We start from the raw sequence: 57,671 nt of genomic DNA, 5'->3' as shown, positions 1-57,671 counted from the left end.
GCGCGGACCGCTTCCGGTTACGTTCCTACCCATGGAAATGGAGACCGTCCTGCGCCCCCTCACGGTCCTCGGCGGCACGCTGGTCATCACCCTGATCGCCGGATGGGTGCTGGACCTGCTGCTGCGCCGGGCCGACGCCCTGCACTCTGAGACCCCCCTGTGGGGTCTGCTGCGCCGCTGCCGACTGCCGTTCCAGGTGGTGCTCTGCACCTCTCTGCTCAGAGCGGCCTACCGCAGCGCCGGGATCCTGCCCGATCACGCCTTCGCCGTCGGCCGGACCCTCACCCTGGTACTGATCGCCTCCGTGTCCTGGCTGGCGGTGCGCGTCGCGACCGCCGCCGTCGACTCCACGTACGCGCGCTACGCCGCGGTGACCCAGGACGACGCCCGGGTCCGCCGGGTCCGCACCCAGGTCACTCTGATCCACCGGGCGGTCACCGCGATCGTCGTCTTGGTCGCGGTGGCGGCCATGCTCCTGACCTTCCCGCCGATGCGTACGCTCGGCGCCTCGATGATGGCGTCCGCGGGTGTGCTCGGCATCGTCGTGGGCATCGGGGCCCAGTCCTCGCTGAGCAACCTCTTCGCCGGCCTCCAGATCGCCTTCGGCGACACCGTCCGCATCGGCGACACGGTGGTGGTCGACAAGGAGTGGGGCAAGGTCGAGGAGATCACGCTGACGTCCCTGACCGTCCGCACCTGGGACGAGCGCCGGATCACCATGCCTGTGTCGTATTTCACAGGCAGGCCGTACGAAAACTGGTCGCGCGGCGGCGCGCAGATGACCGGCACGGTCTTCTGGCACCTGGACCACAGCGCCCCCGTCGACCTGATGCGGGAGCAGCTCCAGCACATCCTCAAGGACATCCCGCAGTGGGACGCCCGCGGCTCCGGCCTGGCCGTGACGGACACCACACCGCACACGGTCCAGGTCCGCGCGGTGGTCACGGCCAAGGACGCGGACGATCTGTGGACGGTCCGCTGCGCGGTCCGCGAACGCCTGATCGCCTGGCTGGTGACCCACCACCCGTACGCCCTGCCCCGCATCGCGGCCTCCGAGGCCACCCCCCGCCCGGCGACCTGAGGCGCGGTCGGGTGCGGAGCCCCGGGAGAAGTCGGGTCGGCCGGTCACGCACCGAAGGTCAGCCGGAACAGGGCACCGCCCCCGGGAGCGGCCTCCGCCGTCAGCTCCGCCCCGTGCGCCCGCGCGATCTGCCGCGCCATGGCCAGCCCCAGCCCGGACCCGGGCAGCGCGCGGGCCGCCCCGGCCCGGTAGAACCGGTCGAAGACGTGCGGCAGGTCCTGCTCCGAGATCCCCGGACCGTGGTCCCGGACCGTCACTTCCGGCCCGTAGGCCCCGCCCGCCCCGGCCGGAGCCGTCAGCTCCACCTCCACCCCCCGCCCGGCCGGGCTGAACTTGGCCGCGTTGTCCAGCAGGTTGGACAGCAGCCGGCTCAGCCGCGCCGGCACCGCCGGCACCACCGCCGGCGCCGCCGCCCCCTCCGGAACCCGTACCCGGAACGGAACCGCCGGCCAGTGCGCCCGCGCCACCTGGGCGCAGTGCTCCACCAGCGGAGCCAGCCGGACCTGTTCCACCAGCGGCTGCGGCTCCTCGTCCCGGGCCAGCTCGATCAGGTCGTTCACCAGCCCCGTCACCTCCCGCAGCTGCCGCCCCAGCGCGAGCGAGGCCCGCTCGCGCTGCTCCGCCGTCAGCCGCTCCCCCCGCGCCAGCAGCTCCGCGTTCGTCCGCAGCGCGGTCAGCGGGGTCCGCAGCTCGTGCGAGGCGTCCGCGACCAGCCGCCGCTGCGCCGTCACCGACTGCTCGAGCTCGCCCAGCATGGTGTTGAAACTCCCGGCGAGCCGGGTGATCTCGTCCTCCCTGCCCGGCGGCCCCGGCGGCGGCAGTTCGATCCGGTGCCGCGGATCCCGCGTCGCCGCGATGCGCTCGGCGGTGGCCGTGAGCCGGGTCACCGGGGCCAGCCCGGTCCGCGACACCCAGTACCCGAGCCCGGCCGCCACCAGCACTCCGGCCCCGCCGATCAGCGCCAGCCACCACGCCGCCTCCTCGATCCCCTTCTCTACGGTGTCGGCCCGCAGCGCCACCTGCAGCGCCCGCCCCTTCGCGTAGTCGGTGGTGAGCATCCGCGTCGGGTGCCCCGCGTGCACGATGTCCGTGTAGTACGGCGCGTGCCGCCCGGCGGCCACCGCCCGCGACGCCGCGTCCACGGGCAGCAGGTACGGCGCGGCCGGGTCGTCCGCCGGGTCCGCCGGCACCACCTCCGCGCAGGCCGGCGCCGCCAGGAACCGGCACTCCCCGGCCAGGGTCCCCGGCCCGGAGTCCGGGTTGCGCTGGGCCGCGAGCCGCGCGGACTGGGTGAGGCTCAGGTTGAGCTGCTCGTACAGGGCGCTGCGTACGACGAAGAACGCCGCCGTGCACACCCCGACCGCGACCAGCGCCACCGCCGCGGTGACCGCCAGCGCCAGCCGGGTCCGCAGCGGCCGCCGTCTGCGCCAGCGCGCCCCGAGCCTGCGCCGCCCTTTCCCGCCTGCGCCGCCGCTCACGCCGTGCCCAGCCGGTACCCGACCCCGTGGACGGTGTGCACCAGCCGCGGCTCGCCGCAGGCCTCCAGCTTCCGCCGCAGGTAGCCCACGTACACGGCCAGCGAGTTGGAGTCCGGCCCGAAGTCCCGCCCCCACACCAGCTCCAGGATCAGCTCCCTGGGCAGCACCTGCCCGGGGTGGCGCAGCAGCAGCTCCAGCAGTGCCGCCTCGGTGCGGCTGAACTCCAGCGGCCGCCCGCCGCGCCTTCCGGTGCGCGTCTCGGGATCGAGCAGCAAGTCCGCGAACCCGAGTACGGCCGCACCGGCCGGATCGGGCGCGGCCCGCCGCAGCAGGGCCCGGACCCGGGCCACCAGCTCGTCCAGCGCGAACGGCTTGACCAGGTAGTCGTCGGCGCCCGCCTCCAGGCCGTCGACCCGCTCGCTCACCGAGTCCAGCGCGGTCAGGACGAGTACGGGCGTACGGTCGCCCAGCGCGCGCAGCTGCCGGCAGACCCCGAGCCCGTCCAGCACGGGCATCATCACGTCGAGCACCACCGCGTCGGGCTGCCAGCCGGCCACCTCCGACAGCGCGGCGAGCCCGTCGGCGGCTCCCCGTACCTCGTACCCCTCGACGGCCAGCCCGTCCTGGACGGCGGCCCGGACCTCGGGCTCGTCGTCCACGACCAGGATCCGCTGCCCATTCGTGTCCGCACTCGTGCTGCTCATGGGGCAAAGCCTGCCAAACAGTTCTGAGAGAACCTCTTAGAACGTTCTTAGGGCGCACCGGAAGCCTGCGCCCATGACCACTCAAGGCACAAGAGGCACACGAGACACGCAAGGAATGCCGCCCCTGTCGGTCGTGATCGGCGCGGGCGGCACCGGCGGCCACATCTACCCCGGGCTCGCCCTCGCCGAGGCGCTGCGCGCGGCCGTCCCCGATGCCGTGGTCTCGTTCATCGGGACCGAGCGGGGTCTGGAGACCGAGCTGGTCCCGGCCGCCGGCCACCGCCTGCACACGGTCGACATGATCCCGTTCGACCCGTCGCTCGGCGCGAAGCGCTATCTGCTGCCCGCCGCGCTGCTGCGCTCGGCCGGGCAGGCCCGGTCGGTGATCCGGGCCCAGGGTGCGCACGCCGTCGTCGGCATGGGCGGCTACCCGAGTGCGCCGGCCGTGCTGGGAGCCAGGATGGCGGGGCTGCCGGCCGTCATCCACGAGTCCAACGCGGTGCCGGGCCGCGCCAACCAGTTCGCGGCCCGGCTCACCCCGCACATCGCGGTGGCCTTCGACCGCAGCCGGGCCCATCTGGCGGGCGGGGCGCACGCCCTGACCACCGGAATGCCGATCTCCGCGGCCCTCGCACGGCTGGCGGAGCTGTCGCGCCCGGAGCGCGCGGCCCTGCGCGCGGAGGCCCGGCGGGCCCTGCACGTCCCCGACGGACGCCGCCTGATCGTCTTCAACGGCGGCAGCCTGGGCGCGGCCCGGCTCACCGCGGCCGCGGTCGGGCTGGCCGGGCTCTGGCAGGGGCGGGACGACGTACAGCTGCTGATCAAGACGGGTCCGCAGGCGCTGCCGGACACCGCCGCCGATCTCGCGGCCTGCGGCGGGCAGCGGATCGCCCGGGCCGTGCCGTACCTGGACCGGATGGACCTCGTGTACGCGGCCGCCGACCTGGTGGTGTGCCGGGCCGGGTCCGCGACGGTGGCCGAGCTGGCGGCGACCGGCGTCCCGGCCGTGCTCGTCCCGTACCCGCACGCCCCCGGCGACCACCAGACCCACAACGCCCGGGTCCTCACCGACGCGGGAGCGGGCCTGCTGCTGCCGGACGGCGAGACCACGGCCGACCGGCTGGCGGTCCTGCTCGGCCCCTTGCTGGCCGACCCGGCCCGGCTGTCCGCGATGGCCGGCGCCGCCGACCCCGGCCCGCACGCCCGGGCCGCCGAACTGCTGGCGGCGGAGGTCCTCCGCGTGGCCGGCGTCCCCCTTCCCACCCTGGAGCGCATATGAACACGCACACGACCACGACCACGACCACGACCACGGCGAACCCCTGGACCGACCGGACGGTCCTGGTCACCGGAGCGGAGGGGTTCATCGGGTCCACCCTGGTCGACCTGCTGGTGGCCCGGGGCGCCCGGGTCCGCGCGTTCGTCCACTACAAGCCGTACGCGGAGAAGGGCAACCTGGCGCGGTACCTCGCGGACCCCGACGGCCCGGTGGAGATGTGGGCGGGCGACATCCGCGACGCGGGCCGGGTCAGCGACGCGGTGGAGGGCTGCGACACGGTGTTCCACCTGGCGGCGCTGATCGGGATCCCGTACAGCTACGCCTCGCCGGGCGCGTACGTCCAGACCAACGTGACCGGCACGGAGAACATGGCGGAGGCCTGCCGCCGCCACGGGGTGCGTCGCCTCGTGCACACCTCCACGAGCGAGGTCTACGGGACGGCCCTGACGGCCCCGATCGCCGAGACCCACCCGCTCCAGCCGCAGTCCCCGTACTCGGCGTCGAAGATCGGCGCGGACATGATGGCGCTGTCGTTCCACCACGCGTTCGAGCTGCCGGTGACCGTGGTGCGGCCGTTCAACACGTACGGCCCCCGCCAGTCGGCGCGCGCCGTGATCCCGACGATCCTGGCGCAGCTGCACGCGGGCGCGCGGGAGATCCGCCTCGGCTCCCTCTCCCCGACCCGGGACTTCACGTACGTGACGGACACGGCGGAGGGCTTTCTCGCGGTGGCGGAATGCGATCGGGCACTGGGCGAGGTGGTCAACCTCGGAACGGGCCAGGAGATCTCCATCGGGGACTTGGCGCAGGCCCTGATCCGGGCATCGGGCCGCGACGCCCGCGTCGTGGTGGACGATACCCGCCTCCGCCCTGCGGGCAGCGAGGTCCAGCGCCTCCTGTCGGACAACTCCCGGGCCCGCGAGTGGGCGGGCTGGCAGCCGAAGGTCTCCCTGACGCAGGGCCTGTCCCACACGTCGGCGTGGATAGCCTCGAACCTCTCCCTCTTCGCCCCGTCCCACTACCAGGTCTGACCGCACCCCGGGCCCGGCACCGCCGGCCCCCGCCCCCCGGCGGGGCCGGGGCGGCGGGCCGGTCAGGTGCTGCGGAGACTGCGGACGTCCAGGTGGCGCAGGACCCGGTCCACGATCTCCGGATCCGCGCCGGGCTCGCTGCGCGCCGAAAGCACCTCGTGCCGCGCCGCCGACATCATCTCCCGCTGGATCCGCTGGACGTCCCGGATCCGCTCCACCCGCTTCGCGTACGCCTCCCGCCGCTCCTCGTCGACCATGTCGGGGCTGATCCTGGCCCCCACGTCGTACGCCCGCCGGTACAGCACCTCGACCAGGTCCTCCGGGAGGTCCTCCACCTCCTCGATCTCCTTCAGCCGCCGCTTCGCGGCCTTCGCCGCGCGGATCGCCAGCTGCCGCTCCGTCTCCCGCTCGGCATCCTCATCGGCTTCCACACCCAGAAGCCGCACCAGCCACGGCAGCGTCAGCCCCTGGCACACCAGCGTCACCATGATCACGGCGAAGGCGATGAAGATGATCTGGTCCCGCCCCGGAAACGGCGCCCCGCCCTCCACCTTCAGCGGAATGGCCAGGGCCAGCGCCACCGAGGCCACCCCGCGCATCCCGGCCCACCACATCACCACGCTCTCCCGCCAGCTCAGCGGGATCTCCTCGTCGTAGTCGCGCCGCGTGTGCAGCCGCTTGGCCAGCCACCCGGCCGGCAGCAGCCACATCAGCCGTACGCCGACCACCACCGCGATCACGGCGGCCGCCCACCCCGCCATCTCCCACTCGCGGCCGCTCGCGACGCCGAACACGTTGTGCAGCTCCAGCCCGATCAGCCCGAACGCCACGCCCGTGACCAGCATGTCCACGACCTCCCAGAAGGTGTGCCCGGCGAGGCGCCCCAGCACGTCGTCCGCGTCGGTCGCGTACTCGGCGAGGAACAGGGCCGTCGTCAGTACGGCCAGCACCCCCGACCCCTTGAGCTCCTCGGCCACTACGTACGCCACGAACGGCACCAGCAGCGTCAGCCCGATCTGCAGCGTGGCGTCGCCGAGCCGCCCCATGAGCGCGTTGGCGGCCCAGCCCAGCAGGAGCCCGACACCGACCGCGACCACGGCGGAGAGTACGAACTCCCCCAAAGCCTCCGGCCAGGAGAAGCTGCCGCTGACGGCGGCGGCGATGGCCACGTGGTACAGCACGATCGCGGTGACGTCGTTGAACAGGCCCTCGCCCTCCAGGATCGACACCATGCGGCGCGGCAGCCCGAGCGATCCGGCGACGGCGGTCGCGGCGACGGGGTCGGGCGGGGCCACGAGCGCGCCGAGCGCAAGGGCCGCGGCCGGCGGCAGCCCGGGGACGACCGCGTACGCGACGGCGCCGACGGCGGCGGTCGTGACGAACACGAGGGCCACGGCGAGCAGGAGGATCGGCCGGACATTGGCGGCGAACTGCCGCCACGAGGTGCGCTGCACCGAGGCGTAGAGCAGCGGGGGCAGCACGAGCGGCAGGATGAACTCGGGCGGGATGTCGACATTCGGCACGACCGGCACCAGCGCGAGCGCGACCCCGCCGATGGTCATCAGGACGGGCGCGGGCAGCCCGAGCCGATCCCCGAGCGGCACGGTGACCACGGCCCCGAGCAGCAGCACGAACAGCAGAGCAAGCTGATCCACTCCCCCACCCTGCCGTACCGCCGGCCGCGGATGACCCTGCCCCGGCGAAGCCTCGCCCACCTGGCGGCTCCGCTGCCCGGCTACGGCAAGGTGCGCCGCATGGCCCGGTGCGGGATGCCCGCGTCCTCGAATTCCGGCCCGTAGGCCACGTACCCCAGCCCGGCGTAGAAACCGAGGGCATGCGTCTGCGCGCCCAGGTCGACGGCCGAGAGCCCCAACCGCCCGGCCTCCGCCTCGATGGCCCGCACCAGCGCCACCCCCACACCCAGCCCGCGCGCGGCCTTGCGTACGGCCAGCCGCCCGAGCGAGCCGACCGTCAGGTCGCCGCCCGTCTTGCCCAGCGCCGCCGGCCCGTACAGCAGCCGCCCGGTGCCCAGCGGTTCCCCGTCCGGCCCCACGGCCAGCACGTGCACCGCGACCGCGTCGTACGCGTCGTACTCGATCGACTCCGGCACGGACTGCTCGACCACGAACACCTCGGTCCGCACCGCGAAGCACGCCGCCAGGTCCGCCTCGGAGGCGGCCACCCGGACGGCGAAGTCCGCGCCGGACGTCACTCGCTCTCGGCTCGGATCACGTCCAGCGCGTGCTGGAGGTCCGCCGGGTAGGTGCTCTCGAACTCCACCCACTGGCCGTCCGACGGGTGCTCGAAACCGAGCCGCACCGCGTGCAGCCACTGCCGGGTCAGGCCCAGCCGCTTCGCGACGGTCGGGTCGGCGCCGTACGTGAGGTCGCCGACGCAGGGGTGCCGGTGCGCGGACATGTGCACGCGGATCTGGTGCGTACGCCCGGTCTCGAGCTTGATGTCGAGCAGCGAGGCCGCGCGGAAGGCCTCGATCAGGTCGTAGTGGGTGACGGAGGGCTTGCCCTCCTGGGTCACGGCCCACTTGTAGTCCGCGCTGGGGTGGCGGCCGATCGGGGCGTCGATGGTGCCGCTCATCGGGTCCGGATGGCCCTGTACGAGCGCGTGGTAGCGCTTGTCCACGACCCGCTCGCGGAACTGGTTCTTCAGCGAGGTGTACGCGCGCTCGGACTTGGCGACGGCCATCAGGCCGGACGTACCGACGTCGAGGCGGTGCACGACGCCCTGGCGCTCGGACGCACCGGAGGTGGAGATCCGGTAGCCGGCGGCGGCGAGGCCGCCGATGACGGTGGTGCCGGTCCAGCCGGGGCTCGGGTGGGCGGCGACGCCCACCGGCTTCATGATGACGACGATGTCGTCGTCGTCATGGACGATCTCCATGCCCGGGACGGGCTCGGCGACGAGCTCGACCGGCCGGGGCGGCGCGGGCATCTCGACTTCGAGCCAGGCGCCGCCGTGCACGCGCTCGGACTTCCCGACGACGCTGCCGTCGACCGACACCTTCCCCGCGGCGGCGAGCTCGGCCGCCTTCGTCCGGGAAAAACCGAACATACGGGCGATGGCGGCGTCGACGCGCTCGCCCTCGAGGCCATCGGGAACGGGCAGGGTGCGGATCTCGGGAATCGTACTCACCTGTCGAGTATGCAGGACTCGGCAGCGCAGCTTTCCCGCGAACGGTGGCCGACCGGTGCGCGATCAGTCCTTGTGGACCGTGCCGTCCGGGTCCAGACCCTTGAACGACAGCAGCACGATCAGGATGCCGCCGCACACGATCGCCGAGTCCGCGAGGTTGAAGACCGCGAAGTGGGCGGGCGCGATGAAGTCGACGACGGCCCCCCGGAACACCCCCGGCGAACGGAAGATGCGGTCGGTGAGATTGCCCAGCGCACCGCCCAGCAGCAGGCCCAGCGCGATCGCCCACGGCAGGCTGTAGAGCTTCCGGGCCAGCCGCACGATCACGATGATCACGGTGGCCGCGATGCAGGTGAAGATGATGGTGAAGGCCTCGCCGAAGCCGAACGCGGCGCCCGGGTTGCGGATCGCCTCGAACTTCAGCAGGTCGCCGATGATCCGGATCGGCGGCTGGTGCTCCAGCTTCGCGACGACCAGCATCTTGCTGCCGAAGTCGAGCAGGTAGGCGAGCAGCGCGACGACGAGCAGCGCGACGATCCGCCGACGCCCTTTGGGCTCGACGGACTCCGGCTGGGCGTCGTCCCCGACCTCCGGCGTACCGATGATGCTCTCCGCCTCTGCCACGTGAGTCCCTCGACTAGCTCGAACCAGGTTGCCGACGACACAGCCCTGCCAGGTCCCTGGACCCTGACGAGACACGAGAGTACGTCAGGGTCCGCCTGCGGCGGCAGCCCGGTCCGCGCCGTCTCAGCGCCCGCTCAGTGCCGCCGCTCCTGCTTCTGCTTGCAGTCCACGCACAGCGTCGCCCGCGGGAAGGCCTGCATCCTGGCCTTGCCGATGGGCTGGCCGCAGTTCTCGCAGAGCCCGTACGTGCCCGCGTCCAGCCGTTCCAGGGCCCGCTCGGTCTGTTCGAGCATCTCGCGGGCGTTCGCGGCGAGGGCCAGCTCGGACTCCCGGGTGATGTTCTTGGTGCCCGTGTCGGCCTGGTCGTCGCCCGCGCCGTCGCCGGAGTCCCGCATCAGCCCCGAGATGGCCTCGTCGGAGGCCTGCAGCTCGTGCCGCAGCCGCAGGACCTCGCTCTGCAGCTCGCTGCGCGCCTCGGCGACCTCCGCCGGGGTCCAGGGGTCCTCGCCGGGCCGTACGGCCAGCTCGCCCGGCGCCAGGCCCGCCGTGGCCCTGGCTTTCGGCAGGCCGCTGGTGGCGGCCGCAGCCGTCTTCCTGGCCGTGCCGGTGCTCTTCTTGGCAACCACTTTCCGGGCTCCCGTCTGTTGCGCGGCGTGCGCCGCCCCCTCGGCCCCGGCCGCCTTGGCCGTGGCCTTCCTCGCGGTCGTCTTCCCGACGCCGGTCGCCTTCTTCGCGGCCGTCTTGTCGACGGCCGCCGTGTTCACGGCCGAGGTCTTCTTGGCCGGGGTATTCCCGGCGGCCGCCTTCACGGCCACCGTCTTCTTGGCCGCCGTCTTCTTGGCGGGCGCCTTCTCGGCCGCCTTGGCCGCCGCCGTGGTCGCCTTGGTCGCCGGCTTCACCGGCTTCACCGACTTCACCGAATTCACCGCCGTCCCGGCCGCCGGCTTCGCGGCCTTCTTCCCGACAGCGGTCGGTTTCCGGGCCGGAGCCGCATTCTCGGCCGACGTCGCCTTCCCGGCGGCCTTTCCGACAGCCTCGTCGGCAGTTCTGTCGGCGGTCTTCTTCGCCACCATGGCCGCGGCCCCTTCACATACTGTGATCTTGCGCGCGAATCGTGCCGGAACGATAAATCGACTCCGGCCTCGCGGCAACGGGGCACGCGTCCATCGATGCCAACCTGCATCCGTTGTGCCCATCAGGGAGCCCGGTAATCCGCCCCACGCGTCACACCGGAGCCCGGACCGGCCCATCGGCCCGTTCGGGTCATGCCGCGCCCCCGCCCGGCCGCCGGCCCGCACCCCGCCCCGAGGCCCGCCGGAACCCCCGCCCCGACCCCCCGTAAACCGGTCTGCCGAGCGCGCCCCCGCCCCGTACACTGGGCCCAGCGAGAGGCATGGACGGGGACGAGTAGCGTCGGACGCAGCCATGAGCGACCCGGGGACGGTGAGAGCCCGGGGGCGAGCGCGATGCGAAGGATCACCCCTGAGCCGCCGGAAGAAAACCCGCACGGATTCCCGTGGGGCGAGTAGAACCGGCTTCGCACCCCAATGAGGGGGCCACCGGATCCGTCCGGCGGCCAAGGAGGGTGGTACCGCGGGAGCAGACGTCCTGGATTCTCAGGGGCGGCTCTCGTCCCTCCGGACGGAAGTGACATCCCGCCGGAGGAAGAGTTCAGCCTCATGACCACACCGCCGCAGTACCGCCCGGTACCCGCCCAGGTCGACCTGCCCGCCCTCGAGCACGCCGTTCTCGATTTCTGGCGCGAGAGCAAGACCTTCGCCAAGACCCTGGAGCAGTCCGAGGGACGCCCCGAGTGGGTCTTCTACGAGGGCCCGCCCACCGCGAACGGCATGCCCGGCGCGCACCACATCGAGGCCCGCGTCTTCAAGGACGTCTTCCCCCGGTTCCGCACCATGCGCGGCTATCACGTGGCCCGCAAGGCCGGCTGGGACTGCCACGGCCTGCCCGTCGAGCTCGCCGTCGAGAAGGAGCTGGGCTTCAACGGCAAGCAGGACATCGAGGCGTACGGCATCGCCGAGTTCAACGCCAAGTGCCGCGAGTCCGTGACCCGCCACACCGACGCGTTCACCGAGCTCACGACCCGGATGGGCTACTGGGTCGACCTGGACGACGCCTACCGGACCATGGACCCCGAGTACGTCGAGTCCGTGTGGTGGTCGCTGAAGGAGATCTTCAACAAGGGCCTGCTCACCCAGGACCACCGCGTCGCCCCCTGGTGCCCCCGCTGCGGCACCGGCCTCTCGGACCACGAGCTGGCCCAGGGCTACGAGACGGTCGTCGACCCGTCCGTCTACGTCCGCTTCCCGCTGACCTCCGGCCCGCTGGCCGGCGAGGCGGCGCTGCTGGTCTGGACGACGACCCCGTGGACCCTGGTGTCCAACACGGCCGTGGCCGCCCACCCCGAGGTCACCTACGTGGTGGCCACGCGCACCGGCGCCGAGGGCTCGGAGAAGCTGGTCGTCGCCCAGCCGCTGCTGGAGAAGTCCCTCGGCGAGGGCTGGGAGGCCACCGGCGAGACCTTCACGGGCAAGGAGATGGAGCGCTGGACGTACGAGCGCCCCTTCGGCCTGGTGGAGTTCCCCGCGCCCGCCCACTACGTCGTGAACGCCGAGTACGTCACGACCGAGGACGGCACCGGTCTGGTCCACCAGTCCCCCGCCTTCGGCGCCGACGACCTCGCGGTCTGCCGCGCGTACGGCCTGCCGGTCGTGAACCCGGTCCGCCCCGACGGCACCTTCGAGGAGGAGGTCCCGCTGGTCGGCGGCGTCTTCTTCAAGAAGGCCGACGAGAAGCTGACCGCCGACCTCGACGCGCGCGGCCTGCTCTTCAAGCACATCGCCTACGAGCACAGCTACCCGCACTGCTGGCGCTGCCACACCGCGCTGCTGTACTACGCGCAGCCGTCCTGGTACATCCGCACCACCGCCGTCAAGGACGCGATGCTGCGGGAGAACGAGAAGACGAACTGGTTCCCCGACTCGGTCAAGCAGGGCCGCTTCGGCGACTGGCTGAACAACAACATCGACTGGGCGCTGTCGCGCAACCGGTACTGGGGCACCCCGCTGCCGATCTGGCGCTGCGAGGAGAACCACCTCACCTGCATCGGCTCCCGCGCCGAGCTGAGCGAGCTGTCCGGCCAGGACCACAGCGCGCTGGACCCGCACCGCCCGTACATCGACGACGTCACCTTCACCTGCACGGCCGAGGGCTGCTCGCTCGAGGCCGTCCGCGTCCCGGAGGTCATCGACGCCTGGTACGACTCGGGCTCGATGCCGTTCGCGCAGTGGGGCTACCCGTACAAGAACAAGGAGATCTTCGAGAAGCGCTACCCGGCGCAGTTCATCTCGGAGGCCATCGACCAGACGCGCGGCTGGTTCTACACACTGATGGCGGTCGGCACCCTCGTCTTCGACAAGTCCTCGTACGAGAACGTGGTCTGCCTGGGCCACATCCTCGCCGAGGACGGCCGCAAGATGTCCAAGCACCTGGGCAACATCCTGCAGCCGATCCCGCTCATGGACCAGCACGGCGCGGACGCGGTGCGCTGGTTCATGGCGGCCGGCGGCTCCCCGTGGGCAGCCCGCCGGGTCGGCCACGGCACGATCCAGGAGGTCGTCCGCAAGACGCTCCTCACGTACTGGAACACCGTCGCCTTCCAGGCCCTGTACGCCCGCACCTCCGGCTGGGCCCCCTCGGCGGCCGACCCGGCCCCGGCGGAGCGCACGGTCCTGGACCGCTGGCTGATCTCCGAGCTGAACACCCTGGTGGCCGACGTCACCGAGGCGATGGAGTCCTACGACACCCAGCGCGCCGGCAAGCTGCTGTCCGCCTTCGTGGACGACCTCTCGAACTGGTACGTGCGCCGCTCCCGCCGCCGCTTCTGGCAGGGCGACAAGGCCGCGCTGCGCACCCTCCACGAGGTCGTGGAGACGGTCACCCGCCTGATGGCCCCCCTGACCCCCTTCATCACGGAGCGGGTCTGGCAGGACATGATCGTCCCGGTCACCCCCGACGCCCCGGATTCGGTGCACCTCTCCACCTGGCCGGTCGCGGACACCACGGCGATCGACCCGACCCTGTCCCAGCACATGCAGCTGGTACGGCGCCTGGTGGAGCTGGGCCGCGCCACGCGCGCCGAGTCGGGCGTCAAGACGCGCCAGCCGCTGTCGCGGGCTCTGGTGGGCGCGGTGGGCTTCGACGGCCTGTCGCCGGAGCTGCGGTCGCAGATCACGGAGGAGCTGAACGTCTCCTCCCTGGCCTCGCTCTCCGAGGTCGGCGGCTCGCTGGTGGACACGACCGCCAAGGCGAACTTCCGGGCGCTGGGCAAGCGCTTCGGCAAGGGCGTCCAGGACGTGGCGAAGGCGGTGGCCGCGGCCGACGCCGCGGCGCTGTCCCTGGCCCTGCGGTCCGGCTCGGCGGTCATCTCGCTGAACGGCGAGGAGATCTCCCTCTCCCCGGAGGAGGTCATCATCACCGAGACCCCCCGCGAGGGCTGGTCGGTGGCCTCCGACTCCGGCGCGACGGTGGCCCTGGATCTGGAGATCACCCCGGAGCTGCGGCTGGCGGGCCTGGCCCGTGACGCGATCCGCCTGATCCAGGAGGCCCGCAAGAACTCCGGCCTGGACGTCGCGGACCGGATCGCCCTGCGGTGGTCCTCGTCGGACCCGGAGGTCGTCACGGCCCTGACGGACCACGCGACCCTGATCGCGGACGAGGTCCTGTCGACGGACTTCGCGTCCGGCGACGCGGACGCCGCGTACGGCGAGCCGTTCACGGACGAGTCCCTCGCACTGACGTTCCGCCTCCGCAAGGCGTAAGCGCCGGCGGCCCCTGAGGCCGCCCTGTGGCCCGATCCCCGCCAGGGGGTCGGGCCACAGCCATTTCTCCCCGCCCGGCGAATCCAGCCCCGCCGGCGTTCGAGGCGCGGGGTCCGGGGTGGAGCCCCGGGGAACGGCGAAAGGGCGGGGCGGGGAGAAGACTCCGCGCAGCGGGACCTCGCCACCGCTCCGCGTACCTGTACCTGTACCGGTACGGCCCGCGCCCCGCAACGGTGGCGGGACGCAAAACGGGCCGGGCCCGGTGCCCCCGTGGGGGAACCGGGCCCGGCCCGTGAAGCGACTGCCGCCGACTGGCGAGCGGCGCCTAGTTGTCGTCCTCGTCGATCAGGAAGCCCCGCATCGGCGACGGCGCCTGCTGCATCGGCTGCGGACCGGCCGGCCGCACCGGAGCCATCGGCTGCGTCATCGCGGGAGACATCTGCTGCTGACCACCGTACGAGGGGCCGCCCATCGGGGACGGGCCACCCATCGGCGAGGGACCGCCCATGGGCGACGGAGCGCCCATCGACGGGTTGCTCATCGAGTGGCCCATCGCTCCGGCCGGAGCCATCGACGGCGTCGGCGACGGCGGCAGCGCCGGACCGGCCGGGTTGCGCGGCGGGGCCAGGGAGTCGTCCGCCTGGGTCTCGAGCTGGCGCAGCTGCGACTCCAGGTAGGACTTCAGACGCGTACGGTACTCACGCTCGAAGCCCCGCAGGTCCTCGACCTTGCGCTCCAGCGTGGCGCGGGCGGACTCCAGGGAGCCCATCGCGACGCGGTGCTTCTCCTGCGCGTCCCGCTCCAGCGCGTCGGCCTTGGCGCGGGCGTCCCGCTCCAGGCCTTCGGCACGGCTGCGAGCCTCGCCGACGATCTTGTTGGCCTCGGAGCGGGCCTCCGCGATCGCCTGGTCGGCGGTCTGCTGCGCCAGCGACAGGACGCGGGCGGCGCTGTCGCCACCGGCACCCTGCTGCGGGAGCTGCGGCTGCTGCATCTGCTGCATCTGCTGACCCATGGGCTGCATCTGCTGGCCCATCTGCTGCATCTGCTGGCCCATGGGCTGCATCTGCTGGCCGAGCGGGTTCTGGCCGCCCATGGACTGCTGGCCCATGCCCTGCTGGCCCATGCCCTGCTGGCCGCCCATGGTGTGCATGGGGCCGCCCATCGGGCCCGGACCGCCCGGACCCTGCGGTCCGTGTCCGCCGGGGCCGGCCGGAAGCTGCGGCGGGCCACCCGGAAGCTGCGGCGGGCCCATCTGCGGCGGGCCCTGCTGCGCCGGCGGGCCGGATATGGCCGCGGGCACAGGGGCACCGGGGCCGCCGGGGCCGCGCTGGTCCTGGGGTTCCGGCTTGCGCATCCCCTGCTGCTGCTGGTTCTGCGCGGCGGCGCGCGTGGCGGCAGCCAGCTTGGCGCGCAGGTCCTCGTTCTCGCGCAGCAGGCGAGTCAGTTCGGACTCGACCTCGTCGAGGAAGGCATCGACCTCGTCCTCGTCATAGCCTTCTCGGAGGCGGACGGTCGTGAACTGCTTGTTCCGCACGTCCTCGGGAGTCAGCGGCATGTCTTCTTCACCTCTACGTAGTCGTCGGCAGTCGGCAGGACCGTATCGGGACTGTCCCCGCGCCTGCGGGGAAGCTCATCGTTCACACGCTTCTCGCAGCGGTGCTCACGAAACTGATGAGGATGTAAACGATGATCATCAGAACGAAGAAGGACAGGTCGAGTGCCACGCCCCCGAGACGCAACGGCGGAATGAATCGCCGGAGAAGCTTGAGCGGTGGATCGGTGACAGTGTAGGTGGCCTCAAGGACGACCACCATCGCCTTGCCGGGTGTCCATGAACGTGCGAACTGGAAGACGTAGTCCATCACCAGTCGGAAGATCAGCACGATAAGGAAGCACATCAGCGCGATGTAGACCACCTGCAGTGCGACGCCCATCCCGCGCTTCCCTCTCCCCTGCTCTCGCTCTGTCCCCGGCCCCGTGTCTGACGGATCGGTCTAGCTTTGGTTGAAGAACCCGCCCTCCGCGATGCGGGCCTTGTCCTCCGCCGTGACATCGACGTTAGCAGGCGACAGCAGGAACACCTTCTGTGTCACGCGTTCAATGCTGCCGTGCAGGCCGAAGACGAGGCCGGCGGCGAAGTCGACAAGTCGCTTCGCGTCCGTGTCGTCCATCTCCGTGAGGTTCATGATCACCGGAGTGCCCTCACGGAAGTGTTCCCCGATGGTACGGGCCTCGTTGTAGGTCCGGGGGTGCAGCGTCGTGATGCGGTACGGCTCCCGCTCGGAGACGACCTTGGGCATGATCACGGGGGCGTTCTTCTCCAGGTTCGAGCGTTCAGGTGTGATGGATGCCACGGGGGCGATTCGCGCAGGACGTCCGTTTTCCAGCGGCAATGGGATGGGTTCCCGTTGCGCCGGAGGCTGGGTAACTCGTACCGGTTCGTCCGTTACGGGCGGTTGGTGCACGGGCTGCTGGCGCCGGCGATCCCGCTCCGGTTCCGGCTCGGGCTCGAACTCGTCGTCGGGGTCGTACCCCGGGTTGTCGTACCGGTCGTCCTCCACGAGGCCGAGGTAGACCGCCATCTTGCGCATCGCGCCGGCCATTCTCTGAGTCCTCCGCTCTGTGGTGGATCGCCCTGTCGCAGGTGTGTCGCTGTGTCACCAAAGTCACCAACTGCCCGCGATCCACGTGGTCCGTCCGCCCATCAGCGGTAATGACCATATTTTCTGCTGTGGTCCGACTTTCTTCGCGACGTTACCCGAGCCGGGGTCTCGCGCCGAGTACCGCAGTGCCGACGCGTACATGTGTCGCACCGGCCGCAACGGCCTGTTCCAGGTCTGCACTCATCCCGGCCGACACCATCGTGGCAGTCGGATGGTCCGCGCGCAGGCGGGATGACAATTCCACCAGCCGCTCGAAAGCGGCCTGTTCGCGTCCCGCGTAGGGCCCGGCCAGCGGAGCCACGGTCATCAGACCGCCGATCCGCAGTCCGGGCGCCCCGGCCACGAGGTCCGCGAGTTCGGCGAGCTGCTCCGGAGCGGCTCCGCCACGGGTGCCGCGCTCCCCCGACTCGGCATCGAGGGCGATCTGTACGAGGCAGCCGAGTTCGCGCCCGGCCGCCTCCGCGGCCGCCGAGAGCGCCGTGACGAGCTTCGGCCGGTCGACCGACTGCACCACATGCGCGTATCCCGCCACGGAACGGACTTTGTTCGTCTGCAACTGGCCCACGAAATGCCAGCTGAGCGGCAGATCCGCGCAGGCCGCAGCCTTGGGGGCGGCATCCTGGTCGCGATTCTCCGCCACATGACGGACTCCCAGGTCCGCCAGCAGTCGTACGTCGCTCGCGGGGTAGGTCTTGGTGACGACGATGAGCGTCACCTCGTCCCGTCCGCGCCCCGCGGCCGCGCAGGCGGACGAGATACGTTCCTCCACCCGCGCGAGGTTCTCCGCGAGCTCCGACTTACGATCCGTCATTCTTCTTTTCCCCCGGGGGTCCGGGGGTTTCCCCCCGGGAAAGCTCTGTCAACCAGACATATCCGGCAAGTCGTCCGGTCACCCGGTCGCGGCGGTACGAGAAGTGGTCCCGCGACTCCAGTGTGCAGACCGGCGAACGGTGCAGGTTCACCACCCCCGCCTCCGCGAGCTGGGCATGCACCCCGGCGACCACGTCGACGGACGGCGTCCCCCAACTCGTCTCGCCGTAGGCGGCCGGTACCGCCTCGGCGACCGCGTCCCGCATCTCGGCCGGCACCTCGTAGCAGCGGCCGCAGATCGCGGGGCCGGTCCGGGCGATGATCCGCCCCGGCTCGGCCCCGAGGGAGACCATCGCCTCCACCGCGGCGGGCACGACCCCGGCGACCAGTCCGGGCCGGCCCGCGTGGGCCGCTCCCGCGACCCCGGCGACGGGGTCGGCCAGCAGGACCGGGGTGCAGTCCGCGGTGAGCACTGCGAGGGCGAGCCCCCGACGGGCGGTCACCACCGCGTCCACCGCCGGTACGTCGGCGGCGGCGCCCCAGGGTCCGGGGACCACCGCCACGTCCTTGCCGTGCACCTGGTTCATCCAGACCACGTGGTCCGGCCCGATACCCAGGGCTCCGGCCGCCACCGCCCGGTTCGCGAGAACGGCGGTCGGGTCGTCTCCGACCGCGCCGCCGAGATTGAGCTCCTCGTACGGAACGGCGCTCACCCCGCCCCACCGGTCGGTGAAGGAGAAGTGGGCGCCGTTCTCGATGTGCTGGTCCAGCGTCACTTCAAGAAGTCCGGAACGTCCAGTTCCTCGGCCGGGCTGTCCTGGTACGGCCGGGCCGTCGGGACCTGCGGCGACGGGGCCGCGGCCTCGGCCGGAACCGCCTCGACCGGGGCCGGGGGCTCTTCGCGCGGGGTGACCGTGCCCAGTCCGCCGAAGGCCGGGCGCACCGGCTCGGCAGCGCGGGCCGGCGCCGGGGCCGGCTCCTCGCGCTTGGTGGACGCGGCGCCGATGACGTTGTCCCGGCGGGCCGGGGGCTGTCCGCCGTCGAAGCCGGCGGCGATGACGGTGACCCGTACCTCGTCGCCGAGCGCGTCGTCGATGACGGCGCCGAAGATGATGTTCGCCTCGGGGTGAGCGGCCTCGCTGACCAGCTGCGCGGCCTCGTTGATCTCGAAGAGGCCGAGGTCCGAGCCGCCGGAGATGGAGAGCAGCACGCCACGGGCGCCGTCGATGGACGCCTCCAGCAGCGGCGAGGAGATGGCCATCTCGGCGGCGGCCACGGCGCGGTCGTCGCCGCGGGCGGAGCCGATACCCATGAGGGCCGAGCCGGCCTCGGACATCACGGACTTGACGTCGGCGAAGTCGAGGTTGATCAGACCCGGGGTGGTGATGAGGTCGGTGATGCCCTGGACACCCGAGAGCAGGACCTGGTCGGCCGACTTGAAGGCGTCCAGGACCGAGACCTGGCGGTCCGAGATGGACAGCAGCCGGTCGTTGGGGATGACGATGAGGGTGTCGACCTCTTCGCGGAGCTCGGCGATGCCGTCCTCCGCCTGGTTCGCGCGGCGCCGACCCTCGAAGGTGAACGGCCGGGTGACCACACCGATCGTCAGGGCGCCGAGCGAGCGCGCGATGTTGGCGACGACGGGTGCGCCGCCGGTGCCGGTGCCGCCGCCCTCGCCGGCGGTGACGAAGACCATGTCGGCCCCCTTGAGGACCTCCTCGATCTCCTCGCGGTGGTCCTCTGCCGCCTTGCGACCGACTGCCGGGTTGGCGCCGGCGCCGAGGCCCCGGGTGAGTTCACGGCCGACGTCGAGCTTGACGTCGGCGTCGCTCATCAACAGCGCCTGGGCGTCCGTGTTGATGGCGATGAACTCGACGCCCTTGAGACCGACCTCGATCATTCGGTTGATGGCATTGACACCACCGCCGCCGACACCGATGACCTTGATGACTGCGAGGTAGTTCTGCGGTGCTGCCACGTCGAAGGCCTCTCGCCTCGAGTTACGTGTCGCCGCCTCGCGGGCCTGCGTTGCGACGACTGATGCCGAAATGTGGGACGGTCCGAACGCGCCGACCCGAACCCTAACCCTGAAGTTTAGGGTTAGGAGAGTGTCTGTTCCCTGGACTCTTCCGAACAGGACACTAAGTCGACAAGTAGCGCGTGTTCAACGAACACGCCGAACCTCCCGTTTTTCTTTTCACCCTATGTGATCACCCGTATCGGTGGCCAACCAGGGTGCGTCGCTGTTCGACCCGGCGTCAACTCCCGGACACCGCAGGGGCGGTGGGGACGCTCACGTCAAAGTGGTCAGCCTTGGGCGCCGCTTTCAGCAGGGCAGTCAGCGCACGGCCCTTCGCCTCGCCCTGCTCGCCGCTCCCCCACACCACGGTCCGGCCCCGGCTCAACTCCAGTACGACCGAGTCGTACGACCCCACCTTGACCTGCACGGTCTCCTTGGCGACCGCCTCGGGGAGGTCTCCGGCGACGCCCACGGCCTCGTGCAGCAGCCGCTCCTCGTCGAAGCGGCGGCCGCTCGGCGACTGCGCCGCGGACAATTCGAGGACCGGAACGCCCGCGGGTGCTTTCGGAACCGTGTCGAATCGCACACCCGAAGCGTCCACTTCCACGAACTTGGCGTCCTTTCTGATGAGCAGGACCGGTTTGCGCTCCGTCACTTTCAGCCCGATTCCGTGCGGCCAGGCGCGCACCACGTCGACCGAATCCACGCGGGGCAGCCGGCTGCGGACCCGGCCCGCGATCTCGTCGGTGTCCACGGTCACCAGCGGCGCCCCGACCGGTGCGGCCGCGGCGGCCAGCACCTGCTCGGGGGTCAGCACCCGGGTTCCGCTTACGGTCACCTTCTCGACCCGGAGCCAGGAGGAGCCGTAGAGCACCCAGCTGCCGCCGCCGACGAGGAACACTGCGGCCAGGAGGCAGAGCAGCACGGGGCCCCGGTGCCGCATGCGCCGGACAAGGCGCTGCAGACCGGGGCCTCGCGGGCCGGAACCTTTCGACGACCTGGGCGGCTTGGGCGGTTTGGGAGAGCCGGAGCCCTTGCCCTTCCGGGCGGACCCGGGATTGCCGCGCTGTGCGGTGGTCGCTCCGGCCACTCCTGTGCCTCCTGCGCTAGCGGTTCCTGTGGGCGGCGATCGCCTCGTACACCATCGCGACCAGCAGCTCGTCGGCGTCCCGGCGGCCGAACTCGGCGGCGGCGCGGGACATCTCGTACAGGCGGTGCGGGTCGGCGAGCACCGGGAGGACCTGGCTGAGCACCCACTCGGGCGTCAGCTCCGCGTCGTCGACGAGCAGGCCGCCGCCGGCCTTGACCACCGGCTGGGCGTTGAGCCGCTGTTCGCCGTTGCCGATCGGCAGCGGGACGTACGCGGCGGGCAGCCCGACGGCGGAGAGTTCGGCGACGGTCATCGCGCCCGCGCGGCACAGCATCATGTCGGCGGCGGCGTACGCGAGATCCATCCGGTCCACGTACGGTACCGGCACATACGGCGGCATCCCGGGCATGTTGTCGACACGCGGCAGTTCGTTCTTCGGCCCGACGGCGTGCAGGATCTGGATCCCGGAGCGCTGGAGGGTCGGAGCGACCTGCTGGATGACCTCGTTGAGGCGGCGGGCGCCCTGCGAGCCGCCGGAGACCAGCAAGGTCGGCAGGTTGGGGTCCAGGCCGAAGGCGGCGCGCGCCTCCGGGCGGACCGCGGCCCGGTCCAGGGTCGAGATGCTGCGGCGCAGCGGGATGCCCACGTAGCGGGCGCCGCGCAGCTTGCTGTCGGGGGTGGAGACCGCGACGGCGTGCGCGTAGCGGGAGCCGATCTTGTTGGCCAGTCCCGGCCGGGCGTTGGCCTCGTGGACGATGATCGGCACCCCGAGCCGCTTGGCGGCGAGGTAGCCGGGCAGGGCCACGTAGCCGCCGAAGCCGACGACGCAGTCGGCCTTGGTGCGCTCCAGGATCTCCTCTGCGGCCTTGATCGTGCCGCGCAGCCGTCCGGGGACGGTGATCAGCTCGGGGGTGGGCTTGCGGGGCAGCGGGACGGCGGGGATCAGCCCCAGCTCATAGCCGCGCTCGGGCACGAGGCGGGTTTCGAGCCCGCGCTCCGTGCCGAGGGCGGTGATGCCCACGGAAGGGTCCTGCCTGCGCAGGGCGTCCGCGAGGGCCAGCGCCGGCTCGATGTGGCCGGCGGTCCCCCCACCGGCGAGTACGACATGCACCGAAATTCACCGCTCTCCGGACGGACGCCTCTTGACGCTCCGTCTCATCGACTTCCATCTCTGCCCGGTCCGCTTCCAGCCGGTCTTCGGCTGGCGCATCGCGAGCGCCGCGCGCGCCGCCGGCTCCTCCCGCGCGAAGGCGATGAGCAGTCCGACCGCGAACATCGTCGGCAGCAGCGCGGACCCTCCGTACGAGAACAGCGGGAGCGGGACTCCGGCGATCGGCAGCAGACCGAGCACCGCACCGATGTTGATCACAGCCTGGGCCGTGATCCAGGTGGTCACGCCTCCCGCGGCATACCGTACGAAGGAGTCCTCCGTGCGTCCGGCCACGCGGATACCCGCATAGCCTAGAGCCGCGAACAGGGCGAGTACCGACAGCGTCCCTGCCAGACCCAGTTCCTCGCCGGTGATGGCGAAGATGAAGTCGGTATGGGCTTCGGGCAGTTGCCCCCATTTTTCCACACTGGCACCCAAACCGGAACCGAACCATCCGCCGGATGCGAGGGCGTAGATCCCGTGCACGGCCTGCCAGCACAGGTCGTTCCGGCCGGGATCCGTCGCGCCGATGCAGGCGAGCCGGTCCATCCGGTGCGGGCTGGTCTTGATCAGCAGTGCGACGATCACACCCGCGAACGCCAGTACCGAGACGAACATCCGCGTCGGCGCTCCCGCCAGCCACAGCAGGCCGAACAGGATGGCTCCGAGGATCATCGCGGTGCCCATGTCCCCGCCCAGCATGATCAGCCCGAGCAGCAGGAAGGCCACCGGGACCAGCGGCACCAGCAGGTGCTTCCACTGGCTCAGCAGCTCCTTGTCGCCCTTGCGGGCCAGCAGGTCGGCGCCCCAGAGGATCAGTGCCAGCTTGCCGAACTCACTGGGCTGGAGCATGAACGGACCACCAAGGGAGATCCAATTCTGGTTGCCGTTGATCGCCACCCCTATCCCGGGGACCTGGACCAGGACCATCAGGAACAAGGTTCCTGCGAGCACGGGATAGGACAGCGCCCGGTGCAGTTTGACCGGCATCCGGGAGGCGACCAGCATCAGCCCGGTGCCGATCAGGGCGGCCAGGAACTGCTTCTTGAAGAAGTAGGCGTCTCCCAGGCCCAGCTGGAGCGCTTTGATCATCGAGGCCGAGTAGACCATCACCAGGCCGAGCACGGTGATGAGCAGCGAGCTGCCGAAAATCAGGTAATACGCGGTGAGGGGTCGGTCCCAGGCCTTGCGCAACTGCCGCTGCGTACGCCGGATGCCCTCCAGCGGCCCGCGCCCGGCGGGCCGCCGCACACCCACCGCCGGACGCCTGCGGCCCTGCGCCTTGACCGTCCTGGCGGACTTGGCGGGCTTCGCGTTCTTGATGGACTTGACGGCCTTCACGGCGGACGGCCGCCGCCCGGGCAGCACTTGCTTGGCCGGCATGTGTGACCTTCCCCTCCACTCGTACGAGGCGAGCAGCCGGTCGGGGAGGACTCGCCGACCTGAGAACGGACCGGCCGGACCTACGCGCTCTCGGCGGCCAGTTCGCGCACCGCGTCCGCGAATGCGTCCCCGCGCTTGTTGTAGTTCGCGAACATGTCCATCGAGGCACAGGCCGGGGCCAGCAGAACCGTGTCGCCGGGCTCTGCGAGCCGGGCCGCCTCCCGGACCGCTGCGAGCATCGCCCCAGTGTCGGTCCGCTCGAGGTCGACGACCGGGACCTCGGGGGCGTGTCGCGCCAGCGCCTCGGCGATCAGCGCCCGGTCGGCGCCGATCAGCACCACGCCGCGCAGCCGCTTCGCCGACTTCTGGACGAGCTCGTCGAAGGTCGCGCCCTTGGCGAGGCCGCCGGCGATCCACACGACGGGCTCGAAGGCGGCCAGGGAGGCCTCGGCGGCGTGCGTGTTGGTGGCCTTGGAGTCGTCGATGTACGTGACCCCCGCGACCTCGTCCACGTACGCGACGCGGTGCGCGTCGGGGCGGAAGTTGCGCAGCCCGTCGCGGACCGCGCGCGGCGCGACGCCGAAGGCGCGGGCCAGGGCCGCCGCGGCGAGCGCGTTGGCGATGTTGTGCGGGGCCGGCGGATTGACGTCCTTGACCTCGGCGAGCTCCTGGGCGTTCTTCTGCCGGTTCTCGACGAAGGCGCGGTCGACGAGGATGCCGTCGACGACGCCGAGCATGGAGGGGCCGGGGGCGCCGAGGGTGAAGCCGATCGCCCGGCAGCCCTCCTCGACGTCCGCCTCGACGACCAGGGCCTCGGTCGCCGGGTCGGCGACGTTGTAGACGCAGGCCACCGTGTTGCCCTCGTAGATGCGGCCCTTGTCGGCGGCGTACGCCTCCATCGAGCCGTGCCAGTCGAGGTGGTCGGGTGCCAGGTTGAGCACGGCCGCCGAGTGGGCGCGCAGCGAGGGCGCCCAGTGCAGCTGGTAGCTGGAGAGTTCGACGGCGAGTACGTCGTACTTCTCCTCGCCGAGCACCACGTCGATGATCGGGGTGCCGATGTTGCCGACGGCCGCGGTCTTCAGGCCCGCGGCCCTCAGGATCGACGCGAGCATCTGGGTGGTGGTGGTCTTGCCGTTGGTGCCGGTGATCGCCAGCCACGGGGCGGAGTCCGGCCCGCGCAGCTGCCAGGCGATCTCGACGTCCCCGACGACCTCGACGCCGGCCTCGGCGGCCGCGGCGAACAGCGGGCTGTCGGGCTTCCAGCCGGGCGAGGTGACGACCAGATCGGTGCCCTGGGGCAGCGTCTCGGCATCCGCGAGCCGTACGGAGATGCCCAGCTCGCCGAGTTCGGCGGCCCGGGCGCGGTGGCCCTCGCTGTCGCCGCCGTCCACCACGGTCACCGATGCGCCGAGGCCGGCCAGGGCGCGGGCGGCACTGATGCCGCTCACGCCGAGACCGGCGACGGTGATGTTCTTGCCCTGCCAGGACGTCACTTGTCCGCTGCCCATCCCGCGTAGAAGAGTCCGAGACCCACGATCACGCACATGCCCTGGATGATCCAGAACCGGACCACCACCAGGACCTCGGACCACCCCTTCAGTTCGAAGTGGTGCTGCAGCGGGGCCATCCGGAAGACGCGCTTCCCGGTGAGCTTGAAGGAGCCGACCTGGATGACGACCGACATCGTGATGAGGACGAAGAGGCCGCCGAGGAGGGCGATCAGGAACTCCGTGCGGGAGCAGATCGCGAGACCGGCGAGGGCGCCGCCGAGGGCCAGCGAGCCGGTGTCACCCATGAAGATCTTGGCGGGCGAGGTGTTCCACCACAGGAAGCCGAAGCAGGCGCCCATCAGCGCGGAGGCGACGATCGCGAGGTCCAGCGGATCTCGTACCTCGAAGCACGCGTTGGGGTTCGTCAGGGTCTGCGCGTTGGCGCACGACTCCTGGAACTGCCAGACGCCGATGAAGGTGTAGGCGCCGAAGACCATCACCGCGGCGCCGGTGGCCAGGCCGTCCAGACCGTCCGTCAGGTTCACGCCGTTGGACATGGCCAGGATCATGAACAGCGCCCAGACCACGAACAGCACCGGGCCGATCGACCAGCCGAAGTCCGTGACGAACGACAGCTTGGTGGAGGCCGGGGCGTTGCCGCGGGCGTCCTTGAACTGCAGCGCGAGCACCGCGAAGGCGATGCCGACGATCAGCTGGCCGGCCATCTTGGCCTTGGCCCGCAGACCGAGCGAGCGGCGCTTGACGATCTTGATGTAGTCGTCGAGGTAGCCGACGAGGCCCATGCCGGACATCAGGAAGAGCACCAGCACGCCGGAGAACGTGGCCGGGCTGCCCGTGATCACCTTCGTCAGGGCGTACGCGATGATCGTCGCCAGGATGAAGGAGATACCGCCCATGGTGGGCGTGCCCTTCTTCCCGGCGTGGCCGCGCGGGCCGTCGTCGCGGATGAACTGGCCGTAGCCCTTCCGGGCCAGCAGCTTGATCAGCAGCGGCGTGCCGATCACGGTCAGGAACATGCCGATGACACCGGCGAACAGGATCTGCCTCATCGGTCGGCGACCTCGCCCCCGCCGGCCAGCAGCGCCAGAGCGACCCGCTCCAGGCCGACCGACCTGGAAGCCTTCACCAGCACGACGTCACCCGGGCGCAGTTCACTGCGCAACAGGTCGATCGCCGCCTGCGCGTCGGACACGACCACCGACTCCTCACCCCACGAACCCTCGTTATATGCGCCCAATTGCAGCCAGGACGCTTCCCTGCCCCCGACTGCGACGAGCTTGCTCACGTTGAGCCGGACGGCAAGCCGTCCCACCGCATCGTGCTCGGCCAACGATGCGTCCCCGAGCTCGGCCATGGGACCGAGCACCGCCCACGTACGTCCCCCGTCGGCCCTGGCGGCGCCGCCCATCGCGGCAAGCGCGCGCAGAGCAGCCCGCATGGACTCGGGATTCGCGTTGTAGGCGTCGTTGACGATCGTCACGCCGTCCGCCCGCTCGGTGACCTCCATCCGCCACCGGGACAAGGTGCCCGCCTCGGAGAGCGCGGTGGCGATCTCGTCCACGGACATGCCCAGTACATGGGCGACGGCGGCCGCGGCGAGCGCGTTCGACACGTGGTGCTCACCGTACAGGCGCAAGGTCACTTCGCCGCACCCGGTGGGTGTGTGGAGTGTGAAGGAGGGTTGTCCTGCCGGTGTCATACGGACTTCGGTGGCCCGTACCTCGGCGTCGTCGGCCTCGCCGAAGAGCACCGTACGGGCCTTCGTCCGCGCGGACATCGCACGCACCAGCGGGTCGTCGGCGTTGAGGACGGCGACTCCGCCCTCGGCCTCGGCCGGCAGGGCCTCGACCAGCTCGCCCTTGGCCTGGGCGATCTGCTCACGGCCGCCGAACTCGCCGATGTGGGCGGTCCCGACGTTGAGGACGAGTCCGATGCGCGGCGGGGTCAGGCCGGTGAGGTAGTCGATGTGACCGATGCCGCGGGCGCCCATCTCCAGCACCAGGTGCCGGGTTTCCTCCGTGGCGCGCAGCGCGGTGAGCGGCAGGCCGATCTCGTTGTTGAGGGAGCCCGGGGTCCACACCGTGGGCGCGTGGGCCTGGAGCACCTGGGCGATGAGGTCCTTGGTGGAGGTCTTGCCGGCGGAGCCGGTCAGGGCCACCACGTCGGTGCCGAGCCGCTCGACGACCGCTCGGGCGAGGGCGCCGAGGGCCTTCTCGACATCGGCGACGACGATCGCGGGGACGCCGACGGGCCGGGCGGCGAGGACGGCCGCGGCTCCGGAGGCGACCGCGCGCTCGGCGTAGTCGTGGCCGTCGACGTGCTCGCCGGCGAACGCGGCGAACAGGCTTCCGGCCTCCACCTGGCGGGAGTCGATGACGACGGGCCCGGTGATCCGCACGGACGGATCCGGTATGTCGTGGGGCCGCCCGCCGGTGATGTCGGCGATCTCGGCGAGGGAAAGGGCGATCACTGGTTCACCTCGGCCTGTCGGACGTTGCTGCCTTGCTGGCGTTCGATCGCGGCGCGGAGCACCGCACGGTCGTCGAAGGGCCGTACGACGCCCGCGGTTTCCTGGCCCTGCTCGTGGCCCTTGCCGGCCACCAGCACCGTGTCGCCGGGCTCGGCGCGGGCGACCGCGGCTGCGACGGCCGCGGCCCGGTCGGCGTCGACGAGGACCGTGCCGCGCTCTTCGGCGGGTACGGACACGGCGCCCTCGAACATCGCGGCGAGGATCGCGAGGGGGTCCTCGGAGCGCGGGTTGTCGGAGGTCAGCACGGCGGTGTCGGCGAACCGGGCGGCCGCGGCGCCCATCGGGGCGCGCTTGGTGGTGTCGCGGTCGCCGCCGCAGCCGAGCACGATGTGCAGCTTGCCGGTGGTGACCTCGCGCAGTGCACGCAGCACCGATTCGACGGCGTCCGTCTTGTGCGCGTAGTCGACGACGGCGAGGTACGGCTGGCCCGCGTCCACCCGCTCCAGCCGGCCGGGGACCCCGGGGACCGCGGCGACGCCGTCGGCGGCGGTCTGCGGGTCGAGGCCGGCGGCGGCGAGCGTGACGATCGCGGCGACGGTGTTGGCGACGTTGAACGGGCCGGGCAGCGGGGCCGTGGCCCGTACGCGCTGCCCCTGGGGGCCGACCAGGGTCAGCGTGGAGTCCATGTGCCCGAACACCACGTCCTCGGCGCGCCAGTCGGCGGCCGCATCGCCCTCGGCGGAGAACGTGACCACCGGGATCGCGGACTCCTTGGCGAGGCGGCGGCCGTACTCGTCGTCGACGTTGACCACCCCGAGGCGGGCGCGGCGCCGGGTGAAGAGCTGCGCCTTGGCCTGGAAGTAGTCCTCCATGTCGGAGTGGAACTCCATGTGCTCCGGGCTCAGGTTGTTGAAGACGGCGACGTCGAAGACGCATCCGTCGACCCGGCCGAGCACCAGGGCGTGGCTGGAGACCTCCATGGCGACGGCCTCGACCCCGCGTTCGCGCATGACCGCGAACAGGGCCTGGAGGTCGGTCGCCTCGGGGGTGGTGCGCTCCGACTTGATGCGCTCGTCGCCGATGCGCATCTCGACGGTGCCGACCAGCCCGGTGCTGCGTCCGGCCCCGCGCAGGCCGCCCTCGACGAGGTACGCCGTGGTGGTCTTGCCGGAGGTGCCGGTGATGCCGATCTGGAGCAGGCCCTCGCCGGGACGGCCGTAGATCGCGGCGGCGAGCTCGCCCATCCGGCCGCGCGGGCCGTCGACGGCCAGGACCGGCAGGCCGGTCGCGGCCGCGCGCTCGGCGCCCGCCGGGTCGGTCAGCACGGCCGCGGCGCCGAGTGCGGCCGCCTGGGCCGCGAAGTCGGCGCCGTGCAGCTTCGCGCCGGGCAGGGCCGCGTACAGGTCGCCGGGGCGCACGGCACGGGAGTCGTGCGTGATCCCGGTGATCTGCGGCTGCTGCTGCGGCGGCTGAGCGGCGGCTGCGCCGGGGGCTTCGATGCCCAGCAGGGTGGCCAGCTCGCCCAGGGGTGTCGGGCGGGCGGCCTCGGGCCGGGGCGCTCCCGGCGGCGTTGCCGGGGCGTCTTTCTGGGCAGTTCTGGGCTGATCAGCGTGGGGCACGGCGGTGAGCGTACCGGGCTCGGCGGGCCGCTCGCGAAGTGAGGGCCCGCCCGTGCCACCGGCGGCCGTCGGGTTCCCGGGTTTCGGGGTGATCGTTGTCACTGATGGTGCCTCACGGATTTCTGGCGGGCCAGCGGGGCGGCCCGGGTCACTGGCCGGGCTGCGGGGTGGGCTGGGGGGCGGGCTGTGCGGCGGGCTGGGGGCCGGCTTCGAAGGTGACCGGGAGCCCGGCGGGGGCGCCTCCGGTCGGGGCGACCTGGAGGGTCTTGAGGGCGAACTCCATGACCTTCTTGTAGATCGGGCCGCAGATCTGACCGCCGAAGTAGCTGCCCTTGGTGGGGTTCTGGATGGCGCAGTAGACGGTGATCCGCGGGCTGTCGGCCGGCGCGAAGCCGGCGAAGGAGGCGGTGTATCCCTTGTAGCGGCCTGTGTCCGGATCCACCCGGTTGGACGTGCCGGTCTTGCCGCCGACCCGGTAGCCGGGGATGCGGGCCTTGGTGCCGGTTCCCTCCTGGTCGTCGACGACCGACTCCAGCATCTCGGACAGCGTCTTGGCGGTCTCCGGGCTGATCACGCGGGTCTGCTCGGGGGCCGGGGCCGGCGTGAAGCGGCCGTCGGGGCCCTTGGTGCCGCGGACCAGGGTGGGCACGATCCGGACTCCGCCGTTGGCGATCGTCGAGTACACGGAGGCCGCCTGCATGGCGTTGAGGGAGAGGCCCTGGCCGAAAGGGATCGTGTACTGCTGGGAGGTGGACCAGGCCTCGGGCCGGGCGAGGATGCCGCGGGACTCGCCCGGATAGTTCAGGCCGGTGGGCTGCCCGATGCCGAACCTGTTCAGGTAGGAGTAGAGGACCCGGTTGGACTCGGGCTGGGTGGCGCCGAGCTGGCCGGTGGCCAGGATGGTGCCGATGTTGGAGGATTTGGCGAGGACCCCGTTGAGGGTCAGGTACCAGGTCGGGTGGTCGATGTCGTCCTTGAACAGCCGGTCGCCGCGGTGCAGCCGGTTGGGCACCTCGACGTGGGTCTCGGGGGTGGCCTTCTTCTCCTCCAGCACGGCGGCCATCGACATCACCTTGGCGGTGGAGCCGGGCTCGTACACGTCCTGGAGGGCCGCGTTGCCCATGGCGGCGGAGCTGGCCTTCGACAGGTCGTTGGGGTCGAAGCCGGGGGCGTTGGCCATGGCCAGCACCTCTCCGGTGCGGGTGTCCTGGACGATGACGTAGCCGCGATCGGCCTCGGACTTGGCGACCTGCTCGGTGATGGCGCTCTGCGCCGCCCACTGGATGTCGCGGTCGATGGTCAGCTCGATGTCCTCGCCGGGCACGGCGGGCTTCTCGCTGGACCCGGCCGTGGGCACGCGCCGGCCGCCGGACTGGGCGTACGTGATGGCGCCGTCCTTGCCGGCCAGCTTCTTGTCGAGGGAGGACTCGAGGCCGCCGGCGCCCTTGCCCTCGGCGTTGACGTAGCCCAGTATCCCGGCGGCCAGGTCCCCGCCCGGGTACACGCGCTTGCTGCTGTCCTCGTTGAACACACCGGCGAGGACGTTCGCGCCGGGGCCGTTGCTCTTCTTGTCGGCGGCGGCCTTGTCGGCGAAGACCCGCTTGAGGTCCTTGATCTGGTTCCAGACCTGGGGGGTCTGGCGGCGGGCCAGGACGACGTAGCGGGTGTTCTTGGTCTTCAGGCGGGCGGCGAGCTCCTTGGCGTCCTTTCCGAGGATCGGCGCGAGGAGGGCGGCGGCCTGCTCGGGGGCGTCCGGGGCCTTGCTGTCCTGCGGGGTGAACATCTTCGGGTCGGCGGTGATGTCGTACGCGTCGACGCTGGTCGCGAGCGCGACGCCCTTGCGGTCGGTGATCTCGCCGCGCTCGGCGGCCAGGGTGTAGCTCGCGAAGCGGTTCTCGGAGGCCTTGGCGGAGTACGCGGAGGCATCGACGGCCTGCACCTGGAGCAGCCGCACGACGAAGGCGAGCATGACGAGGGTCAGCCCGACGCTGACGAGGCGCAGGCGGGGCTTGGGGCTGCCGAGGCGGATGGTGTGCGATTGCCTCGTGGGGGCGGGCCGCCGGGTCGCGGGGCGCGAATTGGCCCGCGCCCGCTCGCCGCCCCCGGGCCGCGCCCGCCCGGGCCCGGGCACCCGCCGCCGCCCGTCCTGCCCCCTCACGCCACCACCCCGCGGGGCAGTACCGCCGCCGGACCCGAACGGCCCCGCGGGGGCCGGCCGGGCCTGGCGGGGGCCGGCAATCCGGTGCAGGGGGGAGGTCCCGCCGGAGGTACCCCCGGCGGGAGCTGAGGGAGGGTCCGCGTCACGACGTCACCTTCCGGGGGTCGGGTTGGACTGAGGGGCTCCGCCCGGCACGGACTGGCCGCTCTGCGGCGCACCCGCCGGGCCGCCGGCCGGGGCGGAGCCAGGGGCGCCGGCCGGGGCACCTGCCGGGCCGCCCGTCTGGGCGGAGCCCTGGGTGCCGCCCTGGGCAGAGCCTGCGGCGCCGGCCGGGGCACCGCCCGGAGCCGGGCCGGGGGCACCACCCGGGCCGGAGCCCGGGGCGCCCGGCTGGGACGAGCCGGGGGCGGAACCCGGGGCGGCGGACTGGGCCGGGGGCGGGGGCTCCGCCACTGCCGCCGTCCCCGTGACCTTGCCGTCCGGGCCGATGAAGACCGGGCTGCCCCCCGGGACCAGGCCCAGCTCGTGCGCCCGCCGCTGCAACGCGTCGGGCGCCGAGTACCCGTCCACGTCCCGCTGCAGCGCCTGTTCCTCGTCGGTGAGCGCGGTCGTCTCCTTCTTCAGCTTGCTCAGCTGGAAGGAGCCCTGGTTGAGCGCCGAGTTCAAGAGCAGCAGGCTGATCAGCCCGCCTGCGAGCAGCGCCACCACCAGCAGGACGAACGGCGTCCGCGCCGCCTGCCCCGGAGAGCCGCCGCGCAGCCGCCCCAGTCCCCCGGCTTTGCTCACAGCCGCGCCTCCCGGATGCGCTCGACTCCGCGGAAGCGGGCCGGAGCGGCCCGCCGGTTCTCGGCGATCTCCTCCTCCGTGGGCAGCTCCGCGCCACGGGTGAGCAGCTTCAGCTTGGGCTGGTACTTCTCCGGGACCACCGGCAGCCCGGGCGGGGCCGTCGAGGTCGCGCCCGCCGCGAAGACCTGCTTGACGAGCCGGTCCTCCAGCGAGTGGTACGACAGCACCGCGATCCGGCCGCCCACCGCGATCCGGTCCACCGCGGCCGGGATCGCCCGCTCCAGACCCGACAGCTCGCCGTTGACCTCGATCCGCAGCGCCTGGAAGGTCCGCTTGGCCGGGTTGCCGCCCGTCCGCTTCGCCGCCTGCGGCAGCGCGTCCCGGATCAGCTCGACCAGCCGCGCGCTGTTGCTGAAGGGCTCCTTCTCGCGCTCGCGCACGATCGCCGACACGATCCGCTTGGCCTGCTTCTCCTCGCCGTACTGGCGCAGGATCCGCACCAGCTCGCCGGGCGCGTACGTGTTGAGGACCTCCGCCGCGCTGATGCCGGTCGTCTGGTCCATCCGCATGTCCAGCGGCGCGTCCTGCGCGTACGCGAACCCGCGGTCGGCCTCGTCCAGCTGCATGGAGGAGACGCCCAGGTCGAAGAGGATGCCCTGGACGGCCGGGATGCCCAGGCCGTCGAGCACCTCCGCGAGGTCGGCGTAGATCGCGTGGACGAGGGTGGCCCGGTCGCCGAAGGGGGCGAGCCGCTCGCCGGAGAGCCGCAGGGCCTCCTTGTCGCGGTCGAGGCCGATCAGGTGCGCCTCGGGGAACCGGGTCAGCAGGGCCTCGCTGTGGCCGCCGAGGCCGAGGGTGCAGTCGACGACGACGGCCCCGGGCCTCTCCAGCGCCGGGGCCAACAGGTCCAGGCACCGCTGGAGCATCACCGGGACATGTCGGGACTCGCTAGTCAAAGCGCCCTCTCAGATAACGGCGCGGCAGGCATACGCCGCGCCGCGCACGCGGAGTGTTACTAACGACCTGGAGAGCAATGGCGCCCGGCGTCCGGGCGCTATTGCTCTCCAGGTCGTAAGGGCCGGGCGGCCGGTCTGGGCCGGGCTCCGGCCGGTTCGCGTCACTTTAGTGCAACGGTCGCCGCGGTCAACGAACCGCCCCGCGCGCCGTGCGCCCCTCTCGCACGGAACCCGCAAAAGCCGCGAATCACCCGAATGGCCGCCCTCGCCTCACTCCTGTGGGTTAGCTCACAACAAGGCCGGTTGACCTTCTTTGTCCACCCTCACTCCATGCCTTTACCCGCGGTGACCACTACCGTCGTATGCATGACGACTTCCGCATCCCTGCCCGCAGAGTCCACCCCACAGGCATCCAGCGGCGGCTCCGTCACGGACCGGCTGGTGGCGGCGAACCGGCAGTACGCCGCGGAATTCGCGGACCCCGGTATGGACGCCCGCCCCGTCCTGCAGGTGGCCGTCGTGGCCTGTATGGACGCCCGCCTCGACCTGCACGCCGCCCTCGGCCTCGAGCTCGGCGACTGCCACACGATCCGCAACGCGGGCGGCGTGGTCACCGACGACACCATCCGCTCGCTCACCATCAGCCAGCGCGCCCTCGGCACCCGCACGGTCATACTCATCCACCACACCGGCTGCGGTCTCGAAAGCCTGACCGAGGACTTCCGCCACGAACTCGAGGACGAGGTCGGCCAGCGCCCCGCCTGGGCCGTCGAGGCCTTCCGGGACGTGGACCAGGACGTCCGCCAGTCCATGCAGCGGGTCCGGACGAACCCCTTCCTGCCGCACCGCGACGATGTGCGAGGCTTCGTCTTCGACGTGCACACCGGACTCCTGAGGGAGATCGATCCCGCCTCGTGAGTGACACAAGGCCACAACGCCGTCAAGAATGCGGGAAGACGCCACCCGGAAAACCGTCCGGGCCGGCGTCCGTGTAGGGGTGGGCCGGAGTGCGCCGAAAGCGTCGGCCCTGCAGAAAGGGCCGAGGAGAACCAGGTGACGACGTATGACGACCGAGCGAGCCTCGCGGATCTGACGAGCACCGCGGAGCGGGTGCGCCGCTCGGTCGAGAGCGTGATCGAGGGCAAGCCCGAGGTCGTACGCATCGCGCTGACCGTGCTGCTCGCCGAGGGGCACCTGCTGATCGAGGACGTCCCGGGCGTGGGCAAGACCATGCTCGCCAAGACGCTCGCGAAGTCCATCGACTGCTCGGTGCAGCGCATCCAGTTCACGCCGGACCTGCTGCCGTCCGACATCACCGGTGTGAGCATCTACGACCAGCAGCGCCGCGAGTTCGAGTTCAAGCCGGGCGCGATCTTCGCGCAGATCGTCATCGGCGACGAGATCAACCGCGCCTCGCCGAAGACCCAGTCCGCGCTGCTGGAGTCGATGGAGGAGCGCCAGGTCACCATCGACGGCACGACGTACACGCTGCCGAGCCCGTTCATGGTGGTCGCCACCCAGAACCCGGTGGAGATGGAGGGCACCTACCCCCTCCCCGAGGCCCAGCGCGACCGCTTCATGGCCCGCGTCTCCGTCGGCTACCCGAGCGCCGAGGCCGAGCTCCAGATGCTCGACGTGCACGGCGGGGTCTCCCCGCTCGACGACCTCCAGTCCGTCGCGCACGCCCACGACATCGTCAAGCTGATAGAGGCCGTGCGCGAGGTGTACGTCGCCGAGCCCGTCCGGCGCTACGTCGTCGACCTGGTCTCCGCCACGCGCAGCCACCCGGACCTGCGCCTGGGCGCCTCGCCCCGTGCCACGCTCCACCTGCTGCGCGCCGTGAAGGCCTCGGCCGCCCTGTCCGGCCGGGAGTACGTGCTGCCCGACGACGTGCAGGCGCTGGCCGCCCCCGTCCTCGCGCACCGGCTGCTGCCCACCGCGCAGGCCCAGCTCAACCGGCGCACCGCCGAGCAGGTCGTCCACGACATCCTCCAGCGCACCCCCGTCCCCGCCGCGCACGTCCGCGGCGAGATGCCGCCCGGCGCGGGCATCCGGAGCTTCTGATGAGCGCCGGTGCCCCGCGCGGCGCCGGCGGCGAGGGCCGGGGCACCGGCGGGCTGCGCGCCTCGCTGGCGGGGCTGACCACCCGCGGCCGGTCCTTCCTGGCCGCCGGGGTCGCCGCCGCCCTGTGCGCGTACGTACTCGGCCAGGGCGAACTGCTCCGGGTCGGGCTGCTGCTCGCCGTGCTGCCGCTGGTCTGCGTCCTCGCCCTGCACCGCACCCGCCACCGGGTCTCCGGCAGCCGCCGGCTGACCCCGATGCGGGTGCCCGCGGGTTCCGAGGCCCGGGTCCAGCTGCGCATGGAGAACGTCTCCCGGCTGCCCACCGGGCTGCTCATGCTCCAGGACCGGGTGCCGTACGTACTCGGGCCCCGGCCCCGCTTCGTCCTGGACCGGGTCGAGCCCGGCGGGCGCCGCGAGGTGTCCTACCGGGTCCGCTCCGACCTGCGCGGCCGCTATCCGCTGGGCCCGCTCCAGCTGCGGCTGACCGACCCGTTCGGGCTGGTCGAGCTGACCCGCTCGTTCAGCACGTACGACACGCTCACCGTCATCCCCCGCACCGAGGTGCTGCCCCCGGTCCGGCTGACCGGCGAGACCTCCGGCTACGGCGACGGCAGCCGCCGCTCCCTGGCCCTGGCCGGCGACGACGACGTGATCCCGCGCAGCTACCGGCGCGGCGACGACCTGCGCCGGGTGCACTGGCGCTCCACCGCCCGCTACGGCGAGCTGATGGTGCGCCGCGAGGAGCAGCCGCAGCGCAGCAGGGCCACGGTCCTGCTGGACACCCGCGGCGTCGCCTTCGAGGGCGCCGGACCGGACTCCGCGTTCGAGTGGGCGGTGTCCGGGGCGGCCTCGTCCCTGGTGCACCTGCTCGAGCAGGGGTTCTCGGTACGGCTGCTGACGGACACCGGGACCTCCGTGCCCGGCGACGGCGGCAGCTTTGACAAATACGGGGCGTCCTCCGGCGGCCAGGAGTCCGCGGAGGCCGTCGGGCTGATGATGGACACCCTCGCGGTCGTCGGGCACTCCGACGGCGCCGGCCTCTCGCGCGCGTACGACGCGGTGCGCAGCGGCGGTGGCGGCGGTGGCTTCGGCGGAGCCGGCGGTGACGGGCTCCTCATCGCCTTCTTCGGGGACCTGGACGACGTACAGGTGGAACTGGCGGCCAGGATGCGCGTGCGCTGCGGCGGGGCGGTGGCCTTCGTACTGGACTCCGCGCTCTGGTCCGGGCGGCCCTCGCGCGTGGAGGCGCGGGTGCGCAGGCTGCGCGACGCGGGCTGGACGGCGCTGGCCGCACCGCCCGGGGTGGCGTTCGGGGAGCTGTGGCGGCAGGCCGGGAACGCTCCGCTCGGCACGGGTACTTCCGGAGGTTGGGGATGAGCGGGCGAGCGCGCGTGACGCTCTTCGCGATGCTGGCGACCCTGCTCACCTCGTGGTCGCTGGCCTCGCTGGTGGACTCGGCGGGCTGGCTGCTGCAGGCTGCGCTGCTGCTGGCCGTGCAGAGCGGGGTGGGGGCCGGGGCCCGGCGGGTGCCGCTGGGGCGCACGCTGACCGTGGCCTCGCAGGTCCTGGTGTCGCTGCTGGTGCTCATGTTCCTGTTCGCGGGCAAGGGCGAATCCACCGGGACCGGGCCGATGGCCTACCTGGTGACGGACTTCGGCGCCCTGTTCCGGCGGGGCGTGCAGGACGTCGGCGAGTTCGCGATCCCGGCACCGCTGACGGACGGCATCCGGCTGCTCCTGCTGGCCGGGGTGCTGCTGATCGGGCTGCTGGTGGACCTGCTGGCGGTGACCTTGCGGACCGCTGCCGCGGCCGGGCTGCCGCTGCTCGCGCTGTACTCGGTCGCCGCGGGTCTCTCCGGCGGCGCCGGGGCCTCCGCGGTCTCCTTCCTGCTGGCCGGCTGCGGCTACCTGTTGCTGCTGCTGGCCGAGGGCCGCGACCGGCTCGCCCAGTGGGGCCGGGTCTTCGGCGCGGCCCCGAGCGGGCGGGTGTCGGCGGCCTCGGGGTACGGGGGCGGCGGCGCGGGCACGGGCCAGGCGCTGGCCCCCGTACGCACCGGGCGGCGGATCGGCGCGGTGGCGCTGGGGATCGCGCTGGCGGTGCCGGCGGCGCTGCCGGCGCTCGGCGGCGGACTGCTGGGCGCCCAGGGCGAGGCCGAAGGCGGCGGCACGGGCGTCGGCGGGACGATCTCGGCGGTCAACCCGCTGGTCTCCCTGCAGGGCAGCCTGAACGCGCAGGACAACCGGGTCGTGCTGAAGTACCGCACGGACAGCCCGCAGCTCGGCGAGCAGTACCTGCGGATCCTGGCGCTGGACGAGTTCAACGGCGTCAAGTGGGAGGCCTCCGGGCGCGCCCTGACCGACGTGCCGGAGCGGCTGCCGGCCCCGCCGGGGCTGAGCGAGCAGGTCCGGGCGACCGGGACCGAGGTACGGACGAGCATCTCGGCGGCGGACACGTACGCGCAGCGCTACCTGCCGATGCCGTACCCGGCGACGGGCGTGGACATCCCCGGCAAGTGGCGGTTCGAGCCGGCCGGCCGGACCCTGGTCGGGGACCAGCTGGGCAAGGACAAGTTCCAGAACGTGCAGGGCGCCATGTACACGGTGCGCAGTCTGCTGCTGCGGCCGACGGCGGTGGAGCTGCAGGCGGCGCCGGAGGCGAATCCGGCGGTCAAGGCCGAGTACACGAAGCTTCCGGACAATCTGCCTGCCGTGGTCGCCGATACGGCCCGCCAGGTCACGAAGGGTTCGAAGGACGACTACACGCGGGCGGTGAAGCTGCAGGACTACTTCGCCGTGAACGGTGGATTCCGCTACGACACGAAGGTGGCCTCCGGTACGGGGCCGCAGGCCATCGCCCGGTTCCTCTCGGACAAGGAGGGGTTCTGCATCCACTTCGCGTTCTCGATGGCGGCGATGTCGCGCTCGCTCGGGATCCCGGCGCGGGTCGCGGTGGGGTTCACGCCCGGCGAGAAGCAGTCGGACGGCAGCGTGAACGTGTCGATGCGGGACGCGCACGCCTGGCCCGAGCTGTACTTCGAGGGCGTGGGCTGGACCCGGTTCGAGCCGACGCCGCGGCAGGGCATCACGATCCCGGACTACTCCCGGGCCGACACCCCGGCGGCCCAGCCGTCCGCGCCGACGGCGCTGCCCTCGCAGGGCGCGACGCAGCCGTCGGCGGCGCCGTCCAAGGCCGAGGACTGCCCGCCGGAGCTGAAGAAGCTGGGCGAGTGCGGGGCTGCGGCGGCGCAGCAGAACGCGGGTTCGGGCGGCAGCGGCCCGTCGCTGACCACGGTCCTGACGTGGACCCTGTCCCTGCTGGCCGTGCTGGCCCTCCCCCTGCTCCCCCTGCTGTGGCGCAGGCGGGTCCGTGCACGCCGCCTGTCGGGCGGGGCTGTTCTGGCGGCCTGGGAGGAGCTCGGCGACGCGGCGTGGGACGTGGGCATCGCGCCCGACGAGGCCCTGTCGCCGCGCCGGGCCGCGGGCCGTGTGGTGGTACTGGGCCGGCTGGAGCAGGACGCGGCGGATGCGGTGCACCGGGTTGCGGGGGCGGTGGAGCAGGCGCTGTACGCCCCGCCCGGCGCGGAGGTCTCGTACGAGAGCCTGACGGCGGACGTCCTGCTGGCCCGGGCGGCCCTCCTCGGCGCGGTGAGCCGCGGGTCGCGCCTGCGCGCGCTGCTGCTCCCCCGCTCGGCGGTCCGCCTCCGCTGGGCGGCATCGGCCCACTGGTCGTCGTTGAAGGCCCGTGCCACACCCGGACTGACCCGGGCCTCGGCCCTCCTCTCCCGCCTGCCCCTGCGCGGCCGAAGCTGAGGCGGAGGGGGAGGCCCTGCGGGCGGCTTCTCCCCGCAACGGCGACAGCGCGGCGAGGCTCGATCCCCCCGAGCCCCGCCGCGCTGCGTTACGCCCCCGCTCACGGCGAAGGTACCCGGCCCGCACCGGCCGCCCCGTGTCGGCGGTCCGGACCGGGTCCCTGTCCGTTGTCCCCAGTCTGACGTCCGCGCAGGTGGGGGCCCATCCGCCCGCGTACTCATTTCCGCACCTAGGTACACGTACTCAGGCGGCGGTGGCGCCACCAGTTCTACGCCGTCCCGCCCCACCACGGCACCGCCGATCGGGGGTCATGACGCAGCCTCTCAGCGGTTCCCGCTGACCCGGCCCCGCAGCAGCAGCGACAGCGCCGAGTGCACGTCGTCCAGCGACCGCTCGCTCTGGAACGACTGCCAGTCCAGCGCAGCCACCAGCACCATGCCCACCATCGCGGCAGCCGTCAGCGGCACGTCGATCTCCGCGCTGAGCTCGCCCCGCTCCACACCCTCCCGCAGCACCGTCTCGACGACGGCCACCGCCTCCTGCCGGACCACCATCAGCGTGGACTGCCACGCCCGGTTCGTCCGCCACAGTTCGGCGACGTACAGCTGGGTGAAGGCCGGGTACCGGTCGATGAAGACGAGGCCGGCCCGGATCATCGCGTCGAGTGCCTCGACCCGGCTGCCGCCCCGCTGCTCCGTCTCCTCGGCCGCGGTGCGCAGCGAGGCCGTCAGCAGGCCGACGCCGTGGCGCAGCAGCTCCTCGAAGAGTTCGTTCTTGCTCGCGAAGTTGTAGTAGACGGTGCCCTTCGCGACCCCCGCCCGCTCGGCGATCTCGTCGACCGTGGTCGCGGAGAATCCCTGTTCGGCGATGAGCGTGACGGCCGCTTCGTAGAGCTTCTGGCGCGTCGCCTGCCGGCGGCCGCCGCCGCCGGTACCGGTGCTGCTGGTGTCCATGGCGCTGATTCTCACAGGTCAACCGATCTCTACAGGCTCAGTTCCGGGTGCAGGCGGTCCATCGTCCACACCTGCTTGCCGCGGGCGGCGAGCGAGGTGAGGAGCAGGGAGCCCGCCGTGAAGGCAACCAGGACCGCGCAGCCCACCCAGACCCGGGTGAGGTCGCCGCCGGAGATGAGGCGGCGCAGCCCCTCGACGATGTACGTCATCGGCAGGTACGGGTGGATCCAGTTGAAGAAGGCGGGACTGGTCTCAACGGGGTACGTGCCGCCCGCCGAGGTCAGCTGGAGCATCAGCACGACGAGGACCAGGATCCGCCCGGCCGCCCCGAACTTCGCGTTGAGCCACTGGACCATCGCCGCGAAGCAGCCGGTGGCCAGCGCGAGGAAGCCGATGGTCAACGCGGGGTGTGCCATTTCCAGGCCGAGGGCCCAGTGGAGTACGGACATCAGTGCGAGCACCTGCAGGACGCCGATGCCCACCACGGGCAGCCAGCCGGCGAACGCGATCCGCCAGGGCGAGGCGCCTGCGGCCAGGGCGCGCCGGTTCAGCGGTGCGATGAGCATGTAGGCGACCATCGCGCCGACCCAGAGGGAGAGCGGGATGAAGTACGGCGCGAAGCCGGTGCCGTAGTTGGGCGCCTTGTGCAGGGACTGGTTGGCGAGCTTCACCGGGTCGGCCATGACCTGGGTGCGGGCGTCGCGCTGCTGCTGGTCGTAGTCCGGGATCTTGCCGACTCCGTCGTGCAGGCCGCCGGCGAGTTCGCCGGTGCCGTCGACGAGCTTGTACATGCCGCCGTCGAGGCGGTGGGCCCCGTCGCCGAGCTTGCCGACGCCGTCGCCGAGGGCTTCGGAGCCGTCGGCGGCCTTGCCCAGTCCGGTGTGCAGCTGGGCCATGCCGGTGGCGACCTTGTGGGCGCCGGTGTTGAGGGCGGTGGCGTCGGCGACGGCCTGGTCGAGCTTGCCGGAGAGGGAGGGCGCACCCTCGGCGAGCTTGCGGGCCTGCTTCTCCAGGTCGGTGAGCTGCCCCCGCAGGTCGGCCAGATCGCCGCCCGAGTCCTTGACCAGGGTGTCGACGTCGCCGGTGAGCTGGGCGGCCTCGGCGGTGGCGTCCTTCAGCTTCTTCAGGTCGGCGCAGGTGGCCGGCAGGGGCTTGGCGGCAGCGCCCGTGCAGGTGCGGGTGTACGTGTCGGCGGCCAGGGCGGCGGCCTGCTTGCTGACCTTGGCTGCGGCGGGGGCCTTCTTGCTGAAGGTTTCGAGGTGGTTGTTGACGACCCGGGCGGTGTCCGCGACGAGCAGCGCGGTGTCGGCGAGCTGCTTGGGGTTGTCCAGGTAGGGGCGGACCTGGGAGGCGGTGCCGTTGATCTTGTCCGCGACCTGCTGGGTGCCGGCGGCGACGTCCTTCGCACCGGTCTCCAGCTTGCCCGCGGCCGTGTTGAGCTTCGTCAGCCCGCCGGTCAGCTCGCCGTTCTTCTCCTTCGCCGTGTCGAGCCCGTCGGCGAGGTCCTTGGCCCCCTGCTGGGCCTTGCCGGCTCCGTCCTTGAGCTGGTCGGCTCCGTCGGCGGCCTCGGCGGTCTTGTCGTGGAGGTCGGAGAAGGAGACGAAGATCTTGTCGAGGAAGCCGCGGGAGGCGTTGGTGGACGCCGCGGAGCGGACCTCGGAGAAGACGGTGCGCGAGATCGACCCGACGATGTAGTTGTTCGCGTCGTTCGTACGGACCTGCAGGGCGCCGGCGGTGGGGTCGTCACCCGCACTGGAGGCGATCTTCATGCTGAAGTCGGCGGGCATGGTGAGGGAGAGGTAGTACGTCCCCTTCTCCACTCCCTCGGCCGCCTCTTCGGCGCTGACCTCGCGCCAGTCGAAGGTCTTGCTGTCGTGGAGCTTCCTGGCGATCTCGCCGCCGGCGTCGACGTGCTTGCCGTCGACGGTGGCGCCCTTGTCGGAGTTGACCAGGGCGACGGGCACCTTGTTCAGGTTCTTGTACGGGTCCCAGAAGGAGCACAGGTACAGCGCGCCGTACAGCAGCGGCAGCAGGAGCAGCGCGACGAGAGCGGCCACGGGCAGCTTTCCCCGCCCGAACCGCTTCAGCTCAAGCGCGGCGAGCTTCGGCGAGCGCATCGTCCGTTCCCTTCGTGTCGTCGTCGGTGTCGTCGGTGTCGTCGGTGTCGTCGGTTTTGCCGGTGTCTGCGGGGTTCTCGTCGGTGCCGGACGCTGCGGCGTCGGTATCGGCCTTGCCCTCGGCCTCCGCGGCTCCCGTGCGCAGGACCGTCACGTCGTCCGGTGCGTCGCTGCACACCGCGAGGACGGTGGTCCCGCGGGCGGCGATCGAGCGGAGCAGGGTCCAGGCCTCGGCGCGTTCGGCGTCCGAGAGCTTGAGGTCCAGGTCGTCGAGGGCCAGCAGCCGCGGCGAGCCCAGCAGGGCGATGGCCACGGACAGCCGGACCGCCTCCAGGCGCTCCAGGTCCCGTACGGAGGTGCGCGGGCCCTTGGGCAGCATGGCGAGGTCCAGCCCGGCGGCGGCGAGCGCGGCGTCGATCCGGGCCTGTGTGCCGGCGCGGCGCTCGCCGCGCGGGCGGAGCAGGGCGCGCACGGGGCCCTCGTAGCGGCGCTGGAGCAGTGCGCCCTCGCGCAGCTGCTCGGCGACGGTGAGGGACTGGTCGAGCTCGTTGACCCCGACGACCGGGCCGAGGGCGGCGATCCGGCGGACCGCGGTCATGTGCTTCGGCAGTCGGTGGCCGGCGATCCCGGCGTGGCCCTCGGTGGCCTTCATGCGTCCGGTGAGGGCGAGGAGCAGGCAGGTCCGGCCGCTGCCGGAGGGGCCTTCCACCGCAATGAGCGAGCCGGGCTCCACGTCGAGGGCCACCCCCCGGAACACCCAGCCGCGCGGGCCCTTGAGTCCGAAGTTCTCGGCTTTCACGGCCGCACCGTGCGGGCTGTCCACGCCGTCCCCCTTCTTTTGAACTGACCGGTCAGTTCAAAAACTAGCACCTTTGCGTGCACCACATGGGCACAGGGGGGCAGTTGACCGGACAGAGCGGGCAAAACAGCAGGTCAGGGCGATTGTCAGTGGTGGTCGTCACGATGGATGCAGGCACAAACACAGACACAGCAGTACGCAACGACAGGAGGTTCGTCATGGCCACACCGTCCCCGTCCCCTGTCCACCCCGTCCCGCGCAGGTCGGCAGCTCCCCCGGCCGCGCTCGATCTGCTCGCCAAGGCCCGCACCGGCCTGGCCGAGGCCGCCCGGCTGACCCGGCCCAACGAGCGGTACGCCACCGCCCACCTCGCCGCGCTGCGCACCGCCGCGGCCGTGCTCGCCGCGCGCGGGCGGCCGGAGCCGGTCGGCGCGCGGCGCCGGCCCCGGATCCGCAGCGCGTGGGAGGTACTGCCGGAGATAGCACCGGAGCTGACGGAGTGGAGCGCACTGTTCGCCTCCGGTGCCGACCGCCGGGCGCGGGCCGAGGCGGGGATACGGGATGCGGCGTCGGTCCGGGACGCGGACGATCTGGTGCGTGCCGTGGCGATGTTCCTGCGGCTGGTGGAGCGGATGCTCGCCCTCCAGCCGGTGGCCCCGACGCTGCCGCAGCCTCGTCCCGAGCGTCCGGAGCCTCCGGACGCGGGCTAGGGAGTGTCGTGCCAGGCCCCGCCGGCCAGACGGGACTTTGACGACACGACCTAGGGCCTGCCTTTCGGGTCAGGCCGGGGTGAGCGGTGGGGGATGCTCCAGGCAATAGGGTGGGGTTCGCATCTCTCACCCCTGTCGCGCCGAGGAGCCATCAGCCGTGTCGGACACTTCCCGCCCCCGTGCCTCCCTTCGCACCGCCGTGGTGTGGGAGGTCCTCAAGGAGGCGCTCGACCGCCGGGTGAAGGCGACCGGGCGGGACGTGCTGGACGTGCTGGACACCGGCGGCGGCACCGGCAAGTTCGCCGTGCCGGTGGCCCGGCTGGGCCACCGAGTGACCGTGGTGGACCCCAGCCCGAACGCGCTGTTCGGGCTGGAGCGCCGCGTCGCCGAGGCCGGTGTCGCCGACCTGGTGCGCGGCGTGCAGGGCGATGCCCAGGGCCTGCTGGACGTCGTCGAGCGCGACGCGTACGACGTGGTGCTCTGCCACGGCGTGCTCGAGTACGTGGACGACCCGGCCGAGGGAGTGGCCAACGCGGTCGCCGCCCTGCGCCCCGGCGGCACGCTCAGCCTGCTGGGCGCCGGCCTCGGCGGGGCCGTGCTGGCCCGCGCCCTCGCCGGCCACTTCACCGAGGCCCGTACGGCGCTCACCGACCCGGCCGGACGCTGGGGCGCGGGCGACCCGGTACCGCGCCGCTTCACCGCCGAGCAGCTCACCGAGCTGGTCGGCGGGGCCGGCCTGGAGGTCGGCCCGGTCCACGGAGTCCGCGTCTTCGCCGACCTCGTCCCGGGCGTCCTCGTGGACACCGAGCCGGGCGCGGCCGAGGCACTGCTGCGCCTGGAGGAGGCGGCCGCCGAGCTGCCGGCCTTCCACGCGGTCGCGACCCAACTGCACGTTCTGGGCGAGAAGCGCGCCTGATCTGCGGAGCTTCCGCTCACGGAGTACGCCGGACACCCTCCGATCCGGCGATCGGCCCCGTATGATCGTGGACAGTGACCGGCATGGTGGACCGGCCGTTGGGGAATAAGCGCCTCAGTGACCGTCCACCCGGCGGTACGGTTTCGCGCAGGGTTTCGCTCAGGCAGCGCCTTTTTCGGGCGGTGCCTTCTCCGGGCAGTGTTTTGGAACCTCGCGTAGAGGGCGGGTATCACGGGGGCGATTCCCCGCCTATCCTGAAGGGGACCCCTGGTCGCTACCCCCCGCGACCGACGGATGAGGAGGACTCCCGTGCCGCTCTCGGAGCACGAGCAGCGAATGCTCGAGCAGATGGAGCGAGCGCTGTACGCCGAAGATCCCAAGTTCGCGACAGCGCTTGAGGGAAGCGGACTGCGTACGTACACCCGGCGACGGGTCTACCAGGCAGTCGCAGGCATTGTGGTGGGTATCGCGCTCCTCATGACCGGTGTGATCATTCCGAACGTACTCTGGGTCAGCGTGGTGGGATTCCTCGTCATGCTCGGCTGTACGGTCCTCGTGGTCACCGGTTGGCGCAAGGCACCCAAGCCTGGCGAGCAGCCCGTCTCCGGCAGTGCAGACGGTTCGGCCCACGGCCGCAACCGACAGCGTCGGTCGATGATGACCCGCATCGAGGAGCGGTGGCAGCGCCGCCGCGACGAGCAGGGGCAGTAGGCCCCCCGCAGACACGGGTGAGGGGACGGCCGCCGCACGGCGACCGTCCCCTCACCGCTCTGCCCCGCCGGTCCGCCCCGTCGGCCTGACTCCCGGATCGCCCCTCCCGCGGCGCGATCCTGCGGCATGATGACCCGGTGAGTGTGCTCCCCCTGGTCTTCACCAGCGGCTGGGCCAGTGGGATCAACGCCTACGCCGTGGTCCTCCTGCTCGGCATCTTCGGCGCGACCGGACTGACCGACGAGGTCCCCGCGTCCCTCCAGCGCACCGACGTGCTCATCGTCGCCGGTGTGCTGTTCCTCTGTGAGGCCGGCGCCGACAAGATCCCGTACGTGGACTCGCTCTGGGACATGGTGCACACCGTGATCCGCCCGGTGGCCGGTGCGGTGGTCGGGGCCCTGCTGGCCGGCCAGAGCGGCTCGCTGTCCGACATCGCCGCCGGCGCGATCGGCGGTTCCACCGCGCTGGCCAGCCATTTCGTCAAGGCCGGCACCCGCATGGCCGTCAACACCTCGCCGGAGCCGTTCAGCAACATCGCGCTGAGCACCGCCGAGGACCTGGGCGTGGCCGGCATCGTCACCTTCGCCATGTTCAATCCCCAGGCCGCCGCGATCATCGCGGCCGTCCTGCTGGCCGCAGGTCTGGCCATACTCGTGTTCCTGTGGAGCCGGATCCGCCGCTTCCTGCGCCGCCGGGCCCAGCGCCGCGAGGAGAAAAGGCTCGCCGCCGAGGGGCGCGAGGCGGCCCCGCGGGCCGCGGTGCCACCCCGCTGACCTCCCGCGATCCCGCTCGGTAGGGTCATCCGCATGGCACGAATTGCGGTGATCGGCGCCGGCATGGGCGCGATGGCTACGGCGGCCCGGCTGGCCGTGGCAGGGCACCAGGTGACGGTGTACGAACGCGGGTCCACGTACGGCGGCTCCGTCGGCCGGTACGAGCGCGACGGTTTCGTCTTCGACACCGGGCCCGGGCTGCTGCACCTGCCCGCCGTCTACCGCGACCTGTTCGTCAAGACCGGCAAGCGGCCCCTGGAGGACTGCGTCGAGCTCGTCCAGGTCGACCCCGCCGTCCGGCACGTCCTGGCCGACGGGACAGCGGTCACCCTCCCGGGCGGCTCGCGCGGCGGCGCCGCCGCCGTCCTCGACCAGGCCTTCGGCACGGGCGCCGGGGACCGCTGGAACGGGGTCCTGGGCCGCGCCCGGGACGCCTGGAACGCGACCCGCCGCCCCCTGCTGGAGGAGCCGCTGCGCCCCGACTGGCAGGTGCTGGGCGGCGATCCGTACCCCGCGCTCCGCAAGAGCGGCCTGCTGCGCCGCCGCCCGCCGACCCTCGCCGAGGTGGCCGGGCGCGAGCTGGGCGGCGAGCTCGGCGAGCTGCTGGCCGCCCGGGTGCGGGCGTACGGGATCGACCCCGCCACCGCGCCCGCCGCGGCGGCCGTGCTCCCGTACATGGAGCAGACCTTCGGCAGCTGGTACGTGCGCGGCGGGATGCGGGAGCTGGCCACCGCCGTGTACGAGCGCTGCCGCGAGCGGAAGGTCGCCTTCGTCTTCGATGCGCCGGTCCGGGAGGTCCTGGAGCGGGACGGCCGGGCGGCCGGACTGCTGCTGGCCGACGGCTCCGAGGCCGCCGCCGACCTCGTGGTCTGCGGGGTCGACCCGCGGCAGCTGGGGACCCCGCTGCCGGCCGGCGGCGCCCCCGCCCGCGGACCGGGGGTGGCCGGCCGGCTGACCGTGCTGCTCGCGCTGCGCGGCGCCCGCCCCGCGGACACCGTCCACCGCACCCTGGTCCACTCCCCCACCGCCCAGCTGACGGTGCTGCGCCCCGACGACCCGGCCGTCCGGCCCGACGCGGACCACGAGGCGGTCACCGTGAGCGCCGTCTGCGGCCCTGAGGGCGTCTCTGCGCCGCGCGTGGAGGGGCTGCTGGACCTGGCCGCCCGGGCCGTGCCCGGGCTGCGCGAGCGGCTGCTGTGGACGCAGACGCGTACGCCCGCGGACGTCGAGGCGGCCACCGGCGCACAGGGCGGCGCGGTGCCGCCGCCCGCCCTCGCCGGAGCCGGCGGCCGGATGCTCTACCCCGCCAACACCACTGCCCTGCCGGGGCTGTTCCTCGCGGGCGGCTGGGCGCACCCCGGCGGCGGGCTGGCGCACGCCGGGATGACGGGGGCCCTGGTGGCCGGACTCATCGTGGAGGGCGCGGAGTTCCGCGGCTCCCAGTGACACGGACGCCCCCGGGGAACGGACCCCGGGGGCGTTCGCCCTGGTTCACGGCCTGCGCGGCCTCTTCGGCCTCATGGCCTCATGGCCTCATGGCCTCATGGCCTCATGGCCTCATGGCCTCATGGCCTCATGGCCTCATGGCCTCATGGCCTCAGTAGCGGTACTGCTCGTACTCGCCGGAGCCCTGGTACGGGTACTCCTGCGGCTGTTGCTGCGGGTACGGCTGCTGCTCGTCCCCCGGGTAGGGATGGGCGGCCCCGTCGGTGGACCGCTGCTGCGGCACCCACACCCCGCCCGGCGGGGTGTCCATGGAGTACTGCTGCTGCCCGCCCGCGCTCGCGTACGGGTCGGCGGAGTAGCCGGCGTACGGGGTGTAGTCGTACGGCTGTTGCGGGATGACGGCCCCGCCGGTGCCGATGTACGGGTCCGAGTAGGCGGCGTAGACCTGCTGTTCGCCGCCGGTCGGGTAGCCCGCGGAGTAGTCGTAGCCACCCTGGGTCTGCGGCTCGTAGGCCTGCCCGTCGTAGTACGCCGCGTACTGGTGGGCGTCCTGCTCGGCCGTGGAGAACGGCGAGGCGAACGCCGCCGTCTGCCCCGCGTCGGCGGTGGGCGCGAAGCTCTGTATCCCGTACGACCCGGTGTCCTCGGGCAGCGGCTCCGGGCTGTAGAACTCCTCGGTCGCGGCCTGGAACTGCGGCTCCGGCCGCTCCTTGCCGGACGCGTCGGGCGTGTCGGCGCCGTCGGCGTCCACGGCCGTCCCGTCGGACCCGTACTCCAGCCCGGTCACCTGCAGCGCGGGCTCGGGGCGCGGACCGCCCGCCCGGCGGCGCCGGTTCTGCCGTACGGGCTCGCCGCCCCGGCGCAGCGCCCAGCCGGCCTCGAAGCCCTTGCGGAAGGAGAGCGTCACCAGGGTCTGGCCCAGGGCGAACGCGGCCGCGCCGACGCCGATGACGAGCACCGACGGCAGCACGACTCCGGCGACCACCCCGAGGAACCCGGCGAACGCGAGCAGGCGCCAGCGCAGCCGGGCCTTGTACTGCATCAGGACCTCGGCAAGCAGCCACAGCGCGACGAAACCGAACGCGATGTAGAGGACCGTCATTCCCATGCGTGGCACCTCTCGGTACGGCCGCCCCGCCCGGGAAACGGGAGCCGGCCGATCAGGCCCGCTGGTGCAGGCCCAGGTTCTCGTAGATCTCGAGAGTCGCCGTGGAATTGTTCAGCGTGATGAAGTGCAGCCCCGGTACACCCTCGGACAGCAGCCGCGCGCAGAACTCCGTGGCGAACTCGATCCCAATGGAGCGTACAGCGGCCGGATCGTCCTTGACGGCGAGCATGCGCTCTTTCACGGCTGCGGGGAAGACTGCGTTGCTGAGTTGTGGCAACCGGTCGAGCTGCTTGATGCCCACAACAGGCATGACCTCGGGGATGATCGGGGTCTCGCAGCCGGCCTTCTCGGCGCTGTCGCGCAGCCGCAGATAATTCTCCGGATCGAAGAACATCTGGGTGATCGCATAGTCGGCGCCGGCGCGGCACTTGTCCACGAAGTGACGGATGTCCGTGTCCCAGTCCGCCGAGCGCGGGTGCATCTCGGGGAAGGCCGCGACGCCCACGCAGAAGTCGCCGGACTCCTTGAGCAGCCGGACCAGGTCGGCGGCATAGTGCACGCCCTCGGGGTGCGCCACCCACGGGCCCATGGGGTCGCCCGGCGGGTCGCCGCGCACGGCGAGCATGTTGCGGATGCCGGCGTCGGCGAACTGGCCGATCACATTGCGCAGCTCGGCGATGGAGTGGTCGACCGCGGTGAGGTGCGCGACGGGGGTCAGGGTGGTGTCGGCGGCGATCTGCTGGGTGGCCTTGACGGTGCCGCCGCGGGTGGAGCCGCCGGCCCCGTAGGTCACGGAGACGAAGCTCGGGCCCACCGCCTCGATCCGGCGCAGCGCGTTCCAGAGGTTGCGCTCGCCCTTCTCCGTCTTGGGGGCCCAGAACTCGAAGGAGTACGACGGGCTCCCGGACGCCAGCAGGTCACGGACCGTGCGTGCACGGTCCGTACGGGTGGAAGCGGTACCAAGAGCCATACGGGCAGGTTAGACGCGCCTTCGCGGTCGCCGAAGCCGTGTCCGCCTTTTGGACACGTTTTTGGACACCTCTACGGACGCGCATGTCGACACGTATGGCTACCGCCTACGCGCGGACGGCTACACGGAGACGCGCTCCCGGACCCGCTTGGCCATGTCGGTGGCGGCCGCACCCGGGTCGGAGGCCTCGGTGAGGGCGCGGACGACCACGACGCGGGTGGCTCCGGCGTCGAGGACCTCGTCGAGGTTGCCTGCGTCGATGCCGCCGATGGCGAACCAGGGGCGGGCCTGCGCCAGCGAGGCCGCGTAGCGGACCAGCCCGAGGCCGGGGGCGTACCGGCCGGGCTTGGTGGGGGTGGGCCAGCAGGGGCCGGTGCAGAAGTAGTCCACGCCCGGCTCGGCGACGGCGGCGTCGACCTCGGACTCGGCGTGGCAGGACCGGCCGATGAGCACCTCGTCGCCGAGGATCGCGCGGGCGGCGGGCACGGGGATGTCGCCCTGGCCCAGGTGCAGGACGTCGGAGCCGATGGCGTGGGCGACGTCGGCGCGGTCGTTCACCGCGAGGAGCCTGCCGTGCCGGCGGGCGGCGTCGGCGAACACCTGGAGGTGCTCGAGCTCCTCGCCCGCCTCCATGCCCTTGTCCCGGAGCTGGACGATGTCCACTCCCCCGGCCAGGACCGCGTCGAGGAACTCGGGGAGGTCCCCCTGCCGCTTGCGGGCGTCCGTGCACAGGTAGAGCCGGGCATCGGACAGCTGGGCGTTCGCGGACATGGGTACCCCCGGGGTGGAAGCGGTGCACGGGCCGTCCAGGGCCCGTGCACCGCGGATGGATCAGGCGGCTCGGATCACCGGGCCGCTCGGGTCGCTCGGGTCAGAGGGCGAGCGCCTGAGCGCGGCGCTTCACCTCCGTGCCGCGATTCTCGCTCAGCGCCTGGACGGGGGTGCCGGGCAGGGTCGGGTCGGCGGTGAAGAGCCACTCCAGCATCTCCTCGTCGGAGAAGCCGTCGTCGCGGAGCACGGTCAGCAGGCCCGGGAGGCCCTTGACGGTCTTGTCGCCGTCGATGAAGGCGGCGGGCACCTGCAGCGCGCGGTTCTCACCGCGGCGTACGGCGATCAGCTGACCTTCCTTGACCAGCTGGCGGACCCGGGTCACTTCGATGTCGAGCATCTCCGCGATGTCGGGGAGGTACAGCCAGGCGGGGACAAGGGCATCGATCTTTGCGTCAATCTCGGTCACGAGCACAAGCCTGCCACCTCGGACCGACACCCGGTACCCGAGCCGACCCGTCCGGGTCTGCGGGCCGGCTAGACGAGGGCCGATTTCAGCGGGGTCGCGGGGTCGGAGACCTTGGCGGGGTCCACCGGGGCGCCCGACTCGATCAGCTTCCGGCCCTGCGCCAGATCCCGCGGCCGGCCCACCGCCAGGACCGCGACCAGCGCCCCGGCCCGGAGCCAGCACACCGACCACGCCGCTTCGGCGGGGTCCCCGCGCCACATCAGCTCGTCCGCCCCCGCGTGGTGCCCCGCGTACTGCACGAAGCGCCCGAACTGCTCCGACCAGAAGTACGGCACCGGGTCGTAGACCTGCACCGCAGCCCCCGCCACGATGTTCGCCGCGACCACGCGCGGCCCCTGCAGGGCGTTGTCCCAGTGGTGCACCAGCAGCCGCGCCCCGTAGCGCCCCGACGGGAACGACGCGCAGTCGCCGACCGCGTACACCCCGGGCAGGGAGGTCCGCAGGTACGCGTCCGCCGTGACCGAGCCGTCCGGCCCGAGCCCGACCTCCGAGTCCGCCAGCCACCGGGTGGCGGGCCGGGCCCCGATGCCCACGACCACCGCGCCGGCCGGCAGCTCCCGGCCGTCCGCGAGCAGGACCCGCCCGGACTCCACCGAGGCCACCTTGGCGCCGGTCAGCAGGGCGGCCCCGGCCTCCTCGTACCAGCGGGCCATCGGGGCCGCGACCTCCGCCGGCAGCGCCCCGGCCAGCACCCGGTCCGCCGCCTCGACCACGGTCACCGCGCAGCCCGCCTCGCGCGCCGCGGTGGCGAACTCGGCGCCGATCCAGCCCGCCCCGACGACCACGGTCGCCGGCGCCTGGGCCAGCACCGGGCGCAGCCGGGCCGCGTCGTCCAGGGTGCGCAGCAGGTGCACGCCCTGGACGCCCTCGGACCCGGGCAGGGTCAGCGGTTCGGCGCCGGTCGCCAGGACGAGCACCTCGTACGGGACCGGTCCCGCCTCGGTGTCCAGCTCGCGCTCGGCGGCCCGCAGCCCCGTGACCTCCACCCCGAGCCGGAGCTCGATGCCCAGCCCCTCGAAGTCCACGTCGAAGGCGGAGTCCTCGGCCTTGCCGAGCAGCACCGCCTTGGACAGCGGGGGCCGGTCGTACGGCTGGTGGGGCTCGGCGCCCAGCAGGGTCACGGGGCCGCTCCAGCCCTGCTCCCGCAGCGCGACCGCGGTCTGCACCCCGGCCATTCCGGCGCCGACGATGACGACGCCGCCGCTCTGTGTCTGTTCCGTCTGCTCGCTCACACCGCCCAGCCTAGCGATCTGACGCTCCGTCAGGAACAGCGACCCGGGGAGCGGCCGGGGAGGCAGCCTTACCCGGCCCCGGCGCCGGGGTTAGTCTGGCCGTCGTACCTATCGCGGGAGTCCGGGCGCACCGGGCTGAGAGGGAGGCTGGACGGCCTCCGACCGTACGAACCTGATCCGGGTCATGCCGGCGAAGGGAGGGGCTGGACGCCCATGCACTCATCTCTGAAGGGATCCGCCAGGGGATCCGACGTCCTCGTCATCGGGGGCGGGATCATCGGCCTGGTCACCGCCTGGCGGGCGGCCCGGCGCGGGTTGCGGACCGTGCTCGCCGACCCGGCGCCCGGCGGCGGCGCCGCGCAGGTCGCGGCCGGCATGCTCGCCGCCGTCACCGAGCTGCACTACGGCGAGGAGACCCTGCTGGGCCTCAATCTCGCCTCCGCCGCCCGCTACCCGGAGTTCGCCGCCGAGCTGGCCGACGCCAGCGGCGGGACGGACATCGGCTACCGCGCCTGCGGCACGCTCGCCGTGGCCCTCGACGCCGACGACCGGCTCCACCTGCGCGAGCTGCACGCCCTGCAGCGGCGCTGCGGTCTGGAGTCCGAGTGGCTCACCGGCCGCGAGTGCCGCCGCCTGGAGCCGATGCTGGCCCCGGGCGTACGCGGCGGCCTGCGCGTGGACGGCGACCACCAGGTCGACCCGCGCCGGCTGGCGGCCGCACTGCTGGCCGCCTGCGAGGGCGCCGGCGTGGAGATCCGCCGGGCGAACGCGGAGCGGCTGCTCACCACCGCCGACCGGGCCACCGGCGCACTGCTGGACGACGGTACGGAGCTGCGCGCCGACCAGGTGGTGCTGGCCGCGGGCTCGCTCAGCGGCCGGCTGGCCGGCGTACCGGCGGACGTGCTGCCTCCCGTACGGCCGGTCAAGGGCCAGGTGCTGCGGCTCGCGGTGCCTGCGGCGTACGCGCCGTTCCTGTCGCGGACGGTCCGGGCGGTGGTCCGCGGCAGCCACGTGTACCTGGTGCCGCGCGAGAACGGCGAGCTCGTCATCGGCGCCACCAGCGAGGAACTCGGCTGGGACACCACGGTCACCGCGGGCGGTGTGTACGAACTCCTGCGCGACGCCCATGAGTTGGTGCCCGGCATCACCGAACTGCCGCTGACCGAGACCTGCGCGGGGCTGCGGCCCGGCTCTCCGGACAACGCCCCGCTGCTCGGCCCGACCGAACTGCCCGGCCTGCACCTGGCCACCGGGCACTACCGCAACGGGGTGCTGCTGACCCCGCTCACCGGCGACGTGATGGCGGAGCTGCTGACCACCGGCGCGCTCCCGGAGATCGCCCGCCCGTTCACCCCGCGCCGCTTCAGCGCCGCACGTCAGGAGTCTTACGCATGACCATCTCCGTCAACGGCGAGCCGCGCGAGGTCGCGGCCGGCACCACCCTCGACGCGGTGGTCGCCATCCTGACCGCGGCCCCGTCCGGCGTCGCGGCCGCACTCAACGAGACCGTGGTCCCGCGCGGGCAGTGGCCGCTCACGCCGGTGGGCGAGGGCGACCGGGTCGAGATCCTCACCGCCGTGCAGGGAGGCTGAGCGCGATGGCAGACGACGCTTTCGTGCTGGGCGGCCGGACCTTCTCGTCCCGCCTGATCATGGGGACGGGCGGGGCACCGAGCCTGGACATCCTGGAACGGGCGCTGATCGCGTCCGGTACGGAGCTCACGACGGTGGCGATGCGGCGACTGGACCCGACGGTCCAGGGTTCCGTCCTGTCGGTGCTGACCCGGCTGGGCATCTCCGTACTCCCCAACACCGCGGGGTGCTTCACGGCGGGCGAGGCGGTGCTGACGGCGCGCCTCGCGCGGGAGGCGCTGGGCACGGACTGGATCAAGCTCGAGGTCGTGGCCGACGAGCGGACCCTGCTGCCGGACGGGGTGGAGCTGCTGGATGCGGCGGAGACCCTGGTCGACGAGGGCTTCACGGTGCTTCCGTACACGAACGACGACCCGGTGCTCGCCCGGAAGCTGGAGGACGTGGGCTGTGCGGCGATCATGCCGCTGGGGTCTCCGATCGGCTCGGGGATGGGCATCCGGAACCCGCACAACTTCGAGCTGATCGCGGAGCGGGCGGGGGTTCCGGTGATCCTGGACGCCGGAGCCGGCACGGCGTCGGACGTGGCGCTGGCGATGGAGCTGGGCTGCTCGGCGGTGATGCTGGCCTCGGCGGTGACCCGGGCGCAGGCACCCGTCCTGATGGCGGCGGCCATGCGCGATGCCGTCTCGGCGGGGCGGCTGGCGTATCGCGCGGGCCGCATCCCGCAGCGCCGCTTCGCGGAAGCCTCGTCCCCGGCCGAGGGCCGCGCCACCTTGGACCCGGAACGCCCGGCGTTCTGAGGCGCCGCACCTGCGCGGGGCCTTCCCCCCGCCCTACCGGGGAGAAAAGCCCCGCGCAGCGGGCCACCGCACCCCGCCTGACCAGCGAGGCCGAGCCCACACGTCACAGCTGCGCTGCAACAGACCACCACCCGGGACAGGACTCCGACGCACGCTCGTAGAATCGCCGGGTGGATACGACCCTGGATGACCCCCTCGTCGGGCAGACACTCGACGGCCGCTACCGCGTCGACGCCCGCATCGCGGCCGGCGGCATGGCAACGGTCTACCGGGCCGTCGACACCCGCCTCGACCGTGTGCTCGCGCTGAAGGTGATGCACCCGGCGCTCGCCGCCGACGGCGGCTTCGTCGACCGGTTCATCCGCGAGGCCAAGTCCGTGGCCCGCCTCGCGCACCCCAACGTCGTCGCCGTTTTCGACCAGGGCACCGACGGGCCGTACACGTACCTCGCCATGGAGTACGTCTCCGGCTGCACCCTGCGCGACGTGCTCCGCGAGCGCGGCGCGCTCCAGCCCCGCGCGGCACTCGACATCCTCGAGCCCGTCCTGGCCGCGCTCGGCGCCGCCCACCGGGCCGGGTTCGTACACCGCGACATGAAGCCCGAGAACGTCCTGATCGGCGACGACGGCCGGGTCAAGGTGGCGGACTTCGGGCTGGTCCGGTCCGTCGACTCGGTGACCAGCACCACGGGCTCCGTCCTCGGCACCGTCTCCTACCTCGCCCCCGAGCAGATCGAGACCGGCAGCGGCGACACCCGCGTGGACGTCTACGCCTGCGGTGTCGTCCTGTACGAGATGCTCACCGGCTCCAAGCCGCACTCCGGCGCCACCCCCGCCCAGGTGCTCTACCAGCACCTCCACGAGGACGTGCCGCCGCCGTCGGCCGCCGTCCCGGGGCTGCCGGGCGTCCTGGACCAGCTCGTCGCGTACGCCACCGCCCGCGATCCGGAGCTGCGCCCCTCCGACGCCGCCGCCCTGCTCGGCCTGGCCCTCGACGCCCGCGCGCTGCTCGGTGACGCCGAGCTGGACGCCGTGCCGCCGCAGGCGCGTGCCGAGACGCGGAGCGCCACCGAGGACCGCACCGGCGTGATCCCGCGGCCCGTCGCGGCGCAGCCGCCCGTGAACCTCACCTCCCGGCTGGAGCTCCCGGACCGCCCGGAGCCCGCGCCGGTCCGGGCGGCGCCGCCGGCTCCGCGCAGGCGCCGGCGCGGCACGCTGCTCGTGATCGCCGGGGTGCTGCTCGCGCTCGGTCTGGGCACCGGGGTCTGGTACATCAACGCCGGCCAGTTCACGAAGGTCCCCAACCTGCTCGGGAAGACCGAGGCGCAGGCCAAGTCCGAGCTGTCCGCGGCCGGCCTCGGCGTGAAGCGGATCGACCGGAAGTTCAGCGACGCCTTCGACCGCGGGACCGTGATGAACTCCGACCCCGCGAGCGGCAAGCGCATCCGCGGCAACGGCGCGGTGGTGCTCACGGTCTCGCGCGGCCCGGAGATCGTCGTCGTACCCGATCTGAAGGGCAGGCCGCTGGACGATGCGAAGGCCGAGCTGACCAAGAGCGGTCTGGCTCCCGGCCTGGTCACGCAGGCGTTCAGCCAGGACGTCGCCCAGGGCTCGGTGATCTCCACCGATCCGACGGGCGGGCAGAAGCGGTCGCCCGACACTGCGGTCGCGATCGTGGTCAGCAAGGGCCGGCCGGTCCAGGTGCCGAACGTGGCCGGACGGCCCCTCGACCAGGCGCGGGCCGCCCTCCAGGACGCCGGACTCAAGGTCGAGACGGCCGCCGACCAGGTCAACTCGCCGTTCCCGGCCGGTACGGTCGCCAACCAGTCGATCGGCGCCGGAGCGCAGGCCGCGACGGGTGACACGGTGACGCTCACCGTGTCCAAGGGCCCCCGGCAGATCCCGGTGCCGAACGTGACCGGCCAGGAGGCGGACGTGGCCCGCAGGACGCTGGAGGCCGCCGGTTTCAAGGTGAAGGTGGAGCGGCCGTTCCTGTCCTTCAGCAACACGGTGGACGCCCAGTCGGTGCCGGGCGGCCAGAACGCCCCCGAGGGCAGCATCATCGTCGTGCGGACCAAGGGGCTGTAGCAGTAGTGGACCGGAGGGTCATGGACGGGGCCGTGCGCAATCCCGTGGGCGGGCACGTCCCCGTCGCCGGCGGGCTCGCCTCGGTGGGGCTGGCGTACGCGCGGGAGATGGGTGCGGAGGCCGTCCAGGTCTTCGTGGCCAATCCCCGCGGCTGGGCCACCCCGGTCGGGAACCCGGCGCAGGACGAGCTGTTCCGGGCCGGGTGCGCGGCCGGGTCGATCCCGGCGTACGTGCACGCGCCGTACCTGATCAACTTCGGCTCGCACACCGAGGCGACCGTGGAGAAGTCGGTGGAGTCGCTGCGGCACTCGCTGCGCCGCGGCCGGGAGATCGGTGCGCTCGGGGTGGTCGTCCACACCGGCTCGGCGACCGGAGGGCGCCCGCGCGAGGCGGCGTACGAGCAGGTCAGGGAGTACATGCTGCCGCTGCTGGACGAGCTGGTGCACGACGACGACCCGTTCCTGCTGCTGGAGTCCACGGCCGGGCAGGGTTCCTCGCTGTGCTCGCGGACCTGGGACTTCGGTCCGTACTTCGAGGCGCTGGAGCACCATCCGAAGCTCGGGATCTGCCTGGACACCTGCCACATCTTCGCCGCGGGGCACGATCTGGCGGAGCCGGGCGGTGCCAAGCAGACGCTGGACCTGCTGGTGGACACGGTGGGCGAGGGACGGCTGAAACTGATCCACGCGAACGACTCGAAGGAGGGCGTGGGCGCCCACAAGGACCGCCACGCCAACATCGGGCAGGGCCACATCGGCCGGGACGCCTTCGCCGAGCTGTTCACGCACCCCGCGACGGAGGGCGTCCCGCTGATCATCGAGACGCCGGGCGGCAAGGAAGGGCACGCGACGGACGTGGCGCTGCTGAAGGAGCTGCGCGAGCTCCACTGATCCACCGATCCGTTGAGGAATACCCCTGGGGGGTATACGGTTCTGCTATCCGCAGGACCGTTATCCGGCGTTCCCAGGGGGTTCCGATGGAACACGCGCACGCACACCACGAGCACGACGCGCACCACCAGCACCACGACAGCGACCACGGCGACGGCACCGGCCACGGCACCGGCCACGGCAAGGCGAGCTGGGCCATGGCGGCCAAGGCCACCCTCCACTGCCTCACCGGCTGCGCCATCGGCGAAGTACTCGGCATGGTCATCGGCACGGCACTGGGATGGGGAAACGTTCCGACGATGATCCTGGCGATCGTCCTGGCGTTCTTCTTCGGTTACGCCCTCACCCTGCGCGGGATCCTCGCCGCCGGCGTGGACCTGCGTACGGCCATCCGGGTGGCGTTGGCCGCGGACACTCTTTCGATCGCCGTCATGGAACTGATCGACAACGGCGTGATCGCGCTGTGGCCGGGAGCGATGGACGCGCACCTCGCGGACGCGCTGTTCTGGATCGTGCTGGCGATCTCGCTCGCGCTCGCCTTCGTCGTCACGACCCCGGTCAACAAGTGGCTGATCGGCCGCGGCAAGGGCCACGCGG

The 57,671-nt window shown here is 72.4% G+C and carries 50 protein-coding genes and 1 riboswitch (1 of these 51 cut by a window edge); of the genes, 19 read left to right on the top strand and 31 right to left on the bottom strand.

All coding sequences use genetic code 11. The features are described from left to right. Positions 1–31: 31 nt before the first annotated feature. Complete coding sequence (locus tag OHT74_RS27940) at positions 32–1,081, top strand: mechanosensitive ion channel family protein (protein ID WP_443047582.1); 1,050 nt, start codon at positions 32–34, stop codon at positions 1,079–1,081. 44 nt (positions 1,082–1,125) lie between these two features. Here the strand turns inward: OHT74_RS27940 and OHT74_RS27935 are convergent, their stop codons facing one another. Together OHT74_RS27935 and OHT74_RS27930 are read right to left on the bottom strand one after the other, a co-directional pair. After that, on the bottom strand, positions 1,126–2,559 hold the full coding sequence (locus OHT74_RS27935) for a sensor histidine kinase (protein ID WP_328621736.1): 1,434 nt from the start codon (positions 2,557–2,559) through the stop codon (positions 1,126–1,128). Next, entirely contained in the window at positions 2,556–3,263 is a 708-nt protein-coding gene (locus OHT74_RS27930; protein ID WP_266667901.1) for a response regulator transcription factor, read from the bottom strand. The genes OHT74_RS27935 and OHT74_RS27930 overlap by 4 nt, the downstream gene beginning before the upstream one ends. A 115-nt stretch (positions 3,264–3,378) precedes the next feature. Here OHT74_RS27930 and OHT74_RS27925 point away from each other — a divergent pair, with 115 nt between their 5' ends. Both OHT74_RS27925 and OHT74_RS27920 read left to right on the top strand, forming a co-directional pair. Continuing rightward, complete coding sequence (locus OHT74_RS27925; RefSeq protein WP_328621735.1) at positions 3,379–4,542, top strand: UDP-N-acetylglucosamine--N-acetylmuramyl-(pentapeptide) pyrophosphoryl-undecaprenol N-acetylglucosamine transferase; 1,164 nt, start codon at positions 3,379–3,381, stop codon at positions 4,540–4,542. Beyond that, positions 4,539–5,573: an SDR family NAD(P)-dependent oxidoreductase gene (locus OHT74_RS27920; RefSeq protein WP_328621734.1), complete on the top strand. Its 1,035-nt coding sequence runs from the start codon at positions 4,539–4,541 to the stop codon at positions 5,571–5,573. Before OHT74_RS27925 ends, OHT74_RS27920 begins: the two co-directional genes overlap by 4 nt. A 62-nt stretch (positions 5,574–5,635) precedes the next feature. On the opposite strand, the gene OHT74_RS27915 is transcribed toward OHT74_RS27920, so the two are convergent. From OHT74_RS27915 to OHT74_RS27895, 5 genes are all read right to left on the bottom strand, one after another. Continuing rightward, positions 5,636–7,228: a Na+/H+ antiporter gene (locus OHT74_RS27915; protein WP_266667895.1), complete on the bottom strand. Its 1,593-nt coding sequence runs from the start codon at positions 7,226–7,228 to the stop codon at positions 5,636–5,638. Between the two features lie 80 nt (positions 7,229–7,308). Next, a complete protein-coding gene (locus tag OHT74_RS27910) occupies positions 7,309–7,785 on the bottom strand; it encodes a GNAT family N-acetyltransferase (protein ID WP_266667893.1) in 477 nt (158 codons plus the stop codon). Continuing rightward, on the bottom strand, positions 7,782–8,723 hold the full coding sequence (locus OHT74_RS27905; RefSeq protein ID WP_030291914.1) for an RluA family pseudouridine synthase: 942 nt from the start codon (positions 8,721–8,723) through the stop codon (positions 7,782–7,784). The genes OHT74_RS27910 and OHT74_RS27905 overlap by 4 nt, the downstream gene beginning before the upstream one ends. Before the next feature lie 63 nt (positions 8,724–8,786). After that, complete coding sequence (gene lspA, locus OHT74_RS27900; protein ID WP_266667885.1) at positions 8,787–9,347, bottom strand: signal peptidase II; 561 nt, start codon at positions 9,345–9,347, stop codon at positions 8,787–8,789. A 134-nt stretch (positions 9,348–9,481) separates the two neighbouring features. Beyond that, positions 9,482–10,420 (bottom strand): TraR/DksA family transcriptional regulator, encoded by a 939-nt coding sequence (locus OHT74_RS27895; protein WP_328621733.1) that lies wholly within the window; start codon positions 10,418–10,420, stop codon positions 9,482–9,484. Positions 10,421–11,026: 606 nt separating this feature from the next. Here OHT74_RS27895 and ileS point away from each other — a divergent pair. Then, complete coding sequence (ileS, locus tag OHT74_RS27890) at positions 11,027–14,185, top strand: isoleucine--tRNA ligase (RefSeq protein WP_328621732.1); 3,159 nt, start codon at positions 11,027–11,029, stop codon at positions 14,183–14,185. A 325-nt stretch (positions 14,186–14,510) separates the two neighbouring features. Here the strand turns inward: ileS and OHT74_RS27885 are convergent, their stop codons facing one another. The 16 genes from OHT74_RS27885 to rsmH all read right to left on the bottom strand — a co-directional run bounded on the left by OHT74_RS27885 (position 14,511) and on the right by rsmH (position 32,771). Beyond that, positions 14,511–15,740 carry a DivIVA domain-containing protein gene (locus OHT74_RS27885; protein WP_328621731.1) on the bottom strand — a complete coding sequence of 410 codons (1,230 nt, stop codon included), beginning with the start codon at positions 15,738–15,740 and terminating at the stop codon, positions 14,511–14,513. A gap of 82 nt (positions 15,741–15,822) precedes the next feature. Further along, a complete protein-coding gene (locus OHT74_RS27880) occupies positions 15,823–16,119 on the bottom strand; it encodes a YggT family protein (RefSeq protein WP_030155988.1) in 297 nt (98 codons plus the stop codon). A gap of 60 nt (positions 16,120–16,179) precedes the next feature. Continuing rightward, positions 16,180–16,788, bottom strand: a complete 609-nt coding sequence (locus OHT74_RS27875; RefSeq protein WP_266630095.1) for a cell division protein SepF — start codon at positions 16,786–16,788, stop codon at positions 16,180–16,182. 151 nt (positions 16,789–16,939) lie between these two features. After that, positions 16,940–17,659, bottom strand: coding sequence for a YggS family pyridoxal phosphate-dependent enzyme (locus tag OHT74_RS27870; RefSeq protein WP_266667877.1), 720 nt, complete (start codon positions 17,657–17,659; stop codon positions 16,940–16,942). Beyond that, a complete protein-coding gene (gene pgeF, locus OHT74_RS27865; RefSeq protein ID WP_266667875.1) occupies positions 17,646–18,434 on the bottom strand; it encodes a peptidoglycan editing factor PgeF in 789 nt (262 codons plus the stop codon). Before pgeF ends, OHT74_RS27870 begins: the two co-directional genes overlap by 14 nt. Further along, a complete protein-coding gene (gene ftsZ / locus OHT74_RS27860) occupies positions 18,431–19,636 on the bottom strand; it encodes a cell division protein FtsZ (RefSeq protein ID WP_266667873.1) in 1,206 nt (401 codons plus the stop codon). Before ftsZ ends, pgeF begins: the two co-directional genes overlap by 4 nt. Before the next feature lie 280 nt (positions 19,637–19,916). Continuing rightward, entirely contained in the window at positions 19,917–20,768 is an 852-nt protein-coding gene (locus OHT74_RS27855) for a cell division protein FtsQ/DivIB (RefSeq protein ID WP_443047581.1), read from the bottom strand. Positions 20,769–20,784: 16 nt separating this feature from the next. Next, entirely contained in the window at positions 20,785–21,879 is a 1,095-nt protein-coding gene (gene murG, locus OHT74_RS27850; protein WP_266993987.1) for an undecaprenyldiphospho-muramoylpentapeptide beta-N-acetylglucosaminyltransferase, read from the bottom strand. 6 nt (positions 21,880–21,885) lie between these two features. Further along, on the bottom strand, positions 21,886–23,301 hold the full coding sequence (gene ftsW / locus OHT74_RS27845) for a putative lipid II flippase FtsW (protein ID WP_266667867.1): 1,416 nt from the start codon (positions 23,299–23,301) through the stop codon (positions 21,886–21,888). An 80-nt stretch (positions 23,302–23,381) separates the two neighbouring features. After that, on the bottom strand, positions 23,382–24,809 hold the full coding sequence (gene murD / locus OHT74_RS27840; protein ID WP_266667865.1) for a UDP-N-acetylmuramoyl-L-alanine--D-glutamate ligase: 1,428 nt from the start codon (positions 24,807–24,809) through the stop codon (positions 23,382–23,384). Next, positions 24,791–25,861 carry a phospho-N-acetylmuramoyl-pentapeptide-transferase gene (mraY, locus tag OHT74_RS27835; protein WP_053689587.1) on the bottom strand — a complete coding sequence of 357 codons (1,071 nt, stop codon included), beginning with the start codon at positions 25,859–25,861 and terminating at the stop codon, positions 24,791–24,793. Before mraY ends, murD begins: the two co-directional genes overlap by 19 nt. Next, positions 25,858–27,282 carry a UDP-N-acetylmuramoyl-tripeptide--D-alanyl-D-alanine ligase gene (locus tag OHT74_RS27830; RefSeq protein WP_328621729.1) on the bottom strand — a complete coding sequence of 475 codons (1,425 nt, stop codon included), beginning with the start codon at positions 27,280–27,282 and terminating at the stop codon, positions 25,858–25,860. Before OHT74_RS27830 ends, mraY begins: the two co-directional genes overlap by 4 nt. Next, entirely contained in the window at positions 27,279–29,003 is a 1,725-nt protein-coding gene (locus tag OHT74_RS27825) for a UDP-N-acetylmuramoyl-L-alanyl-D-glutamate--2,6-diaminopimelate ligase (RefSeq protein ID WP_328621728.1), read from the bottom strand. The genes OHT74_RS27830 and OHT74_RS27825 overlap by 4 nt, the downstream gene beginning before the upstream one ends. 46 nt (positions 29,004–29,049) lie before the next feature. Continuing rightward, entirely contained in the window at positions 29,050–31,059 is a 2,010-nt protein-coding gene (locus tag OHT74_RS27820) for a peptidoglycan D,D-transpeptidase FtsI family protein (RefSeq protein WP_328621727.1), read from the bottom strand. A gap of 150 nt (positions 31,060–31,209) precedes the next feature. Beyond that, a complete protein-coding gene (locus OHT74_RS27815) occupies positions 31,210–31,845 on the bottom strand; it encodes a hypothetical protein (protein ID WP_328621726.1) in 636 nt (211 codons plus the stop codon). Beyond that, a complete protein-coding gene (gene rsmH / locus OHT74_RS27810; protein ID WP_399244143.1) occupies positions 31,842–32,771 on the bottom strand; it encodes a 16S rRNA (cytosine(1402)-N(4))-methyltransferase RsmH in 930 nt (309 codons plus the stop codon). Before rsmH ends, OHT74_RS27815 begins: the two co-directional genes overlap by 4 nt. A gap of 396 nt (positions 32,772–33,167) precedes the next feature. On the opposite strand from rsmH, the gene OHT74_RS27805 reads away from it, so the two are divergent. From OHT74_RS27805 to OHT74_RS27790, 4 genes are all read left to right on the top strand, one after another. Next, complete coding sequence (locus OHT74_RS27805) at positions 33,168–33,719, top strand: beta-class carbonic anhydrase (protein ID WP_266667851.1); 552 nt, start codon at positions 33,168–33,170, stop codon at positions 33,717–33,719. A gap of 135 nt (positions 33,720–33,854) precedes the next feature. Then, a complete protein-coding gene (locus OHT74_RS27800; protein ID WP_266667849.1) occupies positions 33,855–34,865 on the top strand; it encodes an AAA family ATPase in 1,011 nt (336 codons plus the stop codon). Beyond that, the gene (locus tag OHT74_RS27795; protein ID WP_328621725.1) at positions 34,865–36,241 is read left to right on the top strand and encodes a DUF58 domain-containing protein; all 1,377 of its coding nucleotides are present in this window, start codon (positions 34,865–34,867) and stop codon (positions 36,239–36,241) included. Before OHT74_RS27800 ends, OHT74_RS27795 begins: the two co-directional genes overlap by 1 nt. Next, on the top strand, positions 36,238–38,673 hold the full coding sequence (locus OHT74_RS27790) for a transglutaminase family protein (protein ID WP_328621724.1): 2,436 nt from the start codon (positions 36,238–36,240) through the stop codon (positions 38,671–38,673). Before OHT74_RS27795 ends, OHT74_RS27790 begins: the two co-directional genes overlap by 4 nt. 323 nt (positions 38,674–38,996) lie before the next feature. On the opposite strand, the gene OHT74_RS27785 is transcribed toward OHT74_RS27790, so the two are convergent. The 3 genes from OHT74_RS27785 to OHT74_RS27775 are packed head-to-tail and all read right to left on the bottom strand — an operon-like array spanning position 38,997 to position 42,566. Beyond that, positions 38,997–39,626: a TetR/AcrR family transcriptional regulator gene (locus OHT74_RS27785; protein WP_053785194.1), complete on the bottom strand. Its 630-nt coding sequence runs from the start codon at positions 39,624–39,626 to the stop codon at positions 38,997–38,999. 29 nt (positions 39,627–39,655) lie between these two features. Then, positions 39,656–41,743 (bottom strand): YhgE/Pip domain-containing protein, encoded by a 2,088-nt coding sequence (locus tag OHT74_RS27780; protein WP_328621723.1) that lies wholly within the window; start codon positions 41,741–41,743, stop codon positions 39,656–39,658. After that, positions 41,715–42,566 (bottom strand): ATP-binding cassette domain-containing protein, encoded by an 852-nt coding sequence (locus OHT74_RS27775; protein WP_328621722.1) that lies wholly within the window; start codon positions 42,564–42,566, stop codon positions 41,715–41,717. The genes OHT74_RS27780 and OHT74_RS27775 overlap by 29 nt, the downstream gene beginning before the upstream one ends. Before the next feature lie 194 nt (positions 42,567–42,760). Here OHT74_RS27775 and OHT74_RS27770 point away from each other — a divergent pair, with 194 nt between their 5' ends. The 5 genes from OHT74_RS27770 to OHT74_RS27750 all read left to right on the top strand — a co-directional run bounded on the left by OHT74_RS27770 (position 42,761) and on the right by OHT74_RS27750 (position 47,098). Further along, on the top strand, positions 42,761–43,252 hold the full coding sequence (locus tag OHT74_RS27770) for an SAV_6107 family HEPN domain-containing protein (protein WP_328621721.1): 492 nt from the start codon (positions 42,761–42,763) through the stop codon (positions 43,250–43,252). A gap of 157 nt (positions 43,253–43,409) precedes the next feature. Continuing rightward, on the top strand, positions 43,410–44,168 hold the full coding sequence (locus OHT74_RS27765) for a class I SAM-dependent methyltransferase (RefSeq protein WP_266667837.1): 759 nt from the start codon (positions 43,410–43,412) through the stop codon (positions 44,166–44,168). 309 nt (positions 44,169–44,477) lie between these two features. Continuing rightward, positions 44,478–44,879 carry a DUF3040 domain-containing protein gene (locus tag OHT74_RS27760; protein WP_266667835.1) on the top strand — a complete coding sequence of 134 codons (402 nt, stop codon included), beginning with the start codon at positions 44,478–44,480 and terminating at the stop codon, positions 44,877–44,879. 137 nt (positions 44,880–45,016) lie between these two features. Beyond that, a complete protein-coding gene (locus OHT74_RS27755; RefSeq protein ID WP_266667833.1) occupies positions 45,017–45,652 on the top strand; it encodes a DUF4126 domain-containing protein in 636 nt (211 codons plus the stop codon). Between the two features lie 33 nt (positions 45,653–45,685). Next, entirely contained in the window at positions 45,686–47,098 is a 1,413-nt protein-coding gene (locus OHT74_RS27750; RefSeq protein ID WP_328621720.1) for a phytoene desaturase family protein, read from the top strand. Between the two features lie 151 nt (positions 47,099–47,249). On the opposite strand, the gene OHT74_RS27745 is transcribed toward OHT74_RS27750, so the two are convergent. The 5 genes from OHT74_RS27745 to OHT74_RS27725 form a co-directional block, all read right to left on the bottom strand. Beyond that, the gene (locus tag OHT74_RS27745) at positions 47,250–48,206 is read right to left on the bottom strand and encodes a hypothetical protein (RefSeq protein WP_266667829.1); all 957 of its coding nucleotides are present in this window, start codon (positions 48,204–48,206) and stop codon (positions 47,250–47,252) included. Between the two features lie 52 nt (positions 48,207–48,258). Then, entirely contained in the window at positions 48,259–49,176 is a 918-nt protein-coding gene (metF, locus tag OHT74_RS27740) for a methylenetetrahydrofolate reductase [NAD(P)H] (protein WP_266667827.1), read from the bottom strand. 120 nt (positions 49,177–49,296) lie between these two features. Next, positions 49,297–49,947 (bottom strand): thiamine phosphate synthase, encoded by a 651-nt coding sequence (gene thiE, locus OHT74_RS27735; protein ID WP_328621719.1) that lies wholly within the window; start codon positions 49,945–49,947, stop codon positions 49,297–49,299. A 100-nt stretch (positions 49,948–50,047) separates the two neighbouring features. Then, on the bottom strand, positions 50,048–50,413 hold the full coding sequence (locus tag OHT74_RS27730; RefSeq protein WP_266667823.1) for an Rv2175c family DNA-binding protein: 366 nt from the start codon (positions 50,411–50,413) through the stop codon (positions 50,048–50,050). Positions 50,414–50,481: 68 nt separating this feature from the next. Continuing rightward, positions 50,482–51,705 (bottom strand): NAD(P)/FAD-dependent oxidoreductase, encoded by a 1,224-nt coding sequence (locus tag OHT74_RS27725; RefSeq protein WP_328621718.1) that lies wholly within the window; start codon positions 51,703–51,705, stop codon positions 50,482–50,484. Positions 51,706–51,808: 103 nt separating this feature from the next. Next, a riboswitch (TPP riboswitch) is annotated at positions 51,809–51,921 on the top strand. Between OHT74_RS27725 and thiO the strand changes: the two genes are divergently transcribed. The 6 genes from thiO to OHT74_RS27695 all read left to right on the top strand — a co-directional run. After that, positions 51,919–53,100 (top strand): glycine oxidase ThiO, encoded by a 1,182-nt coding sequence (thiO, locus tag OHT74_RS27720; RefSeq protein WP_328621717.1) that lies wholly within the window; start codon positions 51,919–51,921, stop codon positions 53,098–53,100. (Overlaps the previous riboswitch by 3 nt.) Next, on the top strand, positions 53,097–53,297 hold the full coding sequence (thiS, locus tag OHT74_RS27715) for a sulfur carrier protein ThiS (protein WP_053785183.1): 201 nt from the start codon (positions 53,097–53,099) through the stop codon (positions 53,295–53,297). The genes thiO and thiS overlap by 4 nt, the downstream gene beginning before the upstream one ends. A gap of 5 nt (positions 53,298–53,302) precedes the next feature. Further along, positions 53,303–54,097 carry a thiazole synthase gene (locus tag OHT74_RS27710; protein ID WP_266667817.1) on the top strand — a complete coding sequence of 265 codons (795 nt, stop codon included), beginning with the start codon at positions 53,303–53,305 and terminating at the stop codon, positions 54,095–54,097. A 170-nt stretch (positions 54,098–54,267) separates the two neighbouring features. After that, on the top strand, positions 54,268–56,184 hold the full coding sequence (pknB, locus tag OHT74_RS27705; RefSeq protein ID WP_266667815.1) for a Stk1 family PASTA domain-containing Ser/Thr kinase: 1,917 nt from the start codon (positions 54,268–54,270) through the stop codon (positions 56,182–56,184). Positions 56,185–56,204: 20 nt separating this feature from the next. Then, entirely contained in the window at positions 56,205–57,074 is an 870-nt protein-coding gene (locus OHT74_RS27700) for a deoxyribonuclease IV (RefSeq protein WP_266667813.1), read from the top strand. 86 nt (positions 57,075–57,160) lie between these two features. Further along, positions 57,161–57,671, top strand: the 5' portion of a protein-coding gene (locus tag OHT74_RS27695; protein WP_328621716.1) for a DUF4396 domain-containing protein. 23 nt of this gene lie beyond the right edge of the window; the window shows 511 of its 534 coding nt (coding positions 1–511); it begins with the start codon at positions 57,161–57,163; its stop codon lies off the right edge, out of view.

The sequence above is a fragment of the Streptomyces sp. NBC_00354 genome, assembly GCF_036106915.1.
GTDB lineage: Bacteria > Actinomycetota > Actinomycetes > Streptomycetales > Streptomycetaceae > Streptomyces.
This window is presented reverse-complemented; position numbering and strand designations above follow the sequence as displayed.

Bases quoted from the DNA above. Each gene is read 5' to 3' on its own strand.
- OHT74_RS27940 (WP_443047582.1), top strand. From the start codon at position 32: ATGGAAATGGAGACCGTCCTGCGCCCCCTCACGGTCCTCGGCGGCACG.
- OHT74_RS27930 (WP_266667901.1), bottom strand. From the start codon at position 3,263: ATGAGCAGCACGAGTGCGGACACGAATGGGCAGCGGATCCTGGTCGTG.
- OHT74_RS27925 (WP_328621735.1), top strand. From the start codon at position 3,379: ATGCCGCCCCTGTCGGTCGTGATCGGCGCGGGCGGCACCGGCGGCCAC.
- OHT74_RS27920 (WP_328621734.1), top strand. From the start codon at position 4,539: ATGAACACGCACACGACCACGACCACGACCACGACCACGGCGAACCCC.
- OHT74_RS27895 (WP_328621733.1), bottom strand. From the start codon at position 10,420: ATGGTGGCGAAGAAGACCGCCGACAGAACTGCCGACGAGGCTGTCGGA.
- ileS (WP_328621732.1), top strand. From the start codon at position 11,027: ATGACCACACCGCCGCAGTACCGCCCGGTACCCGCCCAGGTCGACCTG.
- OHT74_RS27885 (WP_328621731.1), bottom strand. From the start codon at position 15,740: ATGCCGCTGACTCCCGAGGACGTGCGGAACAAGCAGTTCACGACCGTC.
- OHT74_RS27880 (WP_030155988.1), bottom strand. From the start codon at position 16,119: ATGGGCGTCGCACTGCAGGTGGTCTACATCGCGCTGATGTGCTTCCTT.
- OHT74_RS27875 (WP_266630095.1), bottom strand. From the start codon at position 16,788: ATGGCCGGCGCGATGCGCAAGATGGCGGTCTACCTCGGCCTCGTGGAG.
- OHT74_RS27870 (WP_266667877.1), bottom strand. From the start codon at position 17,659: ATGACGGATCGTAAGTCGGAGCTCGCGGAGAACCTCGCGCGGGTGGAG.
- ftsW (WP_266667867.1), bottom strand. From the start codon at position 23,301: ATGCCGGCCAAGCAAGTGCTGCCCGGGCGGCGGCCGTCCGCCGTGAAG.
- murD (WP_266667865.1), bottom strand. From the start codon at position 24,809: ATGGGCAGCGGACAAGTGACGTCCTGGCAGGGCAAGAACATCACCGTC.
- mraY (WP_053689587.1), bottom strand. From the start codon at position 25,861: ATGAGGCAGATCCTGTTCGCCGGTGTCATCGGCATGTTCCTGACCGTG.
- rsmH (WP_399244143.1), bottom strand. From the start codon at position 32,771: ATGCTCCAGCGGTGCCTGGACCTGTTGGCCCCGGCGCTGGAGAGGCCC.
- OHT74_RS27805 (WP_266667851.1), top strand. From the start codon at position 33,168: ATGACGACTTCCGCATCCCTGCCCGCAGAGTCCACCCCACAGGCATCC.
- OHT74_RS27795 (WP_328621725.1), top strand. From the start codon at position 34,865: ATGAGCGCCGGTGCCCCGCGCGGCGCCGGCGGCGAGGGCCGGGGCACC.
- OHT74_RS27790 (WP_328621724.1), top strand. From the start codon at position 36,238: ATGAGCGGGCGAGCGCGCGTGACGCTCTTCGCGATGCTGGCGACCCTG.
- OHT74_RS27785 (WP_053785194.1), bottom strand. From the start codon at position 39,626: ATGGACACCAGCAGCACCGGTACCGGCGGCGGCGGCCGCCGGCAGGCG.
- OHT74_RS27780 (WP_328621723.1), bottom strand. From the start codon at position 41,743: ATGCGCTCGCCGAAGCTCGCCGCGCTTGAGCTGAAGCGGTTCGGGCGG.
- OHT74_RS27770 (WP_328621721.1), top strand. From the start codon at position 42,761: ATGGCCACACCGTCCCCGTCCCCTGTCCACCCCGTCCCGCGCAGGTCG.
- OHT74_RS27750 (WP_328621720.1), top strand. From the start codon at position 45,686: ATGGCACGAATTGCGGTGATCGGCGCCGGCATGGGCGCGATGGCTACG.
- OHT74_RS27745 (WP_266667829.1), bottom strand. From the start codon at position 48,206: ATGGGAATGACGGTCCTCTACATCGCGTTCGGTTTCGTCGCGCTGTGG.
- metF (WP_266667827.1), bottom strand. From the start codon at position 49,176: ATGGCTCTTGGTACCGCTTCCACCCGTACGGACCGTGCACGCACGGTC.
- thiE (WP_328621719.1), bottom strand. From the start codon at position 49,947: ATGTCCGCGAACGCCCAGCTGTCCGATGCCCGGCTCTACCTGTGCACG.
- thiO (WP_328621717.1), top strand. From the start codon at position 51,919: ATGCACTCATCTCTGAAGGGATCCGCCAGGGGATCCGACGTCCTCGTC.
- thiS (WP_053785183.1), top strand. From the start codon at position 53,097: ATGACCATCTCCGTCAACGGCGAGCCGCGCGAGGTCGCGGCCGGCACC.
- OHT74_RS27710 (WP_266667817.1), top strand. From the start codon at position 53,303: ATGGCAGACGACGCTTTCGTGCTGGGCGGCCGGACCTTCTCGTCCCGC.
- OHT74_RS27700 (WP_266667813.1), top strand. From the start codon at position 56,205: ATGGACGGGGCCGTGCGCAATCCCGTGGGCGGGCACGTCCCCGTCGCC.